This window comes from Stenotrophomonas sp. (genome assembly GCF_059505245.1).
Genome location: NZ_JCACKF010000001.1, coordinates 169,085 through 222,021, shown reverse-complemented (window position 1 = coordinate 222,021; position 52,937 = coordinate 169,085). Strand labels below are relative to the sequence as shown.

Annotated in this window: 42 protein-coding genes and 3 tRNA genes (1 of these 45 cut by a window edge); 25 read left to right on the top strand and 20 right to left on the bottom strand. The window is 68.1% G+C overall.

Going from position 1 to position 52,937, the window contains the following annotated elements; genetic code table 11:
* Positions 1-58: 58 nt before the first annotated feature.
* From AC5JLE_RS00970 to AC5JLE_RS00960, 3 genes are all read right to left on the bottom strand, one after another.
* Positions 59-3,085: a two-component regulator propeller domain-containing protein gene (locus AC5JLE_RS00970; RefSeq protein WP_496064922.1), complete on the bottom strand. Its 3,027-nt coding sequence runs from the start codon at positions 3,083-3,085 to the stop codon at positions 59-61.
* A gap of 176 nt (positions 3,086-3,261) precedes the next feature.
* Positions 3,262-4,671, bottom strand: a complete 1,410-nt coding sequence (locus AC5JLE_RS00965; protein WP_049407970.1) for an ATP-binding protein — start codon at positions 4,669-4,671, stop codon at positions 3,262-3,264.
* A 6-nt stretch (positions 4,672-4,677) separates the two neighbouring features.
* Positions 4,678-5,406, bottom strand: coding sequence for a response regulator (locus AC5JLE_RS00960; RefSeq protein ID WP_004151313.1), 729 nt, complete (start codon positions 5,404-5,406; stop codon positions 4,678-4,680).
* Positions 5,407-5,610: 204 nt separating this feature from the next.
* Between AC5JLE_RS00960 and AC5JLE_RS00955 the strand changes: the two genes are divergently transcribed.
* From AC5JLE_RS00955 to AC5JLE_RS00945, 3 genes are read left to right on the top strand one after another with little or no spacing between them, the layout of a single operon-like run.
* Entirely contained in the window at positions 5,611-6,852 is a 1,242-nt protein-coding gene (locus AC5JLE_RS00955) for an efflux RND transporter periplasmic adaptor subunit (protein WP_032956876.1), read from the top strand.
* Complete coding sequence (locus AC5JLE_RS00950) at positions 6,849-8,807, top strand: MacB family efflux pump subunit (protein WP_496064921.1); 1,959 nt, start codon at positions 6,849-6,851, stop codon at positions 8,805-8,807. Before AC5JLE_RS00955 ends, AC5JLE_RS00950 begins: the two co-directional genes overlap by 4 nt.
* A complete protein-coding gene (locus tag AC5JLE_RS00945; RefSeq protein WP_049407969.1) occupies positions 8,804-10,243 on the top strand; it encodes an efflux transporter outer membrane subunit in 1,440 nt (479 codons plus the stop codon). Before AC5JLE_RS00950 ends, AC5JLE_RS00945 begins: the two co-directional genes overlap by 4 nt.
* Before the next feature lie 77 nt (positions 10,244-10,320).
* On the opposite strand, the gene rlmB is transcribed toward AC5JLE_RS00945, so the two are convergent.
* The 3 genes from rlmB to rnr form a co-directional block, all read right to left on the bottom strand.
* Positions 10,321-11,064 (bottom strand): 23S rRNA (guanosine(2251)-2'-O)-methyltransferase RlmB, encoded by a 744-nt coding sequence (rlmB, locus tag AC5JLE_RS00940; RefSeq protein ID WP_005408775.1) that lies wholly within the window; start codon positions 11,062-11,064, stop codon positions 10,321-10,323.
* Positions 11,065-11,225: 161 nt separating this feature from the next.
* Positions 11,226-11,708 (bottom strand): GFA family protein, encoded by a 483-nt coding sequence (locus AC5JLE_RS00935; RefSeq protein WP_014646528.1) that lies wholly within the window; start codon positions 11,706-11,708, stop codon positions 11,226-11,228.
* 84 nt (positions 11,709-11,792) lie between these two features.
* Positions 11,793-14,252 (bottom strand): ribonuclease R, encoded by a 2,460-nt coding sequence (rnr, locus tag AC5JLE_RS00930; RefSeq protein WP_496064920.1) that lies wholly within the window; start codon positions 14,250-14,252, stop codon positions 11,793-11,795.
* A gap of 128 nt (positions 14,253-14,380) precedes the next feature.
* On the opposite strand from rnr, the gene AC5JLE_RS00925 reads away from it, so the two are divergent.
* Positions 14,381-14,465 (top strand) — tRNA-Leu (locus AC5JLE_RS00925).
* Between the two features lie 207 nt (positions 14,466-14,672).
* Positions 14,673-14,757: transfer RNA gene (locus AC5JLE_RS00920), tRNA-Leu, on the top strand.
* A gap of 56 nt (positions 14,758-14,813) precedes the next feature.
* On the opposite strand, the gene AC5JLE_RS00915 is transcribed toward AC5JLE_RS00920, so the two are convergent.
* A complete protein-coding gene (locus AC5JLE_RS00915; protein WP_014646526.1) occupies positions 14,814-15,560 on the bottom strand; it encodes a sulfite exporter TauE/SafE family protein in 747 nt (248 codons plus the stop codon).
* 98 nt (positions 15,561-15,658) lie between these two features.
* Between AC5JLE_RS00915 and AC5JLE_RS00910 the strand changes: the two genes are divergently transcribed.
* A complete protein-coding gene (locus AC5JLE_RS00910) occupies positions 15,659-16,558 on the top strand; it encodes a LysR family transcriptional regulator (RefSeq protein ID WP_014646525.1) in 900 nt (299 codons plus the stop codon).
* Positions 16,559-16,608: 50 nt separating this feature from the next.
* A tRNA-Leu gene (locus tag AC5JLE_RS00905) sits at positions 16,609-16,693 on the top strand.
* 153 nt (positions 16,694-16,846) lie between these two features.
* Here AC5JLE_RS00905 and emrB read toward each other — a convergent pair.
* From emrB to emrR, 4 genes are read right to left on the bottom strand one after another with little or no spacing between them, the layout of a single operon-like run.
* Positions 16,847-18,433: a multidrug efflux MFS transporter permease subunit EmrB gene (gene emrB / locus AC5JLE_RS00900; RefSeq protein WP_005408769.1), complete on the bottom strand. Its 1,587-nt coding sequence runs from the start codon at positions 18,431-18,433 to the stop codon at positions 16,847-16,849.
* A 7-nt stretch (positions 18,434-18,440) separates the two neighbouring features.
* Positions 18,441-19,622, bottom strand: a complete 1,182-nt coding sequence (gene emrA, locus AC5JLE_RS00895) for a multidrug efflux MFS transporter periplasmic adaptor subunit EmrA (RefSeq protein WP_032956867.1) — start codon at positions 19,620-19,622, stop codon at positions 18,441-18,443.
* 11 nt (positions 19,623-19,633) lie between these two features.
* Positions 19,634-21,127, bottom strand: a complete 1,494-nt coding sequence (emrC, locus tag AC5JLE_RS00890; protein ID WP_046429738.1) for a multidrug efflux transporter outer membrane subunit EmrC — start codon at positions 21,125-21,127, stop codon at positions 19,634-19,636.
* Positions 21,124-21,567 (bottom strand): multidrug efflux system transcriptional regulator EmrR, encoded by a 444-nt coding sequence (gene emrR, locus AC5JLE_RS00885; protein ID WP_014646521.1) that lies wholly within the window; start codon positions 21,565-21,567, stop codon positions 21,124-21,126. Before emrR ends, emrC begins: the two co-directional genes overlap by 4 nt.
* Before the next feature lie 172 nt (positions 21,568-21,739).
* Between emrR and AC5JLE_RS00880 the strand changes: the two genes are divergently transcribed.
* Positions 21,740-22,621 (top strand): helix-turn-helix domain-containing protein, encoded by an 882-nt coding sequence (locus AC5JLE_RS00880; protein WP_204294291.1) that lies wholly within the window; start codon positions 21,740-21,742, stop codon positions 22,619-22,621.
* Between the two features lie 60 nt (positions 22,622-22,681).
* A complete protein-coding gene (gene parC / locus AC5JLE_RS00875; protein ID WP_496064919.1) occupies positions 22,682-24,925 on the top strand; it encodes a DNA topoisomerase IV subunit A in 2,244 nt (747 codons plus the stop codon).
* 281 nt (positions 24,926-25,206) lie between these two features.
* On the opposite strand, the gene bfr is transcribed toward parC, so the two are convergent.
* Positions 25,207-25,695, bottom strand: a complete 489-nt coding sequence (gene bfr / locus AC5JLE_RS00870) for a bacterioferritin (RefSeq protein WP_005415872.1) — start codon at positions 25,693-25,695, stop codon at positions 25,207-25,209.
* 124 nt (positions 25,696-25,819) lie between these two features.
* Between bfr and AC5JLE_RS00865 the strand changes: the two genes are divergently transcribed.
* Positions 25,820-28,147, top strand: a complete 2,328-nt coding sequence (locus tag AC5JLE_RS00865) for a penicillin acylase family protein (RefSeq protein WP_496064918.1) — start codon at positions 25,820-25,822, stop codon at positions 28,145-28,147.
* 82 nt (positions 28,148-28,229) lie between these two features.
* On the opposite strand, the gene AC5JLE_RS00860 is transcribed toward AC5JLE_RS00865, so the two are convergent.
* On the bottom strand, positions 28,230-29,618 hold the full coding sequence (locus AC5JLE_RS00860; RefSeq protein ID WP_014646517.1) for a cation:proton antiporter domain-containing protein: 1,389 nt from the start codon (positions 29,616-29,618) through the stop codon (positions 28,230-28,232).
* 101 nt (positions 29,619-29,719) lie between these two features.
* Positions 29,720-31,411 carry an asparagine synthase B gene (gene asnB, locus AC5JLE_RS00855; RefSeq protein ID WP_496064917.1) on the bottom strand — a complete coding sequence of 564 codons (1,692 nt, stop codon included), beginning with the start codon at positions 31,409-31,411 and terminating at the stop codon, positions 29,720-29,722.
* Between the two features lie 338 nt (positions 31,412-31,749).
* Here asnB and AC5JLE_RS00850 point away from each other — a divergent pair, with 338 nt between their 5' ends.
* Positions 31,750-32,625, top strand: coding sequence for a tetratricopeptide repeat protein (locus tag AC5JLE_RS00850; RefSeq protein ID WP_496064916.1), 876 nt, complete (start codon positions 31,750-31,752; stop codon positions 32,623-32,625).
* A gap of 124 nt (positions 32,626-32,749) precedes the next feature.
* Here the strand turns inward: AC5JLE_RS00850 and dapE are convergent, their stop codons facing one another.
* From dapE to map, 6 genes are read right to left on the bottom strand one after another with little or no spacing between them, the layout of a single operon-like run.
* Entirely contained in the window at positions 32,750-33,877 is a 1,128-nt protein-coding gene (gene dapE, locus AC5JLE_RS00845) for a succinyl-diaminopimelate desuccinylase (RefSeq protein ID WP_049403828.1), read from the bottom strand.
* Positions 33,874-34,245 carry an arsenate reductase gene (locus AC5JLE_RS00840; protein WP_014646513.1) on the bottom strand — a complete coding sequence of 124 codons (372 nt, stop codon included), beginning with the start codon at positions 34,243-34,245 and terminating at the stop codon, positions 33,874-33,876. Before AC5JLE_RS00840 ends, dapE begins: the two co-directional genes overlap by 4 nt.
* A gap of 31 nt (positions 34,246-34,276) precedes the next feature.
* Entirely contained in the window at positions 34,277-35,143 is an 867-nt protein-coding gene (locus tag AC5JLE_RS00835) for a hypothetical protein (protein ID WP_241884178.1), read from the bottom strand.
* A 2-nt stretch (positions 35,144-35,145) separates the two neighbouring features.
* Positions 35,146-36,225: a 2,3,4,5-tetrahydropyridine-2,6-dicarboxylate N-succinyltransferase gene (gene dapD, locus AC5JLE_RS00830; protein WP_049403826.1), complete on the bottom strand. Its 1,080-nt coding sequence runs from the start codon at positions 36,223-36,225 to the stop codon at positions 35,146-35,148.
* Complete coding sequence (locus AC5JLE_RS00825; RefSeq protein WP_445978323.1) at positions 36,225-38,834, bottom strand: [protein-PII] uridylyltransferase; 2,610 nt, start codon at positions 38,832-38,834, stop codon at positions 36,225-36,227. Before AC5JLE_RS00825 ends, dapD begins: the two co-directional genes overlap by 1 nt.
* A gap of 20 nt (positions 38,835-38,854) precedes the next feature.
* A complete protein-coding gene (map, locus tag AC5JLE_RS00820) occupies positions 38,855-39,640 on the bottom strand; it encodes a type I methionyl aminopeptidase (protein ID WP_005412748.1) in 786 nt (261 codons plus the stop codon).
* Between the two features lie 230 nt (positions 39,641-39,870).
* On the opposite strand from map, the gene AC5JLE_RS00815 reads away from it, so the two are divergent.
* The 14 genes from AC5JLE_RS00815 to AC5JLE_RS00750 all read left to right on the top strand — a co-directional run.
* Positions 39,871-40,401: a Csu type fimbrial protein gene (locus tag AC5JLE_RS00815; protein ID WP_032956855.1), complete on the top strand. Its 531-nt coding sequence runs from the start codon at positions 39,871-39,873 to the stop codon at positions 40,399-40,401.
* Complete coding sequence (locus tag AC5JLE_RS00810) at positions 40,401-41,150, top strand: fimbrial biogenesis chaperone (RefSeq protein ID WP_329855735.1); 750 nt, start codon at positions 40,401-40,403, stop codon at positions 41,148-41,150. Before AC5JLE_RS00815 ends, AC5JLE_RS00810 begins: the two co-directional genes overlap by 1 nt.
* A 7-nt stretch (positions 41,151-41,157) precedes the next feature.
* The gene (locus AC5JLE_RS00805; RefSeq protein WP_241884176.1) at positions 41,158-43,527 is read left to right on the top strand and encodes a fimbria/pilus outer membrane usher protein; all 2,370 of its coding nucleotides are present in this window, start codon (positions 41,158-41,160) and stop codon (positions 43,525-43,527) included.
* Positions 43,524-44,561 (top strand): Csu type fimbrial protein, encoded by a 1,038-nt coding sequence (locus AC5JLE_RS00800; RefSeq protein ID WP_014646505.1) that lies wholly within the window; start codon positions 43,524-43,526, stop codon positions 44,559-44,561. The genes AC5JLE_RS00805 and AC5JLE_RS00800 overlap by 4 nt, the downstream gene beginning before the upstream one ends.
* A gap of 152 nt (positions 44,562-44,713) precedes the next feature.
* Positions 44,714-44,929 (top strand): hypothetical protein, encoded by a 216-nt coding sequence (locus tag AC5JLE_RS00795; RefSeq protein ID WP_241884185.1) that lies wholly within the window; start codon positions 44,714-44,716, stop codon positions 44,927-44,929.
* A complete protein-coding gene (locus AC5JLE_RS00790; RefSeq protein WP_014646503.1) occupies positions 44,929-45,627 on the top strand; it encodes a fimbrial biogenesis chaperone in 699 nt (232 codons plus the stop codon). The genes AC5JLE_RS00795 and AC5JLE_RS00790 overlap by 1 nt, the downstream gene beginning before the upstream one ends.
* A gap of 220 nt (positions 45,628-45,847) precedes the next feature.
* Positions 45,848-46,654 (top strand): 30S ribosomal protein S2, encoded by an 807-nt coding sequence (gene rpsB / locus AC5JLE_RS00785; RefSeq protein WP_005408748.1) that lies wholly within the window; start codon positions 45,848-45,850, stop codon positions 46,652-46,654.
* 125 nt (positions 46,655-46,779) lie between these two features.
* Positions 46,780-47,655, top strand: coding sequence for a translation elongation factor Ts (gene tsf / locus AC5JLE_RS00780; protein ID WP_032956847.1), 876 nt, complete (start codon positions 46,780-46,782; stop codon positions 47,653-47,655).
* A gap of 258 nt (positions 47,656-47,913) precedes the next feature.
* Entirely contained in the window at positions 47,914-49,452 is a 1,539-nt protein-coding gene (locus tag AC5JLE_RS00775; RefSeq protein WP_241884175.1) for a sensor domain-containing diguanylate cyclase, read from the top strand.
* A gap of 121 nt (positions 49,453-49,573) precedes the next feature.
* On the top strand, positions 49,574-50,302 hold the full coding sequence (gene pyrH / locus AC5JLE_RS00770; protein ID WP_075075661.1) for a UMP kinase: 729 nt from the start codon (positions 49,574-49,576) through the stop codon (positions 50,300-50,302).
* A 96-nt stretch (positions 50,303-50,398) separates the two neighbouring features.
* A complete protein-coding gene (gene frr, locus AC5JLE_RS00765) occupies positions 50,399-50,953 on the top strand; it encodes a ribosome recycling factor (protein ID WP_014646499.1) in 555 nt (184 codons plus the stop codon).
* A gap of 5 nt (positions 50,954-50,958) precedes the next feature.
* A complete protein-coding gene (uppS, locus tag AC5JLE_RS00760; protein WP_032956844.1) occupies positions 50,959-51,726 on the top strand; it encodes a polyprenyl diphosphate synthase in 768 nt (255 codons plus the stop codon).
* The gene (locus AC5JLE_RS00755) at positions 51,723-52,559 is read left to right on the top strand and encodes a phosphatidate cytidylyltransferase (RefSeq protein WP_014646497.1); all 837 of its coding nucleotides are present in this window, start codon (positions 51,723-51,725) and stop codon (positions 52,557-52,559) included. The genes uppS and AC5JLE_RS00755 overlap by 4 nt, the downstream gene beginning before the upstream one ends.
* Before the next feature lie 2 nt (positions 52,560-52,561).
* A protein-coding gene (locus AC5JLE_RS00750; RefSeq protein WP_496064915.1) for a 1-deoxy-D-xylulose-5-phosphate reductoisomerase crosses the window boundary here: on the top strand, positions 52,562-52,937 show its 5' end (the start). It continues 815 nt past the right edge of the window; the window shows 376 of its 1,191 coding nt (coding positions 1-376); the start codon lies at positions 52,562-52,564; its stop codon lies off the right edge, out of view.

Here is a 52,937-nt window from a genome sequence, read left to right as displayed (position 1 = left end):
TCGGCCCCCAAGGTGCCAGATCGGCAAGAGATAAGATCCACGCCATGCGTGGATGCGATCAACCAATGCTCGTACGATCGCGGCCGTCGCTCTTGGCGCGGTACAGCGCGCGGTCTGCGCGCTGGTACAGCAGCGCCGGGGTGCGGTCGTCGGCATCCTGCTCCACCAGCCCCGCACTGAAGGTCACGCGCAGGCCTTCCACACCGGCCCAGTCGGGGTGGTCATGGAACAGGCCGCGCAGGCGCGCGCACAGCTGCGCGGCTTCCTCCAGGCGGGTGTCGTTGAGCAGCAGCGCGAACTCTTCGCCGCCGGTGCGCGCCGGCAGGTCGGAGTCGCGGCTGGCGGCTGCGATCAGCGTCGCCACCTGCACCAGCACGGCATCGCCGATGCTGTGGCTGTGGCGGTCGTTGACGTCCTTGAAATGGTCGATGTCCAGCACCACCAGGCACAGTGGATGACCACTGCGCTGCGAACGGGCGAAGTCACGCGCCAGCGTCTCGTCGAAGCCGCGGCGGTTGGCCAGCCCGGTCAGCGCATCCTCGCGGGCCTGGCGCTCGAAGGCTTCGGCCTGGCGCGCCAGGCGTTCGGCCAGCTCGGTCTTTTCCTGGTTCAGCGCCTGCAGGTGCACGGTCTTGGCCTGCAGGTCGAAGGTCGCGTCGTCCACCCGCCGCGCCAGGCGCAGGTTGCTGGCCTTCAGCTGCTGCAGCAGCAGGCGGTACAGTGCCACCAGGCCGGCCAGCAGCAACAGCCCGCCCAGCGCCTGCACGCTGCGCCGCTGCCACCAGAACGGCTCGACGCTGAAGCTCCACACCGCCTCCTGTTGGCCCCAGCTGCCGCCCGGATGCGCCGCAGCCACATGCAGGGTGTAGTCGCCCGGCGGCAGGCCAACGAACTCGACGCTGCGCTGCGGGCCACGCTCGACCCAGCCGGCATCGAGGCCATCCAGCCGCGTGCGGTAGCGGATCCGGTCGGACATCAGGTAGCTCAGGCCGACATAGCTCACCGCCAACCGGCGGCCACCGGGAATGTAATTGCGGTCCGGTCCCTCCCAGTGCACCGGCGCACCATCCACCTGCACGCTCTCGATCGCCGCCGGCGGCGATGGCCGCTCGCGGAAACGCTGCAGGCGTTGCGGGTCGACCGTGCTCAGGCCACCGGCGGTGACCACCCAGAACGTGCCATCCTGGCGCAGGATCGCCGATGGACTGGAGCTGCCATTGGCCTGTGCATTGGCCATGCCGTCGATCTCGTTGTAGCGCTCCAGCACCACCCGCGGCGTGCGGCCATCGGCCACCGCATTGAGGGTGGCCATGTCGGTGCGCAGCACACCACGGTTGCTGCTGATCCAGACATTGCCGAGGCGGTCCGGCACCAGCTGGAACACCGCGTCCACCGGCATGCCCTGCTCCAGGCCGACCCGCGCCAGCGCACCGTTGCGCCAGCGGTACAGGCCACGATCACTGCTGATCCACATCGCATCGCCCAGCTGGTGGAAGCCGAACACGCTGCGGCCGCCCCCCAGCGGGGCCAGGTCGATCGACTGCACGTGGTCGCCACGCAGCACGCGGATGCCTTCGATGGTGCCGATCCACAGGTTGCCCTGGTGGTCATGCTCGAGCGCGGTGATCAGGCCGCCGGGCATACCCGGCACGTTCGAGACCTGCACCCGGTCGCCGTCGATGCGCACCACGCCCTTCTGCGTGCCGGCCCAGACCACGCCCTGCGGGTCAACGGCGATCGCACGGATGTTGCCGCCCGGCATGCCGTCAGCCGCCGCATAGTTGTGGCGCAGGCCCCCATCGCGACCCAGCCGGTAAACGCCGTCGCCGAAGGTTCCCACCCACAGGTCACCGTCCGGCCCCTGTGCCAGGCTCAGTACCGAGGGCGCCTTGCCGCCGCGGTTGTGCAGCGGTACCGCGCGGAAACGACCGTCGCGGGTCTGGAGGTCAAGGCCGCTGGCGCTGCCGACCCACAGCTGGCGGTCGCGATCCTCGAACACCGTGCGCACGTAGTCGCCACTGAGCCCATCGCGCTCGGTGAAGCTGCTGAACAGTGTTTCGCGCAGGCGGTACAGGCCCCCATTGGCTCCCACCCAGATGCTGCCTTCGGCATCCTCGCGCAGGCTGACCACGCGTCCGCCCGGCAGGTTCAGGCCGGCCGGCAGCCGCTCCAGGCCATGGGCGGAAATGCGCAGCAGGCCCTGGTTCTCGGTACCCAGCCACAGATCGCCATGCCGGTCCTGCAGCATCGAGGTCATGTGCAGCTGGCCCGGCAGGCGGTGCACCAGCACCAGCTGGTCGTCCTCCACCCGGTACAGGCGCTCGCCGGCGACGATCCACAGCGCGCCATCCGGTGCCCGGTACGGCCACGACAGGCCGCTGCCGGCGCCCAGCCCCCACGCGGCGGGCGCGCGCTTGAGCACGCCGTCGTTGTCGCGCAGCACCAGCCCGTCGAGCGTGCCGACCCATACCCGGTCCTGTGCATCGACCACCAGCTTGGTGAAGCTCATCGCCATCGGCAGGTCCGCCGCCGGTGCCTGGTAGACGATGCCGGCATCCGGCGTCAGGTAGCCGATGCCCTTGCCTTCGTACAGCAGCCACAGCCGGCCCTGGCTGTCCATCTGCATGGACTGGATCAGCACCTGCGGTGTACCGGCCTGGTGCTCCCAGACCCGCCATTGGCCGTCGCTGCCGCGGTGGCTGACGTTGCCGCGCGAATCGCTGATCCACAGCCCGCCCTGGCGGTCGACGAACAGTGCGCCGATGCCGTTGTCGCGCAGGCCCGGGCGCGTACTGCGGTCGAACACGGTGAAGTCCAGTCCGTTGTAGCGCACCAGCCCTTCCCAGGTGGCGAACCACAGATGGCCCTCCGGCGTCTGTGCGATGTCGCGCAGCGAGTTGTGCGGCAGGCCGTTGCGCGAGGTCCATACGTCGATGGCGTAGTCGCGCAGCGGGGGCGCGCCCTCCTGTGCCGCCAGCGGCAGCGCGAGGGCCAGCAGCAACCACAGCAGGCCCTGCCGCAGTGCCCGCCTGAATCCTGATGCGCGGCGCTCCACCCAGCGCCCCTCGTCCCCCTGCCCGCCCATCACCGCAGCAGCGGCGGCCAGGTGCGGCTGCAGGGCGCGGCAGCGTGCGGGAACAGCCGGGCAGCGCGCACTGGCATGCCGGCGGGAACGGGCTGGCTCATCGAGGGGAGACTGGGGAGATGGGCAGATGATAGGCCAAACCCCGGCCCCGGCGTCACCGTCCGCGGCCCGCCGGCTCAGCCGGCGCGGCCGGGCGCCACCACCTGGGCACTGGCCGGCCACTGCACCACCGCCTCCAGGCCACCTTCGGCCCGGTTGCGCAGCCACAGCCGCGCGCCGTCCTTCTCGGCCAGGGCGCGGGCGATGGTCAGGCCCAGGCCGGCCCCGCCGGTCTGGCGCGAACGCGAGGTTTCCACCCGCACGAACGGATCGAACACCGCCTCCAGCTGCTCTTCGGCCAGGCCGGGACCGTCATCGGCCACCACTACGGTGATCGCACCGCCGCTGCGCTCGACCCGTACCCGCGCCCGCTGCGCGTACATCACCGCGTTGTCCACCAGGTTGGAGAACAGGCGGTGCATGGCCAGCGGACGCAGCATCAGCACCGAACCACTGCCCCCCTCGAAGACCACGTCGGCGCCGCCTTCGGCGGTGTCCTCGACGATGCTCTCCAGCAGTGAATCCAGGTCGAGTGCGGCGCGCTGCTCGGCACTCTCGGCACTGCGGGCCAGTTCCAGGCCCTCGCGCACCAGCGCCTGCATCGCCGCCAGGTCACCGACCAGGCGCTCGCGCAGGGCTTCGTCGCTGACATTCTCCAGGCGCAGGCGCAACCGGGTCAGCGGCGTCTGCAGGTCATGGGTGATCGCCGCCAGCATCTGCGTGCGTTCGGCCAGGTGCCGCTGCAGGCGGTGCTGCATGGCGTTGAAGGCTTCGGCGGCGCGCTGCACTTCACGCGGCCCGCGCAATGGCAACGGGTCGCGCTGCAGATCGTCGCCGAGATCCTCGGCAGCGGCGGCCAGTTCCTGCAGTGGCGCACTGGCCATGCGCGCAACGATATAGGCCAGCACGGCAATCGCCAGCACCAGCAGGGTCAGGAACCACGGGTCCACGGCGAGGATGCCGTTGTGCGCCACCGCCGGCGAGTCCAGCGCCAGTTTCAGCAGCGTGCCGTCGTTGAGGGTCACGTCCACCGCGCGGCACTTGGGCGGGATGAACGCCGGGTCGCGTTCGCGCGGCGGCCGCCGGTGACCCGGCGGTGGCGGCGGCAGCAGGTCCTGCAGCTTGGGAATGCAGGAGCGGAACGAAGCGAAGTGCACATGCGCGCGCGACACCGGTCCGGGGCGGTCTTCCAGCACTTCCATCAGCGCCGTGTCGGCACGCCCGAGGCGGGCTCCGGGCTGCAGCGCGCGCACGCTCGGCCCGCCGATCGCCAGCAGGCGCTCGCGCAGCTCCGGATTGCCGTCCAGCAGGTTGACGTAGCCCTGCAGGCGGTCGGCGATGCGGTTCAGGTTCTGCCGCTCGAACTCCTGCTGGCGCTTGGAAGTGGCCAGCATGGTCGCGCCGATCGCAGCCACCGCCATGCCCAGCAGCAGGATCACGAACAACCGCCCGACCATCGAGGACAGGAAATGGCGCAGGCGCTTCATCGCGGCTTATTCCAGGTTGACCGCGGAGGCCAGCACGTAGCCCTCGTTGCGCACGGTCTTGATCAGTCCGTCCGGGCCACCGTCGTCGCCCAGCTTGTTGCGCAGGCGGCTGACCTGCAGGTCGATCGCGCGGTCCTGTGCCTCGTAGTTGCGGCCACTGCTGAGCGCGACCAGCTGCTCGCGCGACAGCACCTTGTTGGCGTGCGCGATGAACACCCGCAGCAGGCGGAACTCGGCGCCGGACAGCACCACCACGCGGTCATCCGGATCGACCAGGTGGCGATGCTCCAGGTCGAACACCCAGCGCGAGAAGCGCGCACGGCGCACCGCCAGCGGCTCCAGGTTGGCCGGCAGCGCCTCGGTCCGGCGCAGCACGTTGCGGATGCGTGCCAGCAGCTCGCGCGGTTCGAACGGCTTGGCCAGGTAGTCATCGGCGCCCATTTCCAGGCCCAGCACGCGATCGATCGGCTCGGCGCGTGCGGTCAGCATGATCACCGGCGTGTTCGAGCGCGCACGCAGGTCGCGGCACAGGGTCAGGCCATCCTCGCGCGGCAGGTTGAGGTCGAGCACGATCAGGTCCACGTGCTCGCGGTCCAGCAGCTGGCGCATGGCGGTGCCATCGGCGGCAGTGCTCACCTGGTAGCCGGCGCGGCCGAGCTGCTCGGCCAGCAGCGTGCGGATGTCGTTGTCGTCGTCGACGATCAGCAGTCGATGCATCGGGTTTTCAGTCTCCATGTCGCGATCATCCCGTGTCGGCAGCTGAACCGCATCCGGGGCAATGCGTACCAGTGTATCCACCCACGGGCGGGATACCTGTGGTTACGCGTATTCACCGACAGTGTTACATACAGACATACCCCGAGGATTGAGCCGTCCATCGCCCGGTCTTCACAATGCCCGCCAACGCCGCACGCGCGGCCCCGAGAGTGAAGCCACGACGTGACGTTCCGCCTGCTGCCCGCGACCCGCCGGAGTCGCCTGATACTGATCGCCCTGCTTGCCCTGATCGTCGCCGCGACCGCCTGGTGGCTGCTGCGCAAGCCCGCCGCGCCGGCGGTGGCCACCTCGCCGGTCAGCCGCGGTGACATCGAGCAGACGGTGGACGCCACCGGCGTGATCGATGCCTACAAGCTGGTCAGCGTCGGTGCGCAGGCCTCGGGCCAGATCAAGTCGCTGAAGGTGCAGCTGGGCGACACCGTGAAGGAAGGCGACCTGATTGCCGAGATCGACGCCACCACCCAGCAGAACCAGGTGCTCAACGCGCAGGCCTCGCTGGACCAGGTCACCGCCCAGCGCGCCGTCCAGCAGGCCACCCTGCGCCAGGCCGAACTGGAATTCGCGCGCCAGCAGCAGATGCTGGCCGCCGAGGCCACCTCGCGCCAGGAATACGATGCCGCCGAGGCGCAGCTGAAGACCGCCCGTGCCCAGCTGCAGTCCTACGAGGCGCAGATCAAGGGCCGCGAAACCGAGCTGGGCACCGCCCGCGCCAACCTGGCCTACACCCGCATCACCGCGCCGATGGACGGCACCGTGGTGGCGGTGGTGGCCGAGGAAGGCCGCACGGTGAACGCCAACCAGACCGCGCCGACCATCGTCATGCTGGCGCGGCTGGACGTGGTCACCGTCAATGCGGAGATCTCCGAGGCCGACGTGGTCAAGATCAAGGCCGGCATGCCGGTGTACTTCACCACGCTCGGCGACCCGGACCGCAAGTACCACGCCGCGCTGCGCCAGATCAATCCGGCGCCAGCCTCGATCGCCAACGAGAATTCATCCAGCTCCAGCAGCTCCTCCAGTTCCAGTTCCAGCAGCGCGGTCTACTACAACGCGCTGTTCGACGTGGAGAACCCGGATGGCACGCTGCGCATCGACATGACCGCGCAGGTCTCGGTGCTGCTCAAGCAGGCCAAGGGCGTGCTGATGGTGCCGGCAGTGGCACTGGGGCCGAAGCGCCGTGGCGACGAGCGCATGGTGCGGGTGCTGGACGACAAGGGCCAACCGCAGCCGCGCAAGGTCACGGTGGGCATCAACAATGGCGCCTCGGCCGAGATCCTGTCCGGGCTGAAGGAAGGCGAGCGCGTGGTGGTTGGCGAAGCGGGTGCGGCCGGTGCCAGCGCCGGCGGCGGCAACCGCGGCGGCATGCAGATGCGGGTTGGCGGCCCGGGCATGGGGCGCCGATGAGCACGACGGCGCCGCTGCTGCGCCTGCGCGACCTGCGACGTGAATTCCCGGCCGGCGATGATGTGATCGCCGTGCTGCGCGACGTCAATCTCGACATCCACGCCGGTGAGATGGTGGCCATCGTCGGCCAGTCCGGCTCGGGCAAGTCGACGCTGATGAACATCCTCGGCTGCCTCGATCGTCCGACCCGTGGCAGCTACCAGGTGGCCGGCCGCGAAACCGGGAAGATGCAACCGGACGAACTGGCCGAACTGCGCCGCGAGCATTTCGGTTTCATCTTCCAGCGCTACCACCTGCTCGGCGACCTGGATGCGCGCGGCAACGTGGAAGTGCCGGCGGTGTACGCCGGCAGCCCCGGCCCGGTGCGCAACGCGCGTGCCGAGCAACTGCTGCAGCGGCTGGGCCTGAGCGACCGCATGCATCACAAGCCGGGCCAGCTGTCCGGTGGCCAGCAGCAGCGCGTGTCGATCGCACGCGCCCTGATGAACGGCGGCGAGGTGATCCTGGCCGACGAACCGACCGGCGCGCTGGACACGAAATCCGGCGAGGAAGTGATGGCGATCCTCGGCGAACTGCATGCCGAAGGCCACACCATCATCATCGTCACCCACGACATGAGCGTGGCCGAGCACGCGCAGCGCATCATCGAAATCCGCGATGGCGAGATCATCGCCGACCGCGCCAACCCGAATGCGCCGACCTACCGTGAGCAGCGCGAGGCCAGTACCGGCGTCGCCCGCGGCAACAGCTGGCGGGCCGCCCGCGACCGCTTCACCGAAGCGTTCCGCATGGCGCTGCTGGCGATGAACGCACATCGGCTGCGAACCTTCCTGACCATGCTCGGCATCATCATCGGCATCGCCTCGGTGGTCTCGGTAGTGGCGCTGGGCAATGGCTCCCAGCAGCAGATCCTGCAGAACATCAGTGCGCTCGGCACCAATACCATCGACGTCTATCCCGGCCGCGGTTTCGGCGACATGCGCTCGGCGCGCGTACAGACGCTCAAGGCCAGCGATGCCGATGCACTGGCAAGGCAGAGCTACGTGGACAGCGCCACCCCCAGCGTATCGAGCTCGGTCACCGCGCGTTACCGCAACCAGTCATCCACCGCCCAGGTCAGCGGCGTTGGCGAGCAGTTCTTCCGGGTCAAGGGCGTGACCCTGCTCAGCGGCAGCTTCTTCGATGCCGATGCGGTCAAGGGCCTGGGCCAGGTGGCGGTGATCGACGAGAACACCCAGGCCCAGTTCTTCCCCGATGTCGACCCGGTCGGCCAGGTGATCCTGCTCGGCAACGTGCCGGCGCGCGTGGTCGGCGTGGCCAAGCGGCAGAGTTTCGGCTTCGGCGGCAGCACCAGCCTCAGCGTGTGGGTGCCGTACACCACGGTGATGTCGCGCATGCTCGGCCAGAGCCACGTGTCCAGCATCACCGTGCGCGTGGACGATGACACGCCGATGGATGCCGCGCAGGAAGCGATCACCCGCCTGCTGACCCTGCGCCATGGCACCGAGGATTTCTTCCTCAGCAACAGCGCCGAGATCCGCGAGACCATCGAGCAGACCACGCGCACGATGACCCTGCTGATCGGTGCCATCGCCGCCATCGCGTTGCTGGTCGGTGGCATCGGCGTGATGAACATCATGCTGGTATCGGTGACCGAGCGCACCCGCGAGATCGGGGTGCGCATGGCCGTCGGTGCACGGCAGAGTGATATCCGCCAGCAGTTCCTGATCGAAGCGGTGCTGGTCTGCCTGCTCGGCGGCGTGCTCGGTATCGGCCTGGCCCTGCTGCTGGGCTCGATGATCGGCCGCTTCGCCAGCGACTTCCAGGTGCTGTTCTCCACCGCCTCGATCGTCGCAGCGTTTGCCTGCTCGACCCTGATCGGCGTTGCGTTCGGCTTCCTGCCAGCGCGCAACGCCGCGCAGCTCGACCCGGTGGAGGCCCTGGCCCGCGAATGAAGATGATGACCCGACTGCCCTTCCCCGCTCCACGGCACCTGCTGCTGGCCGGTGCCGTTCTACTCGCCCTGTCCGGCTGCGCGTCGGTCGGCCGCTACCCGGTGCACGACCCGGCCGTGGCGGCGCAGTATGGACGTGGCGATGCCACCCTCAACGCGCCAGCCGATGACCCGCGCAGCAGCCTGGATACACCGGGCCGCGACATCCGCCAGGACACCTGGTGGACCGGCTTCGGCGATGAACGCCTGGACCGCCTGGTGGCGCAGGCGCTGGCCGCCAACAGCGATCTGGCCGCCGCCGGCCTGGCCGTGCAGCGTTCGCGCCTGCAGGCCGGCCTGGCCAGCAACGCACTGTGGCCGCAGCCCTCGTCATCCGGCGTGAGCGGCAGCGCCAGCCGCGCCACCGACCAGTCTGATGATTGGCGCCGCAGCTATTCCACCGGCGTCTCGCTGGGTTGGGAAGTGGACCTGTGGGGCCGCCTGCGCACCCAGCGCGACATCGCCCGCTGGGAAGCCGAGGCCAGCGAGGAAGATCGGCAGAACACCGCGCTGCTGGTGATCAGCGACACCATCACCCAGTACTGGAACCTGGCCTACCTCAACCAGTCGATCGCCACCGGCCAGGCCAACCTGGAGCGCCTGGAACGCACCCGCGAACTGGTGCAGGCCCGCTTCGACGCCGGTGCGGTATCGCGCCTGGAAGTGCGCCAGGCACTGCAGAACCTGCAGTCGCAGCGGTCCTTGCAGAGCGCGCTGGAACAGCAGCGGGTGGAGGTGCGCAACGCGCTGACCGTGCTGCTGGACGGCACGCCCTGGCCCCAGCAGGACGAACCACAGGACCTGCTGGGCGCACGCAGCCCAGCCATCAGCGAAGGCCTGCCGACCGATCTGCTCGGCCGCCGCCCCGATCTGCGCGCGGCCGAACTTCGCCTGCGCAACAGCCTGAAGACCATCAAGGTCACCGCCACCCAGTACTACCCTGCGCTGAGCCTGACCGGCAGCCTCGGTTCCAGCGCGACCTCGCTGGGCGATGTGCTGCGCAACCCGGTGGCCACGCTGGGCGCCGGCCTGTCGCTGCCGTTCCTCAACCTGCAGCGTGCGCAGCTGGATACCGATATCGCCGGCACCACCTACCAGATCGCCGCCAGCAACTTCCGCAAGACGCTGTATACCGCGCTCTCGGAAGTGGACAACGCACTGTCGGCGCGCGAGCAGCTGGCGCGCCAGGTGGCGGCCTCGCAGGCTTCATACGACGAAGCGGTGGAAGTGGAACGCGCGCAGGAAGTGCGTTACCGCGTGGGTGCCACCGATCTGCGCACCTGGCTGGAAGCGCAGCAGACCCGGCGTGATGCCGAACTGTCGCTGGCACGTGCGCGCCAGGGCCAGCTCAACAACGACGTGACGCTGTTCAAGGCGTTGGGCGGCAGCGCGGGGTGAGGCGGGACATGAAACGGGGTCAGATCCCTTTTCCCATTGGAAAAGGGATCTGACCCCGATCACATCGCGCTGGCCGATCAACCGCGCTGGCGCACGGCCTCGAACAGGCTGACGCCGGCGGCGACGGAGACGTTCAGGCTCTCGATCTCGCCCGGCATCGGGATCTTGACCAGGCCATCGCAGTTCTCGCGGGTCAGGCGGCGCAGGCCATCGGCTTCGCCGCCCAGCACCAGCGCGATGTTGCCCTTCAGGTCCAGCTGGTACAGCGAGGCCGTGGCTTCACCGGCCAGGCCGTAGATCCACACGCCCTGCTTCTGCAGGTCCTTCAGGCAGCGCGAGAGGTTGGTCACCGCCACCACCGGGATCAGGTCGGCGGCACCGGCCGAAGTCTTGCGCACAGTGGCATTGACCGTGGCCGACTTGTCCTTCGGGATGATCACCGCGGTCGCCCCGGCGGCAGCGGCCGAGCGCAGGCAGGCGCCGAGGTTGTGCGGGTCCTGCACCTCGTCGAGCACCAGCAGCAGGGCCTTGCCCTCGGCCGCGGTGACCAGCCCTTCCAGCTCGTTCTCGCTGTAGGTACGGGCGGCGGCGTAGCGCGCGGCCACGCCCTGGTGGCGCACCGAACCGCCAACACCGTCCAGCGCCTGGCTGTTCACCTTGCGCACATCGATGCCCTTGCGGCGGGCGTTCTCTTCGATCTCGGTCAGGCGCGGGTTCTTCGCACCGGCCTCGACCAGCACTTCGCGGACGTTCTCGGCGTCGTTCTCGATGGAGGAGGCGACGGCGTTGACGCCGACAATCCACTGGCTGTTCTTGCTCATGCGGGCGGGGACCGGAAAGGGGGTGGCTATGGTAGAGCATCGGCAGGCCGGGCGCTGCGACCGGCCGCCCCTCTGTAGCGCCGAGCCCATGCTCGGCTGGCGGGGGGCCGATGAAGCCTGAACCCGGAGCAGCCGAGCGTGGGCTCGGCGCTAGAGGGGCGTTACCGACTGCGCGGCGGCCAGTGCGGGGTGTCGTGGTCGGGGTGCTGGTGGGAGACGATGGTGGCCAGGAACTCCAGCGCGGCGACGTCGTCCTCGGTGCGCCGCGCCGGCAGGCCGGACAGGCTGTCGACGAACGGCAGCTTGCGCTCCACCCCGTACTGGATCGTCGGTGGCAGGCGTTCCGGCTCATCGAAGGCGCCGGCAGCCACGGCCACGCCATCCGGGGCTTCATAGGTCAGGGGTGTACCGCAGTCGGCGCAGAAACCACGCCGCACCACGTTGGACGACTGGAAATAGCGCGGCTGGCCGCGGGTCCAGCTGAACTGCACGCCGCGCACGGATACCAGCGGCGCGTAATAGGCACCGAACGCCTTCTGGCACATCCGGCAATGGCAGATCGAGCTGTCGGTGAGCTCGCCACGCGCCTGGAAGCGGACCGCGCCGCACTGGCAGCCGCCACTGTATTCGGGTTGGCCTTGCATGCTGGGGTTCCTCCGGAACGTCGTGCCAACCAAGGTTGGCACCTACCAGTTGCGGTAGGTGCCAACCGTTGGTCGGCACACCTTTCAATACTTCTTCTTGGTGCGCTTGGCCGGCTTGCCCCGCTCGGGCGGCGGCGGCAGGCCATCGCCCTCGTCCTCGCCCTTGTGCTCGACCAGGCGGAAGTCGATCTTGCGCTCTTCCATGCTGGCCTTCAGCACCAGGATCCGCACGCGGTCACCCAGCCGGTAGCTGCTGCCGCGGCGTTCGCCGGTCAGCGTTTTGCGGGTGGCGTCGAACTTGTAATAGTCCTGCGGCAGCTGGGTCACATGCACCAGGCCCTGCACCTTGGACTCGTCCAGTTCCACGAACAGGCCGAAGCTGGTCACGCCGCTGATCACGCCGTCGAACTGGCCGCCCACGTGCTTTTCCATCCACGCCGCGCGGTAACGCTCGTCGACCTCGCGCTCGGCTTCGTCGGCACGGCGCTCGCGCTCGGAACACTGCAGCGCCAGGGCCGCCATTTCGCGCGCGTTGTAGGTGAACTTGTCCAGCGGCTTGCCGGACAACGCATGCTTGATCGCACGGTGCACCAGCAGGTCGGGGTAACGGCGGATCGGCGAGGTGAAGTGCGCGTACGCCTCCAGCGCCAGGCCGAAGTGGCCGTGATTCTCCGGGCTGTAGATCGCCAGGCTCTGGCTGCGCAGCAACACCGATTCCAGCAGCGTGGCATCGGGGCGGTCGCGGATCTTCTTCAGCAGCTTGGTGTAATCGCCCGGGCGCACCTTCGACCACGGCGGCAGGCTCAGCTTGAACTCCTTGAGGAATTCCAGCAGGTCGGCGTACTTGGTTTCCGGCGGCTTCTCGTGGATGCGGTACGGCGCCGGCACATGGCGCGACAGCAGGTACCTGGCGGCCTCGACGTTGGCCGCGATCATGCACTCCTCGATCAGCTTGTGCGCGTCGTTGCGCACCAGCATGCCGGCCTGGGTCACTTCACCACGGTTGTCCAGCACGAAGCGCACTTCACTGCTTTCGAATTCGATGGCACCGCGCTTGGCGCGTGCCTTGGACAGCACCTTGTACAGCTGGTGCAGGCGCTGCACCTGCGGCAGCAGGTCGCCCATCCAGGCCTTGGTATCGGCATCGTCCTCGCCCACCGCCTTCCACACCTGGGTGTAGGTCAGGCGCGCATGCGAGTTCATCACCGCCTCGTAGAAGCGCGAATGCGTGACCAGGCCATCGCGGTCGATCTGCATGTCGCAGACAAAGCACATGCGGTCGACCTTCGGCATCAGCGAGCAGATGCCGTTGGACAGTGTCTCCGGCAGCATCGGCACCACGAAGCCCGGGAAGTACACCGACGTCGCACGCTTCTGCGCCTCTTCATCCAGCGGCGTACCAGGGCGAACGTAATTCGAGACGTCGGCAATCGCCACCACCAGGCGGAAACCCTCGGCATTCGGCTCGCAGTACACCGCGTCGTCGAAGTCCTTGGCATCCTCGCCATCGATGGTGACCAGCGGCGTGCTGCGCAGGTCGACACGGTCGCCAATCATCGCCGGCTCGACCACCAGCGGCACCGAGGCCGCTTCGTCCAGCACCTCCTGCGGGAACTCGAACGGCAGCTCGTGGCCATGGATGGCGGTCTCCACCACCAGCGACGCGGTCAGCTTGTCGCCGAGCACCGCGATGATGCGGCCGATCGGCGGGCGGCGGCTGTCCGGCGCCTGGGTCAGTTCACAGACCACCAGCTGGCCGTCGCGCGCACCACCGGTCTGGTCCGGCGGCACCTGCACGTTGCGCTGCACGCGCTTGTCGTCGGGCACCACGTAGTTGATGCCCATCTCGATGCTGAAGCGGCCGATCAGGCGGGTCATGCCGCGCTCGAGCACGCGGGCGATGCTGCCTTCGCGACGGCCACGGTGATCGATGCCGGTCACGCGGGCCAGCACCTTGTCGCCGTGCATGACCTTGCGCATTTCATAAGGCGGCAGGAACAGGTCGTCGCCGCCCTCGACCGGGCGCAGGAAGCCGAACCCTTCCGGGTTGGCGATCACCACACCGGTGACCAGGTTCAGGGTCTGGATCGGGGCGAAACCGCCGCGACGGTTCTGCACCAGCTGGCCGTCGCGGACCATCGCACCGAGCCGGCGCGACAGTGCTTCGGCACGGTCGGGGGCGGTCAGGCCCAGGCGTGCGCCCAGTTCCTCTGCCGTCTGCGGCCCTTCGCAACGCTCCAGCAGGGCCAGGATGGCTTCGCGGCTGGCGATGGGCTGTTCGTACTTCTCTGCTTCGCGGGCGGCATAGGGATCGTCGATCACCTTGCCGGCCGGCGGCAGCTTGCGGCCCGGGGCCGGGCCCGGTGCATCGGTACTGCGGACCTTGCGGCCGCGTGGCGGTGCACCGCCTTCATTCAATTCGGGGAACCAGCCCGGCAACGGCTTGCCCGGCTTGGTGGTGCGGGCCGTGCCCGCCTTGGCGCCCTTGTTCGGGGCTTGGCTGCGGGACTTGCTCCCGCCCTTGCTTGGTTTTTTGGTAGTCATCGCCCTACATGGTAGCCGTTGACGGCGTGCAGAACGGGTCAGTGGCCGTCTTGAAGGCCTTGCGTGAAAAATATTCAGGAAGTCGTTGACAGCCTGCGGATTCATCTTCACAATTGCGCCTCTGGAACGCCCAGGTGGCGGAATTGGTAGACGCACTAGTTTCAGGTACTAGCGGGTAAAACCGTGGAGGTTCGAGTCCTCTCCTGGGCACCAACGAAAAAACTCCTCGCTTCGGCGGGGATTTTTTTTGCCTGTGATCCGGCAGCCGGGGTCGGATTCCTTTCCAGAGGAAAGGGCTCTGGCCCCAAGCGAGTGAGATGGGGGGCAGAGCCCGTTTCGCATGCGCAACGGCAACCGACCCGGGATCAGCAAAAAGTGTTGACACCCCCGTCACGGCACCCCATAATCTCGCTCCTCGACGCCCAGGTGGCGGAATTGGTAGACGCACTAGTTTCAGGTACTAGCGGGTAAAACCGTGGAGGTTCGAGTCCTCTCCTGGGCACCACGTCGAGAATGAGAAAAACCCGCGAAAGCGGGTTTTTTCATGCCCCGGATCCGGCATCAGAACAACGGCCGCAGCACCAGTTCCAGCCCGAGCAGCAGCAGGAACCCCAGGAAGCAGGCGCGGAACACGCGCGCGCTGATGCGCTGCCGGATCACCTGGCCCAGCCACATGCCCAGCAGCGCCGGCAGCACCGCCAGCGCACTCAGCCCCAGCTGCTGGATGCCGAACGCACCGTGCAGCACCAGACCGGTGGTCAGCGAAATCGTCGACACGGTGAACGCCAGCCCGAGCGCCTGCACCAGCTCCTCGCGCTGCAATCCCAGCGACTGCAGGTACGGCACCGCCGGCATCACGAACACACCCGTCGCCCCCGTCACCACGCCGGACAGCGCACCCACCAGCGGCCCCAGCCAGCGCTCGCGCCGCTGCGGCACGCGGAACACCGGCGCGAGCAACGCATAGGCGGCATAGACCACCAATGCCACGCCCAGCGCAACGCGCGACCAGGTGCGATCGACCCGCACCAGCAGTGCGGCCGAACCCAGCGTCACCACCACCACGGCAAGCATCATCGGCCACAAACGCCGCACGATGTGGCCCAGCGACGGCCCGGACAGCAGTTGCCACGCATTGGTGACGAAGGTTGGAATGAACAGCATCGACGCCGCCGCCACCGGTGACAGGGTGCTGCCCAGCAGGCCCATCGCCACCGTCGGCAACCCCATCCCTGTCACGCCCTTGACCACGCCGGCCAGCACGAACACCACCACCAGCAGCAAATAGAAGTATGTCGATTCATGCATGGCTTCATTGGACCGGGCCCTCGCCAGGCGCACAATGCGGTCTTCCCGGCCCAGCCTTCGGCTGACCCGAAGGCGCCGGATCAGCAATGAGGCACGACATGCGGATGGACATCGCCGACCTGCGCCTGTTCCTGGCAATCGCCGAAGCCGGCAGCATCACCGCCGGCGCGGCACAGGCAAACCTGGCATTGGGTTCAGCCAGCGAGCGCCTGCGCACGATCGAAGCCGATGCCGGCACCGCGCTGTTGCACCGGCACCCACGCGGCGTCAGCCTGACCGAGGCCGGCGCCGCCCTCGCCCACCACGCACGCCTGATCCTGCAGCAGCAGGCACAGCTGCGTGGCGAACTACAGGCGTTCGCGCAGGGTGCGCGCGGCACCCTGCACCTGTATGCCAACACCGCCGCGCTGACCAACTACCTGCCCTCGCGGCTCGCGCCGTGGCTGGCCGGACGCCCACGCCTGCATGTCGAACTGCTGGAGCGCACCAGCCCTGAAGTCGTACGCGCGATCAGTGCCGGCCAGGCCGAAGCCGGCATCATCAGCGATGCGGTCGACGCTGCCGGCCTGCAGCAGCATGTGGTCGCCGAAGATCCCCTGGTGATGCTGCTGCCGGCCGACCACCGCTTCGCGACCCGGCGCAGCCTGGCTTTTGCCGAGGCTGCCGGAGAGACCTTCGTTGCCCTGGCCGACGGCAATGCACTGCAGACCTACATCGAGGACCAGGCGCGCGACATCGGGCGCCGCCTGGATGTACGCATCCGCATGAAGACCTTCGAAGGCGTGTGCATCATGGTCGGCCACGGCATCGGCGTCGGCATCGTGCCGCGGACCATCGCGCGCCAGCATCGGCGCAGCACGCACACCGTCGCCGTACCGCTCGCCGATGCGTGGGCGCAACGACGCCTGTGCGCGTGCTTTGCCGAGTGGACACGACTGTCATCGGCGATGCGCAGCCTGCTGCATCACCTGGGCGTGCAGCCCCAGAAAAAAGTGTGAAATGTTGTTGACACATCTTCTGTCGCTCCCCATAATTCATCTCCTGAGTCGCCCAGGTGGCGGAATTGGTAGACGCACTAGTTTCAGGTACTAGCGGGTAAAACCGTGGAGGTTCGAGTCCTCTCCTGGGCACCACGACTCAAGATGATCAAACCCGCGAAAGCGGGTTTTTTCGTTTCCGGGGCCTGGGAATTCACGCCCCGAGATCCACCCATGCGTGGCGTGGATCCACCAAAAGAAAAACCCCGCCTTGCGGCGGGGTTTCTGCGTTTCAACAGCAATGAGCGGTCAGTGCCCGCCACCGGCGGCAGCACCTGCACCCGCGCCGAACGGCGGCTTGGCCAGCCACAGGAACGTGATGATCGCCAGGAAGATCCAGCCCAGCAGGAAGAAGATGTCGTTGAAGCCCATCTGCGATGCCTGGTGGTTGATCATGTTGTTCAGTACCGCTGCACCGTGTTGCAGGTCGCCCTGCCCCATCGCCGTCACCTGGTCCTGCATGCCGGGCTGATAGGCCGAGATGTGCTCGGTCAGGTCGGCATGGTGCACCTGGGTACGCCGCGCCCACAGCCACGTCGTCAGTGACGCCGCGAAGCTGCCACCCAGCGTACGCAGGAACGTGGCCAGGCCGGAGCCCGCCGCGATCTCGCGCCCATCCAGGTCCGACAGCAGGATCTGCAGCACCGGCATGAAGAACAGCGCGACGCCGATGCCCATGATCAGCTGCACGCCGGCCACGTGCATGTAGTCCACCTGCAGGTTGAAGTTCGAACGCAGGAAGCTGGTCATCGACAGCACGATGAAGGCCACCGTGGCCAGCATGCGCATGTCGAAGCGCGATGCGTACTTGCCGACGAATGGCGTCATGATCACCGGCAGGATGCCGATCGGCGCGGTCGCCAGGCCTGCCCAGATCGCGGTGTAGCCCATGTCACGCTGCAGCCACTGCGGGATCAGCAGCGCCACGCTGAAGAACGCCGCGTAGGCCACCACCATCGCCAGCGTACCGGCGCGGAAGTTGCGGTGCCGGAACAGCTTCAGGTCAACGATCGGATCCTTGTCGGTCAGCTCCCAGATCAGGAACACCGTCAGCGTCACCACCGCCACGCAGGCCAGCACCACGATCTTCATCGACGAGAACCAGTCCTCGTCGTTGCCCAGGTCGAGCACCAGCTGCAGGGCACCGACACCGATCACCAGGGTGACCAGGCCGACGTAGTCCATCTTCGGCTTCTCGATCTGCTCCGGGCGTCCCTTCAGCTGGTTGCCCACCACCAGCGCGGCGAAGATGCCCAGTGGCACGTTGATCAGGAAGATCCATTCCCAGCTGTAGTTGTCGGTGATCCAACCACCGAGGATCGGACCGCAGATGGGCGCCACCACCGTGATCATCGCCAGCAGCGCCAATGCCTGTCCGCGTTTCTCGCGCGGATAGATCGAGACCAGCAGCGACTGCGTGATCGGGTACATCGGGCCGGCCACGAAACCCTGCAGCGCACGCGACAGCACCAGCATGCCCATGCTCTGCGCTAGGCCGCACAGCAGCGAGGTGATGACGAAGGCCAGCGTGGCCCAGACGAACAGCTTGCGCTCGCCGAAGCGACGGCTGAGCCAGCCGGTCAGCGGCAGCGCGATGGCCGTGCTGACCGCGAACGAAGTGATGACCCAGGTCGCCTGCTGCGAGCTGGCGCCGAGATTACCGGCGATGGTCGGCAGTGAAACGTTGGCGATGGTGGTGTCGAGCACCTGCATGAACGACGCCATCGCCAGGCCCACGGTGCACAGGGCGACGCTGGGTGGCAGGAACCCGGAGGCCGCACCCGGCGCCGCCGGTGCACCCGGAGCGCCGGGTGCGGCTGGAGCTTGTGCGGACATGGCGACCTCAGCCCACCTTTGCCTGTTGCTGCGGCAGGTTGCCCTGGATGATCGTGTGGATCACCTCATCGGCATCATGCAGCTGCTTGGCATATACGTCGGTGTCGAACACGGTGCCCTTGGCCGGGGTGCTCGGCAGTACTTCACCCTTCTGGTCGCGCAGGCTCACTTCGGCCTTCATCGACAGGCCGATGCGCAGCGGGTGTTCGGCCAGCTGCTTGGCATCGATGGCGATGCGCACCGGCACGCGCTGCACGATCTTGATCCAGTTGCCGCTGGCGTTCTGCGCCGGCAACAGCGAGAACGCCGAGCCGGTACCCAGGCCCAGGCTCTGGATGCGGCCCTTGTACTTCACGTCACCGGCATACAGGTCCGACTTCAGCTCCACTTCCTGGCCCAGGCGCATATGGCGCAGCTGGGTTTCCTTGAAGTTGGCCTCGACCCACATCTGCTCGGTCGGCACCACGGCCATCAGGGCATTGCCCGGCTGCACGCGCTGGCCCACCTGCACCGAACGACGGGCAACGTAGCCGGTGACCGGCGCGACGATGCCGGCGCGGGCGTTGTTGAGGAAGGCCTGGCGCAGCTGCGCGGCGGCGGCCTGCACGTCCGGCTGGGTGGCGATCACGGTGTCGTCGACCAGCGCGCGGTTGCGCTCGACGGTCTCGCGCGAACCGGCAACGGCCGCTTCGGCCGCAGCCAGCTCGTCGCGGGCGTGGGCCAGTTCTTCGTTGGAAATGGCGCCAGTGGCGGCCAGATCCTTGCGGCGGGCGAAGTCCTCGCGCACGCGCTTCAGGGTCACCTGGCGGGCGTTCAGGTCCGCCTGCGCGCCTTCCACGCTGCGGTACAGGCCACGGGTCTGGCGCACGGTCTTGGCCAGGTTGGCTTCGGCCTGCTGCAGCGCCACCGAAGTGTCGGACGGGTCCAGCTGCACCAGCAGCTGGCCGCGCTCCACGCGCATGCCGTCATCGGCATTGATGGCGACCACGGTACCGGCCACCAGCGGGGTGATCTGCACCTGGTTGCCCTGCACGTAGGCATCGTCGGTCTCTTCGAACCAACGGCCGAACATGAAGTACCACAGCGCCAGGGCGGCAAGCAGCAGCACGACGATCACGAACAGGCCGCGCAGCAGGTTGCCGCGGCGGTTGGGGGCGGCCGGGGCCGCGGTGTCTTGGGTCTGGCTCATGGCGGGCGTCTTCAGGAATGCGAGGAATCGGAATGGGAGGCGATCGGTGCGCGGTCGGTGTCGGCGGGCTGGAAACCACCGCCCAGCGCCTTGCTCAGGCGCACCGAGGTCTGCACCTGCTGCGACTGCAGGCCGGCCAGCTGCTGCTGCGACTGCAGCAGGGTGGACTGCGCAGTCAGCACGTCCAGGTAGCTGCCGATGCCGGCGCGGTAGCGCTGCTGGGCCAGGTCGAAGGCCGAGCGTGCGGTGTCCACTGCCTGCTGCTGCGCGTGCGCCTGCTGCGCCAGCGAGCGCACCGCGTTGACCTGGTCGGCGACGTCGCGCAGTGCATCGAGCACGGCCTGGTTGTAGTTGGCCACCGCCAGGTCGTACTGCGCGTCGGTGTTGGCCAGGTTGGCGCGCAGCTTGCCGCCTTCGAAGATCGGCAGGCTCAACGCCGGGCCGATGTAGGCGAAGGTCGAGCTGCTCTTCAGCAGGTCACCCACGTTCGGGGCGACCACGCCGGCCAGCGCGGTCAGGTTGAAGCTCGGGTAGAACTTGGTCTTGGCGACCTTGATCTGCTTGTCGGCCGCTTCCACGCGCCAGCGCGCAGCCACGATGTCGGGGCGACGGCCGAGCAGTTCGCTGGGCAGTACGCCCGGCAGCTGCAGTGCCATCGGGTTCAACGGCTGCGGGCGCTGGATCGACAGGCCACGGTCCGGCCCCTTGCCGACCAGTGCAGCCAGCGCGGTGCGGGCGGCGTCGATGCGCTGCTGCGCGGCCAGCACCTGCTGCTGCGCGGCCGGCACGCGGGCCTCGGCCTGGCGCACCTGCAGATCGCTGTCGATGCCGGCGCTGCGGCGCTGGCGGGTCAGCTGCAGCGATTTCTGCGAGCGGGTCAGTTCTTCCTCGGCCACGTCGTTGAGCTGCCACGCGTAGGCCAGGTCGGCATAGGCCTGGGCAATGCCGGTGGACAGGTTCAGGCGTGCTGCCTGGGCTTCAACGGTGGCGGCATGCGCGCCATCCACGGCGGCTTCCCAGGCAGCGCGCTTGCCGCCCCACAGGTCCACGCCGTAGCTGAAATCGAAGGCGACCTGGCTGCTGCCGCCATAGCGGCCGCCCATCTCGCTGCCGACCATCGACTCGGGCAGGCGCAGGCCGGTGTAGCCGCCGGACACCGACAGGCTGGGCAGCTCGTCGGCGCGCGCGGTACCGACCTGGGCCTGGGCCTGGCGCAGGCGCGCGTCGGCGGCGTCCAGGCTCGGATGACCGGCCAGGCCTTCGGCGACCAGTGCGTCCAGCTGCGCATCGCCCAGTGCCTTCCACCAGTCCTGCGCCGGGAAGCCGGCGGCGCTCAGGTCGGTGTCAGCCAGGGTGCGTTCGCTGTGCAGGCTGTCCACGTCAAGCACGTGGCCCTGCGGGTTGAGGCCACGACTGCTGGCGCAGGCGGCCAGGGCCAGCGCCAGCGCTGACACCAGCAGCGCGCGCCCGGACCGGCGGAGAGTGGAATGCGGGATCGGGTTCATGGGGTCGTCAGTGAATCGCGGATTCGGGTAAGGAGGGACAGCAGCAGCGTGCGCTCGTCGGCGGAAAGATCACGCAGCGCGTAATCCATCACCGCGTCGCCGCGCAGCTTCAGCCGCGCCCACAACGCACGGCCTTCGTCGGTCAGCACGATCTGCAGTGCCCGCCGGTCCTGCGCATGCGCCTCGCGGCGGACGCAGCCCAGCGCCTCCAGCTTGTCCAGCAGGCGGGTGACCGCGCTGGGCACCTGGTCGATGGCCTGGGCCAGTTCGTTGGCGGTGCAGGGCGCCATGTGGGAAAGCACCTTCAACCCGATGTAATGGGTGAAGCCGATTCCCAGATCTTCTTCCGCCATGGACGCGTCGAGTTGGCGCACCAGGCCGTCGCGCACCTGGCGCAGCAGCAGGCCGAAGCTGGGGGGAGTGGTTGCAGGACAGATCATGGGGGAGCATTCTCTTCCAAAAAAAATATTTCTCAATGGAAATATTCGATCTGGCATCGAATGCTGTGTTGCAGCAGCGGGCTCGATCAGTGAAGGCGCCTACCTTAATGATCTGGTCAGGTGGCCCGGTAGTACAATCCAGCCAATGGATGTCACATTTCAGCCAGCGGACATGATGAACAAGGCAGAAATTCAGGTTCCCAAACGCCTACTCAGAGATGAGGCACTGGACTGGTTCGAGCGCAACGACGGCCCGCCGGTCATCGCCTTCCGCTTCGACAGCCAGCAGGGCCTGGCCCGCGAGGTCGACTGGCACCACCACCAGCGTGCCCAGTTGATCTGCGTCGAACGCGGCCTGCTGACCACCCGCACCTCGCATGGCACGTGGTCGCTGGCGCCGGGCTCGGCCGGCTGGATGCCGCCGCTGGAACCGCACACCGTCACCCTCGACGGCCCGTTGCGCGGCTGGGGCATGGCATTGGCTGCACCGGCCTGCGCCACCCTGCCCGCCGACCCCTGCGTGCTGGGCCTGTCCAAGCTGGCGCAGGCGCTGGCCGACCGCATCTGCGAATGGCCGCTCGGCCATGACACCACGCCCGAGCGCCAGCACATCATCGACGTGCTGCTGGACGAGATCCGCACCGCGCCGCGCCAGCGCATGCACCTGCCGATGCCGCACGACCGGCGCCTGCTGAAGATCGCCTCGCAGTTGCTGGCCAACCCCTCCGACGAACGCAGCCTGGCCGAATGGGCGCATTGGGCCGGTCTGTCACCGCGCAGCCTGACCCGTCACTTCCGCGACGAGACCACGCTCAGCTTCGCCCAGTGGCGGCAGCAGGCGCGCCTGTCAGAGGCCCTGCGCCAGCTGACCGACGGCCGCAGCGTGGCCGACATCGCCCACGCGCTGGGCTTCAGCAGCGCCAGCGCGTTCGTTACCGTGTTCCGCCGCCACTTCGGGCTGCCGCCCGGTCGCTACCTGGCACGGGCCGGGCACGGCCTGGAAACCGGGCTGGACCCTGCGCGCGGCTTGGCATCCCCCGCCGCATCCGGATAATCACAGGATTGCGAGCGGCGACCGCCGTCGCCGCCTCCCGACAACAGGTAACAACGCCGCATGACCGAACTTGCCCGCCCCGTGTTCCACGGATTCGAACAACTGCCGCTGCGCGAGTACGCCGAACGCGCCTACCTCGACTACTCGATGTATGTGGTCCTGGACCGCGCCCTGCCGTTCATCGGCGACGGCCTGAAGCCGGTGCAGCGCCGCATCATCTATTCGATGAGCGAGCTGGGCCTGAATGCCGCGTCCAAACCGAAGAAGTCCGCGCGCACCGTCGGTGACGTCATCGGTAAGTACCACCCGCACGGCGACAGCGCGTGCTACGAGGCCCTGGTGCTGATGGCACAGCCGTTCTCGTACCGCTATCCGCTGATCGAGGGCCAGGGCAACTTCGGCTCCAGCGACGACCCGAAGTCGTTCGCGGCGATGCGTTACACCGAATCCAAGCTGACCCCGATCGCCGAAGTACTGCTGGGCGAACTGGGCCAGGGCACCACCGACTGGGCACCGAACTTCGACGGCACCCTGCAGGAGCCGACCTGGATGCCGGCACGGCTGCCGCACCTGCTGCTCAACGGCACCACCGGCATCGCCGTGGGCATGGCCACCGACGTGCCGCCGCACAATCTCAACGAGATCGTCAGCGCACTGCTGCACCTGCTGGACAACCCCGATGCCAGCGTGCGCGACCTGTGCGAGCACGTGCAGGGTCCGGACTACCCGTCCAGCGCCGAGATCATCACCTCGGCCAACGACCTGCGGAACATCTACGAGACCGGCAACGGCAGCGTGCGTGCACGTGCGACCTTCACCAAGGAGGCCAACAACATCGTGGTGACGGCGCTGCCGTTCCAGGTGTCGCCGTCGAAGGTGATCGAGCAGATCGCCGCGCAGATGCGCGCCAAGAAGCTGCCGTGGCTGGAAGACATCCGCGACGAATCCGACCACGCCAACCCGGTGCGCGTGGTGCTGGTGCCACGTTCCAACCGCGTCGACGCGGACCAGCTGATGGGCCACCTGTTCGCGACCACGGACCTGGAGCGCAGCTACCGCGTCAACCTCAACGTGATCGGGCTGGACGGCCGTCCGCAGGTGAAGAACCTGAAGATGCTGCTCAGCGAATGGCTGACCTTCCGCAGCAACACCGTCACCCGCCGCCTGCAGCACCGCCTGCAGAAGGTCGAGCGCCGCCTGCACCTGCTGGAAGGCCTGCTGGTCGCCTTCCTCAACCTGGACGAGGTGATCCACATCATCCGTACCGAGGACGAACCGAAGGCGGCGCTGATCGCGCGCTTCGGCCTGTCCGAGGAACAGGCCGAGTACATCCTGGAAACCAAGCTGAAGCAGCTGGCCCGCCTGGAGGAGATGAAGATCCGCGGCGAGCAGGACGAACTGGCCAAGGAGCGCGAGAAGATCCTCGGCATCCTCGACAGCAAGGCCAAGCTGAAGAAGCTGATCCGCGACGAACTGACCGCCGACGCCAGGAAGTTCGGCGACGCACGCCGCTCGCCGCTGGTGCAGCGCCAGGCCGCGCAGGCCATCGACGAGACCGAGCTGGTGCCGAGCGAGCCGATGACCGTGGTGCTGTCGGAGAAGGGCTGGATCCGAGCGGCCAAGGGCCACGACGTCGATGCGTCCGCCCTGTCCTACCGCGACGGCGACGCCCTGCAGGGCGCAGTGCGTGCGCGCAGCACCCAGCAGGTCGCGTTCCTCGACAGCGAAGGCCGCGCCTACTCGACGCCGGTGCATACCCTGCCCTCCGCGCGTGGCAATGGCGAACCGCTGACCGGCCGCTTCTCGCCGGCAGCGGGTACCAGCTTCGTGACCCTGGCCAGTGCCGAGCCGGATGCCCGCTTCGTGCTGGCCTCCAGCCACGGCTACGGCTTCGTCACCCGCTTCGAGAACCTGATCGGTCGCAACAAGGCCGGCAAGGCGATGCTGAACCTGTCGTCCGGCTCGTCGGTGCTCACCCCGTCGATGGTCGCCAACGTGGCCACCGACCGCATCGTGGCGGTGACCAGCTCCGGCAACCTGCTGGCGATCGCCGCCAACGACCTGCCGGAACTGGACAAGGGCAAGGGCAACAAGATCATCGAGATCCCGAAGGCCAAGCTCGCCACCGAACGCGTGGTCGCCATCGTGGCGATCAGTCCGGGGCAGACCCTGCAGGTGCGCAGCGGCCAGCGCACCATGGGCCTGAAGTTCAACGAGCTCGACGCCTACCTCGGCGCCCGTGCCACCCGCGGCCACCTGCTGCCGCGCGGCTGGCAGAAGGTGGAAGGGCTGTCGGTGGAATAAGAGGTACGGGGGTCGGATCCCTTTCCATGGGAAAGGGCTCTGACCCCAGGCACGAAAAAGCCGGGGCATTCCCCGGCTTTTTCGTTGTCGGCTGGCGGGCGGTGGAGCGGCTGGCGGGCGAAGGCTGGCTGGCGGTGCTCCGGTGCTGGCGGGCGACAGAACGCTGTGCTGCTGGTAGAGCCGACCGCTGGTCGGCTGCTTTCTGCAGAGCAGCCGACCAGCGGTCGGCTCTACCGGAAGGCAGCCGAGCATTGGCTCGGCTCTACAAAAACGATGCCCGCTCAGTGCGCCGGGGCGCCGCTGCCGTCGATCTTGCTCAGCTGGTACAGCTCCAGGCCGATGCGCTTGATCAGGCCCAGCTGCTGCTCCAGCCACCAGGCGTGGTCTTCCTCGGTGTCCTTCAGCTGCGCCAGCAGGATGTCGCGGCTCACGTAATCGCCCTTCTCCTCGCACAGCTTCATGCCGGCGGCGAGATTGTTCCGAACGGCGTATTCAGTATCGAGATCCTTCTGCAGCATCTCCTCCACGGTCTTGCCCGGCTCGGTGGCATGCGGGCGCATGTCCGGGTCGCCACCCAGGAACAGGATCCGGCGCAGCAGCGCATCGGCATGCTGGGTTTCCTCTTCCATCTCGTGGTTCAGGCGTTCGTACAGCGCGAACAGGCCCTGGTCCTCGTAGCGGCGGGAATGGATGAAGTACTGGTCGCGCGCAGCAAGCTCGCCGCGCAGCAGTTCCTTCAGGCAGGCGATGACGTCCGGGTTGCCTTTCATGGGGGGGCTCCTGTGAATCGATGCGGCATAGGGTGCCGCATTTCAAAATACGGTGATCTAATCGGAATCAGTCGCAGTTGCGCCTGCGGCTACAATCGGCCCACGAGTTCGGAAAGGACGTGCGATGCGACGTACATGGCGTTGGGTGCTGGGCGTGTTGATCGCCATCGTGCTGGTCACCGCACTGGTGCTGTGGCTGCTGCTGCGCGGCAGCCTGGCCGACCTGGACGGCGAGCATGCGCTGCCGGGGCTGGCCAAGCCGGTCACCATCGAGCGCGATGGGCTGGGCGTGGTCACCATCACTGCCGGCAGCCAGGCCGACGCGATGCGTGCGCTCGGCCGCGTACACGCGCAGGAACGTTATTTCGAGATGGACCTGATGCGCCGCAGTGCCGCTGGCGAGCTGTCGGCGCTGTTCGGGCCGAAGGCCATCGACGCCGACAAGCGCATGCGCGTGCACCGGCTGCGTGCACGCACCGAGGCGAATCTGCAGGCCGCACTGGGCGACAACGGCATAGCCGTGCGCGCCTACGTGGATGGCGTCAACGAAGGCCTGGCCGATCTCTCCGTGCGCCCGTGGGCCTACCTGCTGCTGCGGCAATCACCACAACCGTGGCAGGCCAGCGACAGCGTGCTGACCGGGCTGGCCATGTATGCCGACCTGCAGGATCCCGGCAACCAGACCGAGCTTGCGCTCAGCCGCATCCGCGCAGTGGTGCCGCCGGCGCTGTACGCACTGATCGCCCACGACGGCACCGAATGGGATGCGCCGCTGTTTGGCGAACCCACCGGCAACGCCGCCCTGCCCGATGCCAGCCAGCTGGACCTGCGCACATTGAAGGGAAAAACGGGCACTGAGCAGGAAGAGGGCGACTTCATCGGCAGCAACAACTTCGCGGTGGCCGGCGCGCTTACCGCCGACGGCCGCGCCATCGTTGCCGACGACATGCACCTGGGCCTGCGTGCACCCGGCCTGTGGTTCCGCGTGCGCCTGCGCTACCCCGACCCGCAGGCCGCCGGCGGCCAGGTCGATGTCACCGGCTTCTCCCTGCCGGGCCTGCCGGCGGTGATCGTCGGCAGCAACGGGCACGTCGCCTGGGGCTTCACCAACAGCTACATCGACACGGCGGACTACCGCACGGAACCGGCCAGCGCCGCCGTGACCGTGCACGAAGAGCGCATCGCCGTGGCCGGCCAGGCCGACGTGCTGTTCGCGGTGCGCGAAACCGACTGGGGGCCGATCCTGCATACCCATGCCGATGGCAGTGGCGACGCCCTGCGCTGGGTCGCACACCTGCCCGGTGCCGTACGCCTGGATTTCGCTGACCTGGCCCGCGCCGGTGACCTCGACGGTGCACTGCACTTCGCCGACCGTGCCGGCATCCCCGCACAGAACCTGGTGGTCGGTGATCGCAGCGGGCGCATTGCCTGGCGCCTGATCGGCGCTCGCCCGGACCGCGGCCCCGGCTGTGCACCGGCCGGCTTCAATGCCGCCAGCAACCAGGGCTGCGCGCCGTGGCCGATCCGCAGCGATGCCTCGCCGGCATTGATCGATCCCCCCAACCATCGCCTGTGGACCGCCAATGGACGCGTCCTCGACGGCGAGGCACTCGCCAACGTCGGCAACGGCGGCTATGACCTGGGTGCGCGGGCGCGGCAGATCCGCGACCTGCTGGCAATCCAGGAGCGCTTCGACGAGCACGACCTTCTGGCGATCCAGCTCGACGACCGCGCGGTGTTCCTGCAGCGCTGGTGGGCTCTGCTGCACGACGTCATCGAACGCAGTGACGATCCTGCGCTGAAGCGTTTGAAGGAGGCCAGCCATCAATGGGGCGGGCGCGCCTCGGCCAGTTCGGTCAGCTACCGGGTGGTGCGTGAATTCCGCACGCAGGTCATGGCCACGCTGTCCGATGCACTGCTGGCCCCGGCCAACGCGCAGCTGGGCGATGCCTACCTGGACCCACGCCTGGCACAGCTGGAAGGCGTGGCCTGGCCGATGCTGGAACAGCGCCCGGCCAACCTGCTGCCACCGGCCTTCGACAGCTGGGATGCGCTGCTGATCGACGCCGCGCGCCGTACCGAGGGTGAGCTGGCCAAGCAGGGGCCGCTGGCCAAGCGCAGCTGGGGTGAACGCAATACCGCGGCGATCTGCCACCCCATCGCACGGGCGCTGCCGGACATCGCCAAGCGCTGGCTGTGCATGCCCGCCGACCGCCTGCCCGGCGACCGGGACATGCCGCGCGTGCAGACGCCGAACTTCGGCGCCTCCGAGCGCATGGTGGTCTCGCCCGGCCACGAGGCCGACGGCATCGTGCACATGCCCAGCGGCCAGAGCGGCCATCCGCTGTCACCGTACTGGGGTGCCGGCCACGAGGACTGGGTGCATGGGCGCCCGACACCGTTCCTGCCGGGCAAGACGCAGCACGTGATGACACTGGTGCCAGCGCGGTAGTGCCGGCCGCTGGCCGGCATCCATGCAGGTGTGTCCAGCATCATCAGGTTGCCGGCCAGCGGCCGGCACTACCGTTCAACGTTCAGGCCCTGCGCCGTTCGATCAGGTTCAGCAGCGGCCCGGTCATCGCCGTGGTCACCAGCGCCATGATCACCAGCACCGCGAACAGGCGGTCACCGAGCAGGCCCAGCTCATACCCCAGGTTGAGCACGATCAGCTCCATCAGGCCGCGGGTGTTCATCAGCGCGCCCAGCCGCCACGCTTCGCGCGTGGGCATGCCGGCACTGCGCGCGGCACTGAAGGTGCCCAGCAGCTTGCCCGTCGTGGCCACCGCGATCACCACCACGCACAGCACGATGTCGCTGGCCTGCAGCGCATCGGCGCGCATGCGCAGCCCGGTCATGGCGAAGAACAACGGCAGCAGCAGCGTGACCGCGAACGGCTCGACACGGGCCATCAGCAGGTCACGCAGCTGCGCGTTGGACGATACCGCGACACCCGCAGCGAACGCGCCGAACAGCGCGTGGATGCCCAGCATCTCGGTGACCAGCGCACTGCCCAGCGACAGCAGCAGGATGCCGAGCAGCCAGCGCCCCTCACGGCCCGGCGCAATCTGCCGGCGCGCGAACCACGGCTTCACCAGCCCCAGCATCAGCGCCACGAACGCGACCACGCACACCAGGTTGAGGCTGGCCGGCAACCAGCCGCTGGCCTGGGCGGCAGCCACGATCAGCGCCAGCAGGCACCACGCGGTGGCATCGCCCAAGGCGGCGCAGGCGATCGCGGTCTGCCCCAGCGGCGTCTGTGTGATCCCGCGGTCGGCCAGGATGCGCAGCAGCACGGGGAAGGCCGTGATGCTCATCGAGATGCCTACGAAAAGTGCGAATGCGGTGAAGCCCACACCCTGTGGGCCGTGCTGCGGATACAGCCAGATCGCCAAGGCGACGCCGAGCACGAACGGCACTGCAATGCCGGCATGGCTGACGGTAAAGGCGAAACGCCGGCGGCCACGCAGCGCCGCCAGGTCCAGTTCGGCACCGGCCACCAGCAGGAACATCAGCACGCCCAGCTGGCTGAGCATGCCCAGCGGGCCCAGCGAACTGGCCGGGAACAGCGCACCATGCAGCTGCGGCAGCAGGCTGCCAAGCACCAGCGGCCCCATCATCAGGCCAGCGGCCATTTCGCCGATCACCGCCGGCTGTCCCATGCGCTTGAGCAGCGCCCCCGCGCCCTTGGCCACCAGCAGCAGTACCAGCAGCTGCAGCAGGAACAGGCCCAGCGGAGACGCCAGATGCTGCACCCAGCCGCCTTCGGCGGCGACGGAGGCACGGGCAACCGCCTCGGGCGCCGCCGGCCCGGCATACCGCGCCAGCAGCACGCCAGCCAGCAACGGAACCCCGGCCCAGGCCAGGTAGCGCCATCCCCATTTCGTGGGCGGCGCGTTGCCGCCTGCCTGTACGTCCATGAACATTCCCCAATGTGCAGGGGGCGATGATACAAAAAGGGGACGGAGGGGATTAAGGCGTTAACGGCACAAACGACTTAATCCCCTCCGTCCCCTTTTTGGGGTGCTTAGGCCAGTGCCTGCTCGTGCACGCCGGCGATCGCGCGACCGGAGGGATCTGCCGCCGCGGCGAAGCTGGCGTCCCAGGCGATGGCCGCGGGCGACGAACAGGCGATCGACTTGCCTCCCGGCACGGTCTCGGCCGCTGCCCGGCTCGGGAAGAACTGCTCGAACAGGTGGCGGTAGTAGTACGCCTCCTTGGTCTGCGGCGGGTTGTGCGGGAAGCGCTTGTCGGCGGCCGCCAGTACACGGTCGCTCACCTGCGCCTCGGCATGTGCCTTCAGCCCATCGATCCAGCCATAGCCCACGCCATCGCTGAACTGTTCCTTCTGCCGCCACAGGATGCTGTCCGGCAGGTAGCCGTCGAACGCCTCGCGCAACACGGCCTTCTCGATACGGCGGCCGCCAAAACCGGCACCGACCATCTTGTGTGCGGCATCGAAGCGCATCGCCACATCGAGGAACTCACGGTCCAGGAACGGCACGCGCGGCTCCACGCCCCAGGCCATCATCGACTTGTTGGCGCGCAGGCAGTCGTAGTTGTGCAGGGCGTCGAGCTTGCGTACCAGCTCGTCGTGGAATTCACGCGCATCCGGTGCCTTGTGGAAGTACAGGTAGCCACCGAAGATCTCGTCGCTGCCCTCGCCGGAGAGCACCATTTTCACGCCCATCGCCTTGATCCGCCGCGCCAGCAGGAACATCGGCGTCGATGCGCGGATGGTGGTGACGTCGTAGGTCTCGATGTGGCGGATCACCTCCGGCAGCGCATCGAGGCCTTCCTCGAACGTGTACTCGAAACCGTGATGCACGGTGCCCAGCGCTTCGGCGGCGATCGCTGCGGCGGCCAGATCGGGCGAGCCCTTCAAGCCGATCGCGAACGAGTGCAGGCGCGGCCACCAGGCTTCGGTCTGTCCCCCATCCTCGATGCGACGACGTGCATAGCGCGCGGCCACCGCCGCCACCAGCGACGAGTCCAGGCCACCGGACAGCAGCACGCCATAAGGCACATCGCTCATCAGCTGGCGCTCCACCGCATGCTCGAACGCCTGGCGCAGTTCAGCCAGATCGGCCTGGCGGCCCTGCACGTCGGCGTAGTCGCGCCACGGTTGCTGGTAGTAGCGCACCAGCTCACCGCTGGCACTGTCGAAATAGTGGCCCGGCGGGAACTGCGCGACATCGGCACAGGTATTGACCAGCGCCTTCATTTCCGAGGCCACGCGCAAGCGCCCCTGGGCATCGTGGCCCCAGTACAGCGGCACCACGCCCACCGGGTCGCGCGCCACCAGCACGCGTCCACTGTCACGGTCCCACAGCGCGAAGGCGAAGATGCCGTTGAGCTGTTCCAGCCACTGCGCCGGCGCGCCGCCCTGGCGGTAGAGCGCGTTGATCACCTCGCAGTCCGAGCCGGTCTGGAAGTCGTAGGTGGTGGTCAGCGCCGCCTTCAACGCCTGGTGGTTGTAGATCTCGCCGTTCACCGCCAGCGCCAGCTGGCCATCGGCCGACAGCAGCGGCTGCGAACCACCGGCCGGATCGACGATGGCCAGCCGTTCATGGACCAGCAGCGCACCTTCGTCGAGGTACACGCCGCTCCAGTCCGGGCCACGGTGGCGCTGGCGTTGCGACAGTTCCAGCGCGTGCCGGCGCAGGGCGGGAAGATCGTCACCGGCCTGCAGGCCGAAGATTCCGAAGATCGAACACATGGGGGAGCTCCTGTTGGGGATTTCACGGGTGGGAGGGTGTTCGACCGGCCATCCAGGCCCGGGTGGGACTACGCCCGGGCACAAAAAAACCCGCATCGACCGATGCGGGTTTTCTGGTGTCCGGGCGTGTGTTGCTGTCTATCTACCCAGGGCGCAGTCCCGCATCGGCCGCGCACGATTATTCGCGCGCAGATTATTGCGGTTGTTGTTATTGACGGCGGTGGCCAGGCGGATCGACATGGCATTGACCCTACCCCGCTTTCCGGCATGGTGCAACCGTTGCGTTGGCAACCACTCCCCGGCGCGCATAATGGCCGGCCGTGAAACGTGTAATGGAAATGCAACACCGCACTGGACGCAACGCGGCGCTGGCCGCCCTGTTCTGCCTGGGCCTGGCCGCCTGCCAGACCCTGGCCCCACCCTCGCCCCTGCCGCCGGCCCAGCTGCAGGGCCTGGAGCAACACGGCACCGACGGCAGCTTCGAGGGTGCCTTCGATACCGCGGAAACCTTCGAACGCTTCAACGATCCGCGCGCCATCGCCTACTACGAGCGCGCCGCCGCGGTCACACCCTGGACCTTCCACAACACCAAGGCGGAAGAAGCACTGGGCAGGATCTGGATCTCCGGCACGCTGCGGCATGCCGACAGCCCCCACATCAATCCGGCGCCGGTGCTGCGTGCGTCCTGGCGACGCGGAGAACGCGCCTACCTGGCGGCGGCCTACCACGGCAATCCCTATGCGTTCTACGAACTCGCCAAGGCCTATCGTCAGCGAGGCGACGCGCAACAGGCGCTGCGCTGGGACCTGCGCGGAATGATCTACGAGCGCTACCCGAGTTCATCGTCACGGCTACCGGATGCGGTGGCCGCACAGGATGGCACCGTGCATCCACTGGTTGCGCAGATCCAGCGCCGCGCCGAGCGTGGCGGTGCCGAAGCGCAGGTAGACCTGGGCGCGCTGCTGGAAAAGGGCATGGGACTGCCGCGCGATCCCGCACGTGCGCTGCAGCTGTACCAGCGTGCCGGCGAGAAGGGCAATGTGTTCGGCCAGTACTTCGCCGGACTGCTGCTGGGCCGCGGTGCACCGGGCGTGGAGAAGGACACCGACGCAGCCGCACGCTGGTTCGCCCGGGCCGAGGCGCAGCGCTTCTACATGGCGGCGCCGAGCTACTGGGAAAAAGCGGTCGAGCCGCCGTTCTTCATTTTTTTCTGAGTAGAGCCGAGCCACGCTCGGCTGGGCATTCCCTGCAGAAGCAGCCGAGCATGGCTCGGCTCTACAGGAAAGCAATGCCGGCGAAAGGCGTGCCGACCAACGGTCGGCACCCAGCGTCGCAGGTTCACGCCAGCAGCCGCTCCACCAGCCGCTGGTACAGCCCCGGCAATGCCTCCAGATCGGCCACGCGCACGTTCTCGTCCACCTGATGGATGCTGGCGTTGACCGGCCCCACTTCGATGCACTGCGCGCCCAAGGGCGCGATGAAGCGTGCATCGGAGGTGCCGCCGCCGGTGCTTTCTTCCGGTGCACGGCCGATGTGCTCGGCCAGCACCGCACGCGCGGTGGCGCGCAGCGTGCCCTCCGGGGTGTAGAACGGCTCGCCGCTGCGGTGCCACTTCAGCGTGTACTGCAGGCCATGCCGTTCCAGCAGCGCGGTGATCTCCGCTTCCAGCTTCGGTGCGTCCCAGTGCGGGTTGTAGCGGATGTTGAAATCCACCTCGAGCTCGCCGGGAATCACGTTGTTGGCACCGGTACCGGCATGGATGTTGGAGACCTGCAGGCTGGTCGGCGGGAAACTTTCGTAGCCGTCATCCCAGCGCCGCGCACTCAGCTCGGCCAGGGCCGGCGCCGCCTGGTGGATCGGGTTGCGTGCCTTCTCCGGATACGCCACGTGGCCCTGCACGCCCTGCACGCGCAGCTTGGCCGACAGGCTGCCGCGACGCCCCACGCGCAGCAGGTCACCCAGCGTCGCAGTCGAGGACGGCTCGCCGGTGATGCACCAGTCGATGCGCTGGCCGCGTTCGGCGAACAGGCGTGCGACGTGGCGCACGCCATCGATGGCGTCGCCTTCCTCGTCGCTGGTCAGCAGCACCGCCAGCGTGCCGGGATGATCAGGATGCGCGGCAACGAACTGCTCGGCGGCCACCACGAACGCCGCCACGCTGCCCTTCATGTCGGCGGCGCCACGGCCATACAGCACGCCATCGCGGATCTGCGGGCTGAACGGATCGCTGGCCCAGGCCTCGCGAGGGCCCGTCGGCACCACGTCGGTATGGCCCAGCAGCACCAGTACCGGCGCGCCCTGGCCGTGGGTCGCCCACAGGTTGTCGACCTCACCCAGCCGCAGGTGATCGCACTGGAACCCGGCCTGCTTCAGGCGTGCCGCCAGCAGCGCCTGGCAACCGGCATCATCGGGCGTCACCGAGGGCCGCGCGATCAGCTCGCAGGTCAGGTCGAGCACCGCGCTCATGCGTCACCCACGCCGAAGCGGGCCTTGAAGCCGTTGTCGCTGAAGCCCTGGCTGACCGTGCCATCGGCCGTGACCACCAGCGGGCGCTTGATCAGCTGCGGGTACTCGCGCAGCAGCAGCTTCCATTCGGCCTCGGAATCGGCGGCCTTGCGGTTGTCCGGCAGCTGCCGCCAGGTGGTGGAGGACCTGTTGACCATCGCGGCCAGGCCACCCAGCTGCGCGGCCCACGCCAGCAGCATTTCCGGGCTGGGTTTGTTGTCGCGGTAGTCGACGAAGGTGTACGGCACGCCGAAGCGGTCCAGCCACCTGGTCGCCTTCTTGCAGGTATCGCAGTTCTTCAAACCGTAGACAGTGGTGCTCATGGCCATCTGTGATGCTGGAAAACAGAGGGCCAGAATCTCACAACAGGCGCTCGGACACGACCCGGAAAGGTACCCTTGGCAGCTGGAAGGCCAGCCCCTCGTGCAGCGCCACGCCCATCGCCTGCAGGCGCGGGCACTGCTGTTCGCCTTCCAGCTGCAGCGGTTGCAGCTGCGCGATGTCCACCGGCAGAGCAATGCGGGTGCTGGCCCAGCGCTGGTCGCAGGTGCGGGCGATGGCCTCGTCCTGGCAGGTCAGCAAGCGCAGCAGGGCCTGGTGGCCGCCGAAGGCCGCCGCCCACCCGGCATCGTCCCAGCCCGCAGCGCCCTGCCACTGCAGGTGCAGCGCCGGCGCACTGCCCTGCCCGCCCTCGATCAGGGTGTACCCACCGCCATCGGCGCGCACCACGTGCGCGAAGCGCACCGACAGATGCGGCTGCATGGCATCGCTGAAAGCGCGCGCGCCGGCGACGAAGGCCAGCTGGTCCATCACGTTGCGATCAAACAGCACCACTGGCGTCCCGTCCCGATCGTCGTCACGACGCAGGTACCAGCGCCAGTTGCTCTGCCGGGGAGACGGCATCAGCGAGCGCAGCGGCCCGGCCAGCGCGGGCCCGAAGTGGCCGTGCCGGTAGCTGAGGATGGTGTAGGGCGTGCGTCCGGCATGGACCACGTAGTGATGGCCTGGTGGTGGCATCGGCGCTTGGCGTACGTCGACCCACCAGCTCACGTAGACCACGTCGCGCACATCGCTTACCAGCGCCGGCATCGGCCAGCGCCGCGACAGCGCGCGGCGCAGCCGGGACCAGCGTGGAGCGTGCAGCAGGCGCGGCAGCATCCGCCCGAACAGGGTGTCGGACGGATGCTGGTAGATCGCGGACTGCGCCAGATCCTCCGGCGCCGTCATCTTCAGTCAGCCAGGCCGCGCAGCAGGTCGTTGACGCTGGTCTTGCTGCGGGTCTTGGCATCAACCTGCTTGACGATCACCGCGCAGTACAGCGAGTGGGTGCCGTCCTTGCTCGGCAGCGAGCCGGACACCACCACGCTGTACGGCGGAATGTAGCCGTAGGTGACCTCGCCGGTGGCACGGTTGTAGATGCGGGTGCTCTGGCTGAGGAACACGCCCATGCCGATCACGCTGTGGTGGCCGACCACCACGCCTTCCACCACTTCCGAACGCGCACCGATGAAGCAGTGGTCCTCGATGATGGTCGGGCTGGCCTGCAGCGGCTCCAGCACGCCACCGATGCCGGCGCCGCCGGACAGATGGCAGTGCTGGCCGATCTGCGCGCAGGAACCGACGGTGGCCCAGGTGTCGACCATGGTGCCTTCGCCGACATGGGCGCCGATGTTGGTGAAGCTCGGCATCAGCACCACGTCCTTGCCGAAGTAGGTACCGCGGCGGGCGATCGCGCCCGGCACCACGCGCACGCCACCACGGCGGAACTTCGCTTCGTCATAGCCGGCGAAGCGCGATTCGACCTTGTCCCAGAACGGCGCCGGGCGTGCATCGACCACCGCCATGTCGTTGACGCGGAAATACAGCAGCACGGCTTTCTTCAGCCACTCATTGACCTTCCAGCCGCCCTGGCCGTCCGGCTCGGCGACGCGGAACTCACCGCTCTCCAGGCCGTCGATCACGCGGTTGACCAGCGGCTTGGTCGACCCTTCCAGCTCGTGCAGGGTCAAGGTGGCGCGGCGCTCGAAGGCGCTCTCGATGCCGAACTTGAGTTCTTCCACGCCCGGTGCCGACGGCTTGCGCAGCGACTTGCGGGCGATGGTTTCGGCGCGGACGGCTTCGGCACTCTTGGCCGGGGCCGGCTTCTTCACAGCACGCTTCACTGCAGCCGTTTTCTTCGCCGGGGCCTTCACCGCAGCGGCCTTCTTCGGCGCAGGGGTCTTCTTCGCGGCCGGTGCGGCAGCAGCGGGTTTCCGGGCCGCTGCGCTCTTGGGGGTCGCGGCGGTCTTCTTGGCGGGCTTGGTGGCCATCAGGCGGGGTCTCCGGCGTTTCGATCAGGGTCCAGGCAGGCCAGCATCGCGTCATGCAGCTGCTGCCGGGCAGGTTCAGTCAGGGGGAGGTCGTGTTCGTCACTGATCACGAAGGTGTCTTCGGCGCGTTCGCCGAACGTGGCAATGCGCGCATCATGCACGCGCAGGCCCTGGTTGCGCAGCACGAACGCCACATCGGCCAGCAGGCCGGGACGGTCGGGGGCGACCAGGGCAAAACGGGTTGCGCCCGGTTCATCGCGGAACTCGATGCGCGGGGCGAAGCGGAAGTGCCGCAGCTGCCGCGGTACCACCCGGCGCGACGGCCGCAGGCGCGACAGGTCACCGCTGAGTGCCTCGCGCAGTGCCGCTTCCAGGTTGGCACTGCTGCCATCGGCAAAGGTATCGGCCGGGTTCACTTCGAAGGTATCGAAGATGGTGTCGGCCGGACCGTCCAGCACGCGCGCGCGATGGATGCCGTAGCCCTTGCGGTCCAGGGTCATCACGATCGCGGCAAACAGGCCATCACGGTCGGGCGAGTGCACGAACACTTCCAGCGCCGGGTCGTCGACGCTGATCCGGCGCACCTTCACCAGCGCCTGGCCCTGCTTCACCGGCACCAGTGCGGCGGCCTGCCAGGCCAGCTGCTCGGGGCGCAGGCGGATGAAGCCCTCATCCGGCATCACCGCGAACTGGCGGTCGATGGTGGCATCGTCGTAACCCTGCTCGCGCACCAGTGCGCGCACGCTGTCACGTGCCTCGGCCACGCGCTCGGCGGCCGGTACCGGGTGCTCCAGCCCCTCGCGCAGCGCGCGCCGGGTGGCAAAGTACAGATCGGCCAGCAGGCGGTCCTTCCAGGCATTCCACAGTTTCGGGCTGGTGCCGGCGATGTCGGCACAGGTCAGCAGGTACAGGTAATCCAGGCGGTCGCGGCTGCCGACCAGGGTGGCGAAGCGATGGATCACCACCGGATCGGCGATGTCCTGCTTCTGCGCGGTCACCGACATGCGCAGGTGCTGTTCGACCAGCCATGCCACCAGCTCGGTATCGGTGCCACTGAGCGCATGCGCCTGGCAGAACGCGCGCGCGTCCACCGCGCCCAGCTCCGAGTGGTCGCCGCCGCGGCCCTTGGCGATGTCATGGAACAGGCCGGCCAGCAGCAGCAGTTCCGGCTTGCGCAGGCGCGGCCACACTTCGTGCGCGATCGAGAAGCGCTCGTCGGCGCGGCTGCTGGCGAACTGGCCGATGTTGCGCAGGACCATCAGCGTGTGCTGGTCGACCGTATAGACATGGAACAGGTCGAACTGCATGCGCCCGCTGACCTGGGCAAACGCGGGAATCCACTGGCCAAGCACGCCCAGCCGCGCCATGCGCGAAAGCGTATCGACCGGACGCTGGCCGCGCAGCAGGGCCAGGAACTGCTCGCGTGCATCGGCATCGGCCTGGTCATAGGCCGGCAGCAGCGGCAGCGACTCGGCCAGTGCACGCGCAGTGAGCGAATGCAGGCCGCGTACCTGCGGGTTGTTGGCCCAGCTGGAAAACAGGGCGAACACCTGGCCGATGTCGCCGCGCGGCCAGTCGGCCTCGTTGGCGGCCAGGTAACCACGGCGCAGGGAAAAACCCACGGTCAGCGGCTCCGGCTGGGCCTCGCCGTCGAACTGTTCCTCGAAGCGCTGCAGCAGCCGGTCGCTGATCCGGCGCACCACCAGCGCGGCGCGGTAGAAGCCCTGCATCATCTTCTCGACGCCGAGGTTCTCGGCATCGTCTTCGAAGCCCAGCCGCGCGGCCAGGGTCTTCTGGTAATCGAAACGCAGGCGCTCTTCCGGACGGCGCGCGACCAGGTGCAGGCCGAAGCGCAACCGCGCCAGCACTGCACGTTCGCGCTTCAACGCCGCGGCTTCGTCGGCGCCCAGGTGGCCGAGCCCGACCAGGGCCTCCAGGTCGCGCACGCCGAAGGCACGCAACGCCATCCAGCCCAGCGTATTGAGATCACGCAGGCCACCGGGGCCATCCTTCAGGTCCGGCTCCAGGTTGTCGGCGGTATCGCCGAAGCGCTGGTGGCGGTTGCGCAGCTCTTCCAGCTTGGCCAGGAAGAAGGCGCGTGCCGGCCACAGTTCGCGGTCGTCGATCGCCTCGCGCAGCGCGCGGCGCGCAGCATCATCGGCCAGGATCGGGCGCGCCTCGATCAACGCGGTCAGCACGGTCTGGTCAGCCGCCGCCTCCCGGCACTGCAATGCAGAACGCACCGCATGGCTGACAGCCAATCCGCAGTCCCACAGCAGCGCGAACAGGCGCGCCAATGCCGCCTCGTGCGCCAGTTGTGCCGGCGGATCGCCGAACACCAGCAGGTCGATGTCCGAACGCGGGAACAGTTCACCGCGGCCATAGCCGCCGACCGCGAACAGCGACAGGCCGCTGTCGGCCGGCAGGCAGCGCTGCCAGGCCAAGCGGATCAGATGGTCGGCAGCGCGCGCGCGCAACGCCAGCAGGCGCTCGATGTTGTCGCCCTGGTCGAAGCGGCGGTACAGGCGCGCGTCGGCCTGCTGCAGCGCCTGGCGCGCGGCAGCAGCCCAATCCGGGTCGTTGAGCGACGCGGCCGGCGTGTCCAGCAGCGAACTCGCCGGCAGCATCTTCAGGAAACCTGCGACTCGCCTGGCGACAGGGTCAACACGTCCACGCCGGTCTCGGTGACCGCGATCATGTGCTCCCACTGCGCCGACAGCTTGCGGTCCTTGGTCACCACGGTCCAGCCATCCGGCAGCACCTTGTTGTAGCGGGTGCCCTCGTTGATCATCGGCTCGATGGTGAAGGTCATGCCGGGCTGCAGCACCAGGCCCTGGCCCGGGCGGCCGTAATGCACCACCTGCGGCTCGTCGTGGTAGACCTTGCCGATGCCGTGGCCGCAGTACTCGCGCACCACGCTGAAACGCTCGCCTTCGGCGTAGCTCTGGATGGCATGGCCGATGTCGCCCAGGGTGGCGCCCGGACGCACCGCACGGATGCCGCGCCACATCGCTTCGTAAGTGGTTTCCACCAGGCGGCGGGCCATCACCGACGGGGTGCCGACGAAGTACATGCGGCTGGTGTCGCCGTGCCAGCCGTCCTTGATGACGGTGACGTCGATATTGATGATGTCGCCATCCTTGAGCACCTTCCCTTCACTGGGGATGCCGTGGCAGATCACATTGTTGACCGAGGTGCACACGGTCTTCGGGAAGCCGCGGTAGCCGACGTTGGCCGGAATGGCACCCTGCACGTTCACGATGTGGTCGTGACAGATGCGGTCCAGTTCCTCGGTGGTGACACCGGGCTTGACGTGGGGGGTGACGATGTCGAGCACTTCGCTGGCCAGGCGGCCGGCGATGCGCATCATCTCGATTTCCTGCGGGGTTTTCAGATTCACGCTCATGGCACCCATTATCGCCGATCCGGCCGCAATCTGAACGAACGCCGCCCAACTGGCGATCCGGGCCATGCACGATTCCGGCAAGGAAAGTGAAAGCGTGATGGCCTCCACTCTTGCGCCTGCCTATTTATCACGGATTACAGACACTTACGCCTCCTAAGCTGGACCCGCTGTCGTCAAAGCGGCGCCGAACGTGCCGTCTTCGCCTTGTTCAACGGACCTTCGGGTCAGGGAGGTTGTCCATGCGATCCCCAGTTCGATCCCCGCTGACATGGGTCATGGCCGGGCTGCTGCTTTCCAGCCCGGCGCTGGCCGCCGACACCACCACCTTCAACGTCACCCTGGTGGTCACCAAGGCCTGCACCATCACGGCGGCGGCCGCCACCAACGTCGACTTCGGCACGGCGGCCTCGACCACCGCCACGCCCACCCTGGGCCAGGGTACGGTGACCGCGCAGTGCTCGGCACTGACGCCCTACACGATTGCGCTGAACGCGGGCGCCAACGCCGGCACCGCCAACGACGTCACCACCCGGCGCATGAAGAACACCAATGCCGCGGTGACCGCCAACAACTATGTCGGCTACCAGCTCTACCAGGATGCCGCACATACCCTGGTCTGGGGCGCCACAACCGGCACCAATACCCAGGCCGGCATCGGCACTGGCCTGGCCGTGCCCTACATCGTCTATGGCCAGATCCTGAACCTGAGCACCAACAACCCGGCCACCGGTAACTACCTGGATACGGTTACCGCCACGATCACCTATTGATGGAGCACGCCCGCATGGCCGGACCCCGCCCGTGGCGCGCCACCGGCGTGGCGCTGCTCGCCCTGCACCTGCTGGCCCCCGCCGGTGCCGGCGCCACCAGCCTGCAGGTCGCCCCGACCAGCCTGCAGCTGGAAGCCCGCCAGCGTGCCGGCGAGCTGTGGCTGACCAACAGCGGCACCTCACCGGTGACGCTGCAGGTGCGCGTGTTCCGCTGGGTGCAGCAGGACGGCCAGGAACAGCTGCTGCCCACCGATGAAGTGATGGCCACGCCGCCGATGCAGGAACTGGCCGCCGGCCAGCAGCAGCTGGTGCGGGTGATGCGTCCGGACAGCGAGCCACCGCCTGCACAGCGGCACTACCGGCTGATCGTGGACGAGGTACCCGACCTGGCCACCCGTGCCGAGGGCATGCAGTTCGTGCTGCGCTATTCGATCCCGGTGTTCGTGCAGCCTTCGGCCGGCCGCCTGGCCCCACGGCTGCAGGCGCACCTGGTGAAACTGGCGGACGGCCGCAATGGCGTGGAAGTCGCCAATACGGGCGACAGCTACGCACAGATCGCCGATCTTGCGCTGGGCAGCGCCGCGCGCCCGCGCATTGTCCATCCCGGGCTGCTGGGCTACGTGCTGCCGGGCCAGGTGATGCGCTGGCCGATCGAACGCACGGCGATCGACCGCGACAACGACCAGATCACGGCCAAGCTCAATGGCGAGTCGGAACAGACGCCACTGTCGCCCCCACCGGCTCGCTGAGGCGTTGATGGGCGCGCTGTTGGCGGCCCTGGCTCCCGCGGCGACCGAGGCCGCCGATGTGTCCGGCGTGGCGGCCGTTGATGTATCCGGCGTGTCGGCCGATGCCATCCTGCCTCCCCCGACCCCGCTGACCGCCAGCCAGGCGCTGTACCTGGATGTGTCGCTCAACAGCACCCCGCGCGGCCTGCTGCCATTCACCGAGAACCGCGGCCGGCTGCAGGCCAGCCCCGAAGTGCTGCGCCAGCTTGGCTTCAACGCCAGCGGCGATGCGCCGGTCTACCTGGACCAGATCAGCGGTGCGGTGGTGCGCTATGACGCGCACATGCAGACCCTGGCACTGGACGTGCCGCTGGACCAGCTCATCCTGCCCACCACCGTGCTCAGCCGCCCGCAGACGCGCGCGCCCACCGGCAGTGCCTCGCCCGGCGTGCTGCTCAACTACGACGTCTACGGCAGCCGGGTGGACACGCTCGGCAACCTCAGCCTGAGCGCGGAGCTGCGCGTGTTCGGTATCGGCAACGGCACCTTCGAAAACACCGCCATCAGCCGCCGCTACCAGCAACCCGGCGACCGCCATTGGCGCGGCGAGAGCGTGCGCCTGGACACACGCTGGAGCCTGGATTTCCCGGACAGTGCAACCACGCTGGAGGTCGGTGACTTCTACAGCGGCTTCGTCGACTGGACCCGCCCGGTTCGCCTGGGCGGCCTGCAGATCGGCCGCAACTACGGCCTGCAGCCCTACCGCGTGCTCACGCCCACGCCGAGCTTCCTCGGCCAGGCGGTGGTGCCCTCCACGGTCGAGCTGTATGTCGATGGCCTGCGCCAGTACAGCGGCCAGGTGCCGGTCGGGCCCTTCCAGTTGGCGGCGCAGCCCGGCATCAGCGGCACCGGTAACGCGCAGGTGGTGGTGACCGATGCGTTCGGCCGCATGCAGACGCTGGATTTCAGTTTCTATGGCACCCAGCAGCTGCTGGCCAGGGGCCTTTCGGACTGGTCGGCCGGCGTCGGCCACCTGCGCGAGGACTTTGGCCAGCGCTCCTTCGCCTATGACGATCGCACGGTGGCCAGTGCCAGCTGGCGCGGCGGTGTCACCGACACGTTCACCGGCGAGGCGCATGCCGAAGGCGGCGGCGGCCTGGCCCAGGCCGGTGTCGGTGGCTGGTGGCTGCTCGGCGCCGCTGGCGTGTTCAATGCCGCCTATGCGCACAGCGGCTACCACGGCCTGCAGGGTGGGCAATGGGCGCTGGGCTACAGCTGGAACAACCGTCGCTTCAACGTCAATCTGCGCAGCGTACGCAGCCACGGCGACTACCGCGACCTCGGCGCGCTGCAGGGCAACCTGCCGCCGAGCATCAGCGAGCAGGCCACGCTCGGCCTGGACCTGCTGCGGCTGGGCACGCTCAGCGCCAGCTATCTGCGCCTGCGCTACCCGGATGGAGACGACAACCGCTATGCCAGCCTGTTCTGGTCACGTACCTGGAGCCAGCGCTGGTCGGCCTATCTTTCGGTAAACCAGAACCTGGACCGCAGCGACGACCGCAGCATCTACCTGTCGGTGACTGCCAGCCTGGGCAACAACCGCCAGGCCAGCCTTTCGAGCCAGCGCAACGGCGACAGCCAGAGCTGGGTGGCGGACGTGACCCAGCCAGTGCCGGGCGATGGCAGCGCCGGCGGCGTCGGCTGGCGCGCGCAGCTGCGCCACGGCGAGGACGGCAACGGCGGCCTGGCCGAGGTCGGCATCCTCAACGATGTCGGTCGCTACTCGTTCGGCGCCTCGCGCCAGGGTGGACTCAACTATGCCTACGCCAGCGCCAGCGGCAGCCTGGTGTGGATGGGCGGGCACACCTTCGCCACGCGCGAGGTGTCCGATGCGTTCGCGGTGATCAGCACCAATGGGGTCGGCGGCGTCCCGGTGCGGCTGGAGAACCGCCTGATCGGCGTCACCGATGATCGCGGCCTGCTGCTGGTCAGTCCGTTGCTGTCCTGGCAGCGCAACCGGGTCTCGATCGACACCCTGGACCTGCCCGAAGACATGCGCGCCGACCGCATCGAGGACTGGGTGACCCCGCGCCAGCGCGCCGGCACCCGCGTGACCTTCCAGCTGCGCTCGCGGCCGTCACTGAGCCTGACCCTGCTGGCAATGGACGGCCAGCCTCTGGAGGTCGGCAGCGAGGTGCGGTTGCCCGATGGCCGCCAGGCCACGGTCGGCTACGACGGCCTGCTCTATCTGGAAGACGTTGCCGCCGGCAGCGTGCTGTACGTCACCACCAGCCGCGGCCCCTGCCGCGTGAAAGTGCCGGACCTGCCCAAGGTGGTGGCGTCCGGCGCACGGCCGAAGCCGGCGCCGCAGCAGTGCATCCCGGAGGTGGCGCCATGAGGGTGCTGCTGCTCGTCCTGCTGCTCTGGGCCGGCCTGCTGGCAGCGGCGCCCGCCGGTGCCACCGCGGTCTGCACGGCGGTCGCCAATCCGACCCTGCCGTTCGGCAACATCAACAGCAATGCACCCGGCCCGAGTACGGCCAACCTCAACATCACGGTGACCTGCACCACCGCCGCGCTGAGCCTGCTGGCCACCACCGGCGTGCGCGTCTGCGTGGGCATCGGCGCAGGCAGTGGCGGCGGCAGCAGTTCCACCTTCCGCACGATGGCCACCTCCAGCAGTGACACCCTGAATTTCCAGCTGTACAACAACGCCAGCTTCGGCCAGGTCACCGGACTGGTGCCGCGCGGCACGCCACCTGCGCAGGAACTGACCATGACCTACAACGTGCCGCTGGTGACGGGCGGCAGCGGCGCGCAGTCCATACAGCTGTTCGGGCAGATCCCGGCCAACCAGATCCTGGCCTCCGGCGCGTACAGCAGCACCTTCAGCGGGGCCAACGTGGTCCTGACCTGGGCCTGGAACGAAGTCCTGCTCGGTACCGCCACCGTGCCCGCCACCTGCAATGGCGGCGCCACCGGCACCAACAGCGCCAGTGCAGCCTTCAGCTTCACCGCCACCGCCAACGTGCTGCCGCAATGTGGCAGCTACGTCACCACCACCATGGACTTCGGCAACGTCACCGGCGGCATTCCGGCCAACATCGACCGGACCGCCACCCTCACCCTGACCTGCCTGAAGAACACTGCCTTCCAGGTCGGCCTCAACAACGGCCAGAACAATCCCACCGCCACCACCACCCGGCGCATGGCCACCACCCTCGGCGGAAGCACCTATTACCTCGCCTACGAGCTCTACCGGGACTCGGCGCGGAGCCTGCGCTGGGGCAATACCCTGACCGTCGACACGGCCAGCGGCACCGGTACCGGCAGCGCGCAGCAATTGACCATCCATGGCCGGGTGCCACCGGTCAGCGGCCAGCCGCCGGCCGGCACCTACAACGACCTGGTGACGGTGACGATCACCTACTGACCGGCGTGCCGACCAACGGTCGGCACCCACCGGACGAAGGCCGTGCCGAGCGCCGGCTCGGCGCTACAGTTCCAGCACATCCCGCCGATACCGCGCAGCAAGTCTTTCAGCATGGTGGATGGCAGGTGGTTCGCACATTCCTGATCGGGGCGATGCTGGTCGCCAGCCTGCCGGCATGGGCCGAACCCAGCAGCCCCCTGCAGATCCGGCTGACCGTGGTTGAATCCTGCAGCGACGATGGCGGCGGCATCCGCTGCCCGGCACCGCACCAGCGCAGTGACGCACCCCAGGCGTCGCGCCAGGTCCGCGAGCTCGCACCACCGGCGACGGACGAGAACGCAACACCCTCCGTGACCCTCATCTACTGATGCGCGCGTTGCTGATCCTGCTGGCACTGCTGCTGGCACTGCCTGCCGCAGCGCTGGAGCTGTTGCCGACCACCCTGCAGCTGCCGGCCCAGGGCGGCAGCGCCGAACTGTGGTTGCACAACCCCGGGCCCGGCCGCTGGCAGGGCCAGGTGCAGGTGCTGGCGTGGGATCAGCAGCTGGACGCCGAACGACTGCACCCCAGCGACCAGATCCGGGTCAGCCCGGCGCGGCTGGACCTGGCCCCCGGCAGCACCCAGCGCGTCTGGCTGTTGCCGGGCGATCCGGCAGCGGCGGCCGCTGAACAGGCCTATCGGGTCGTACTGGCACCGACGTTGCCCGGGTTGCCGCGCTATTCGCTGCCGCTGTTCCGCGGCCCAGCGGGGCCAGCACTGCAGGCCCGGCTGCTGGGCCGCGTCGAGGCCCACGGGTCTCTGGCCGTACTGCGACTCAGCAATGCCGGTACCCTGCACGGCCGCCTGCACGATCTGCGCTTCATCACGGCGGACGGCCAGGCAACGCTGCTGACGGCTGGCCTGGCCGGCTACATTCTGGCGGGCCATGAACGCCGCTGGCCCCTGCCTGCCCGCGCCGATGGCTATGCAGGCGGCCGCTTCCAGGCACGCCTGCAGGACGGCCGCGAGGTCGATCTGGCCGCAACTGACCCTGCAATTGCAGCAAGCGCCCCCAGCGGGCTATAATCGACCGGATTCCTGCCGCCAGCGTGCGCGCGAACCCGTCCACACCGGACGTCACCGGTGAATCCACACCTGCTGCCCCCATCCGTGCCGGGGTGCTCCGCAAGGAGTTCGGCCACGGAGGCAACAGGGAAGCCCAACCCCGGAACCGATCGCGCTTCCACGCGTCCCGCATACCTATCCCCGCGGGCGGAATCGCTGGTTCCATATCAGGAGTATTGCAATGCCCCAGGTCACCATGCGTCAGATGCTGGAAGCCGGCGTCCACTTCGGCCACCAGACCCGCTACTGGAACCCGAAGATGGCTCCGTACATCTTCGGCGCCCGCGGCAAGATCCACATCATCAACCTGGAAAAGACCGTCCCGCTGTTCAACGACGCGATGAACTTCATCTCGTCGGTTGCCCAGAAGCGCGGCACCGTCCTGTTCCTGGGCACCAAGCGCAGCGCCCGCGAAACCATCAAGGAAGAAGCCGAGCGTTGCGGCATGCCGTTCATGAACCAGCGTTGGCTGGGCGGCACCCTGACCAACTTCCGTACCGTCAAGCAGTCGGTTGCCCGCCTGAAGGAACTGGAAGCCGGTGAAACCGACGGCACCTTCGAGAAGCTGGTCAAGCACGAAGTGCTGGGCCTGCGTCGCGAGCGCGACAAGCTGGAAGCCTCGCTGGGCGGCATCAAGGACATGAACCGCCTGCCGGACGCCATCTTCGTGATCGACATCGGCCACGAAGACATCGCGATCAAGGAAGCCAAGAAGCTGGGCATCCCGGTCATCGCCGTGGTCGACACCAACTACAACCCGGAACTGGTTGATTACGCCATCCCGGGCAACGACGACGCCATCCGCGCTGTGCAGCTGTACGCCCGCGCCGCTGCCGACGCCGTGCTGGAAGGCAAGGCGGCTGCCCCGCACGCCGCTTCGGTGCGCGAGGAAGAATTCGCTGAAGCCGCTGCTGAAGGCGAAGAGAAGCCGGCCCGCCGCGCTCCGGCCAAGAAGGCTGCCAAGAAGGGCGACGACGCCCAGGCCTGATCCAGGCCCCGGGTGGACGCCCGGCGTCCACCCTCCCTGCACGCAGCCATCGGCGCGTGACAGGACCGTGTCACACGGGCCGGCCACCATGCCGGCCCAACCCCTTTCTTTCGTGAGGTAATCCCGTGGAAATCACTGCTTCCCTGGTCAAGGAACTGCGCGAGCGCACCGGCGCCGGCATGATGGAATGCAAGAAGGCGCTTACCGAAGCCAACGGCGACATCAACGCCGCTGCTGAAGCCATGCGCAAGTCCGGCGCCGCCAAGGCCGACAAGAAGGCTGACCGCGTGGCCGCCGAAGGCCGCCTGGGCCTGGCCCAGGACGGCGGCAAGGCCGTGCTGGTCGAAGTCAACTCGGAAACCGACTTCGTCGCCAACGATGACAACTTCAAGTCCTTCGTCAACGCCGTCGCCGCTGCTGCCCTGGCATCGGGCGCCAACGACGTCGAAGCCGTGAAGGCCGCCACGCTGGCCGACGGCCGTACCGTCGAGGAAGCCCGCGCCACCGCCGTGCAGACCCTGGGTGAGAACATCCAGATCCGCCGCATGGTCAAGGTCGACACCACCGGCAACATCGGCGCCTACGTCCACACCAACGGCAAGGTCGGCGTGCTGGTCGACCTGATCGGCGGCGACGTCGAGCTGGCCCGTGGCCTGGCCATGCACGTGGCCGCGCTGAAGCCGCCGCACAACAAGGCTGCGGACGTCCCGGCCGAGTTCGTCGAGAAGGAAAAGGAAATCGAGCTGGCCAAGATGACCGATAAGGACAAGGCCAAGCCGGCCGACATCCTGGAAAAGATCATCAGCGGCAAGATCAACAAGATCGTCAGCGACGTGACCCTGTACGGCCAGACCTACGTGCTGGGCGACACCACCGTCGAGCAGGTGGTCAAGGCCGCCGGCGCCGACGTGGCAGGCTTCAAGCTGCTGATCGTCGGCGAAGGCATCGAGAAGGTGGTGGAAGACTACGCCGCCGAAGTTGCCAAGGCGATGCAGGTCTGATTCCAGCCTTCCGGCTGTGAAGCGACCAGAAGGAGCCGCGGGAAACCGCGGCTCTTTTTTTATGCATGGACCCAGGGATCAACCCATGGCCCACCGGTGGGTGCGCACCGTTGGTGCGCACAACCGGCACCTTTGCGTTGCGCGCGAATCAAGCCGATACTCGGCGCAGGGAATCCACAGTCATTTAGCAGGAACGAAAATCGCGGACTGTGATGCATTCCTAGGTATTCTTGTCCTAATGGAATTGAACGACCCGACATGCCTCCCGAGCTGACAGCTGCCCTGGCGCTCTGCCGCAACCTGCCTTCGCCACCCGGTATTGCCCTGCGCATCATCGAACTGGCCCAGGACCCGGAAGCGGACATCGCCACCGCTGCCGACATCATCGCCATCGACATGGCGCTGAGCGCTCGCATGCTGCGCATCGCCAATTCGCCGCTTTACGCCAGCCGCCGCCGGATCGAGAACCTCGGCCAGGCGCTGACCATGCTGGGCCTGAACGCCACGATCAGCCTCGCCCTCGGCTTCACCGTCACCCAGGGCCTGACCGGCGGCACCGGCGCCGACCACGACCTGCGCCAGCGCGCCTGGAAGCGCAGCATCCTCAGCGCCCTGGCTGCCAGCCAGCTGGGCCAGGCGCGCGGCCTGCGCCGGCTGGAAGAACTGATGCTGGCCGGCCTGCTGCAGGACCTGGGCGTACTGTGCCTGGCCCAGGCCGAGTCGGAGCGCTACCTGCCGCTGCTGCGCGAGGCACGCGACAACATCGACCTGGTCGCCCGCGAACGCGAGGAACTGGGCTGCAGCCATGCCGAGGTCGGCGCGTGGGTGGCCGAGCAATGGGGCCTGCCCCGCTACCTGGTGGAGAGCATCAGCCACAGCGAGGACGAGGACTTCGCCGAATCGCCGTTCCAGGCCTGCGTGCAGCTGTCCGGCGCGGTGGCCGACATCTGGCTGGACAGCGACGCCGACGCCGCGCGTGAGCGCGCCCTGCAGCAGGTGCACGACCGCCTGGAGCTGGACAGCGCGCGCTTCGACCAGGTCCTCGCCCGCATCAGTGAAGCCCTGCCCGACATCGCCAGCCTGTTTGATGCCGGCCTCAATTCACCGGCGCGGGTGCGCGAGCTGATCGATCACGCGCAGGAGCTGGCCACGCTGCGCAACCTGCGCGAACTGCAGGACGCCGACCAGGCACGACGCCGCGCCGACGAGTTCGAGGCGCGCGCCAAGCGCCTCGCCGACCAGGCCCATCGTGACGCGTTGACCGGCGTGCTCAACCGCCGCCAGCTGGAAGCGGTGCTGGAGCAGGAATTCCTGCGCGCCGGCCGCCAGGGCTGGCCATTGTCGGTGGCCTTCATCGACCTGGACGACTTCAAGAAGATCAACGACGCCCACGGCCACCTGACCGGCGACGAGGTACTGCGCGCCTTCGCCGGCAAGCTGCAGGGCCAGCTGCGCAACAGTGACACCGTCGCCCGCTTCGGCGGCGAGGAATTCGTCGCGCTGCTGCCAAACACCAGCGAAAGCGTGGCCCTGGACGTGATCCGCCGGGTGCTGGCCAATATCGTCGCCACGCCGATGGCCGAGCTGGAGGGCGGGCCGCTGTTCGTCACCTTCTCCGCCGGCGTGGCCACCCAGGGTGGCTACGAGCGCTTCGCCGACGTGCAGGACCTGCTGCGCGCAGCCGACGACGTGCTGTACCGCTCCAAGAACCTGGGCCGCAACCGGGTGATCGCCCGCTCGCCAGGTGCCCTCGGCCACGACGAGCTGTCGGCCACCGCTGGCGCCGAGCTGGGCTGAACGGGAAGCCCCGTTTGACCGGGGCGAACGACCGGATTCTGCGCCGCAGTGCACAAAACACTTTGGCACGACGCCGCATGCGCGTAGAATCGCCCGCGATTTCCACGCACCCGAGGTCCTCATGTCCAAGCTCGCCTATCGCCGCATCCTTCTGAAATTGTCCGGGGAGGCGCTGATGGGAGACGAGGACTACGGCATCGACCCGAAGGTCATCAATCGCCTGGCCCGCGAAGTCATCGAAGCCCAGCAGGCCGGTGCCGAAGTGGCGCTGGTGATCGGCGGCGGCAACATCTTCCGCGGCGCCGGCCTGGCCGCCGGCGGCATGGACCGGGTCACCGGCGACCAGATGGGCATGCTGGCCACGGTCATCAACGCCCTGGCCATGCAGGATGCCCTCGAGAAGCTGGGCGCCAAGGCCCGCGTGATGAGCGCGATCAAGATCAACGACGTGTGCGAGGACTACATCCGCCGCCGCGCCATCCGCCACCTGGAAAAGGGCCGCCTGGTGATCTTCGCCGCCGGCGTCGGCAGCCCGTTCTTCACCACCGATTCCGGCGCCGCCCTGCGCGCGATCGAGATCGGCGCCGATCTGCTGCTGAAGGCCACCAAGGTCGATGGCGTGTACGACAAGGACCCGAACAAGCACAACGATGCGGTCCGCTTCGACAGCCTGAGCTACGACGAAGTGATCCGCCGCGGCCTGGAAGTGATGGACACGGCGGCCTTCGCATTGGCCCGCGACAGCGACCTGCCGATGCGCGTGTTCGACATGGGCCAGCCGGGCGAGCTGCTGAAGATCCTCAACGGCGCGAACATCGGCACCCTGGTCCAGGGCCGCGACCCGGCCTGAGCCTGAGCGCAAAGCGGCGATCGGGCCGATTCAGGCCCGGCAGCGTCCCGTATTCGCCTATAATCGCCCGATTCCAGATACATCCAGGACCGGGCGATGCTCAACGACATCAAGAACAACGCGCAGACGCGCATGGCCAAGAGCATCGACGCTCTGAAGCACACCCTCACCTCCATCCGGACCGGGCGTGCCACGCCTGCCCTGCTGGACCGCGTGACGGTCAGTGCCTATGGCAACGCCAGCACCCCGCTGAACCAGGTTGCCTCGATCTCCAACGCCGACGCGCACTCGCTGCTGGTCACGCCGTTCGACAAGGGCATGATCAAGGAGATCGAAAAGGGTCTCTACAACGCCGAGTTCACCCCGAACACCCTCGGCACCGCGATCCGCATCAACATGCCGCCGCCGACCGAAGAGCGCCGCAAGGAGCTGGCCAAGCAGGTGCAGAAGGAAGGTGAAGGCGCCAAGATCGCGATCCGCAACATCCGTCAGGACGCGAACAAGGAAATCGCCAAGCTGGTCAAGGACAAGGCGATCAGCGAAGACGAGAAGAAGCGCGGCGAAGACGACATCCAGAAGCTGACCGACGCCAACATCAAGGACGTCGACAAGGTCGTCGCCGACAAGGAAAAAGAACTGCTGTCGGTCTGAAGTCGATGCCTTCAGCCCCGCCTCCGTTACCGGCCGCCCTGCCCCGCCACATTGCCATCATCATGGATGGCAATGGGCGCTGGGCACAGCAGCGCCGTCGCCCCCGCGTGATCGGCCACCGTGCCGGCGCGCGCGCGGTCAACCGCACCATCGAGCGCTGCCTTGAACTGGGCATTCCGGCGCTGACCCTGTTCGCCTTCTCCAGCGAGAACTGGGGCCGGCCACAGGAGGAAGTGGATGCGTTGATGAAGCTGTTCCTCGGCGCGCTCGACCGCGAGGTGGACGAGCTGCATCGGCGCGGCGTGCGCGTACGCTTCATCGGCGAACGCGAGCGCTTCGGTGCCGGGCTGGTCAGCCGCATGCAGCTGGCCGAACAGCGCACCGCCGATAACACCACCCTGACCCTGTCGATCGCGGCCAGCTATGGCGGCCGCCAGGACATCGCCCGCGCCGCGCGCGCCCTGGCCGTCGAAGTGGCGGCCGGTCGCCTGTTGCCCGAGCAGATCGACGAATCGCTGCTGGGCAGCCAGGTCGCCCTTGCCGACCTGCCGCCGCCGGACCTGTTCATCCGCACCGGCGGCGACACCCGCATCAGCAACTTCCTGCTGTGGCAGCTGGCCTACACCGAGCTGTGGTTCACCGAGGCCCTGTGGCCGGACTTCGATGCCGGGCAGCTGCAGCAGGCGCTGGACGCCTATGCCGGCCGCGAGCGTCGTTTCGGCCTGACCAGCGCCCAGATTGCCGCACTGGCCACCGAGACTTCCAGCCCATGACCAAGACCCGAGTCCTCGCCGCGCTGATCATGGCGCCGGTTGCCATTGCGGCGATCCTGCTGCTGCCCACGCAATGGCTGGCCGCCGCCGCCGCTGCGGTGCTGCTGATCGGCCTGTGGGAATGGCTGAAGCTGGCCGGTATCGAAGACACCCTGGCACGCACCGTACTTCTGGTGCTGAACCTGCTGCTGATGGTGCTGCTGGTCTGGGCCGATGGCAGTACGCTGGTGCTGTTCCAGATAACCACGCTGGCCGGCGTTGCCTGGTGGCTGGCCGCGCTGGTCTGGCTGCGCTTCTTCAATTTCGGTGCACAGCCGTCGGCGCCCTCGCGCATCCTGAAGATGCTGGCCGGCACGCTTGCCATCGTGCCCGCCTGGGCCGCGCTGGTGCTGATCCATGCCGGTGGCGATCCGCCGGGCAAGCAGGGCCACCTGTGGCTGCTGGCTGCACTGGCACTGGTGTGGGCGGCCGACTCGGGCGCCTACTTCGCCGGCCGCCATTTCGGCAAGCACAAGCTGGCCCCGCGGATCAGCCCCAACAAGACCTGGGAAGGCCTGTTCGGCGGCCTGCTGGCCGGTGTCGCCGTGGCCGTCGGCCTGGGCTGGCTGGCCGGGATCGATACCGCACACCTGCCGGGCCTGCTGATCACCGCGGTCGTGGCCGTGTTCGCCTCGGTGCTGGGTGACCTGTTCGAGAGCCTCATCAAGCGCCACGCGGGCGCCAAGGATTCGGGCCACCTGATCCCGGGCCATGGCGGCGTGCTCGACCGGGTCGACGGCGTCCTCGCCGCCGTCCCGGTGTTCGCGCTGGGCAAGGAAATCTTCGGGTTCTGACCATGAATGCTGCTGCAGACCTGCGCCGGGTCGCCGTATTCGGCGCCACCGGCTCGATCGGTGCCTCCACGCTGGACGTGATCGCCCGCCACCCGCAGCGCTACCAGGCGACCGTGCTCGCCGCCGGACGCCAGGTGCAGGGGCTGCTGGCGTTGTGCCGCCAGCACAAACCCGCGCACGCGGTGATCGCCGACGAATCGCTGTTTGCCGAACTGCGTGACGGCCTGCGCGACGCCGGACTGGCCACCGAAGCCCATGCCGGCCATGCCGCGCTGGACCAGCTGGCCGCCAGCGACGCCTGCGATACCGTGGTCGCGGCCATCGTCGGCGCTGCCGGCCTGCCCTCGACCCTGGCCGCGGCCGCCGCCGGCAAGCGCA

Excerpts from the sequence above, each read along its gene's own strand:
- AC5JLE_RS00910 (WP_014646525.1), top strand. The coding sequence starts at position 15,659 with ATGCGGATGGACATCGCCGACCTGCGCCTGTTCCTGGCAATCGCCGAA.
- parC (WP_496064919.1), top strand. The coding sequence starts at position 22,682 with ATGACCGAACTTGCCCGCCCCGTGTTCCACGGATTCGAACAACTGCCG.
- rnr (WP_496064920.1), bottom strand. The coding sequence starts at position 14,252 with ATGACTACCAAAAAACCAAGCAAGGGCGGGAGCAAGTCCCGCAGCCAA.
- map (WP_005412748.1), bottom strand. The coding sequence starts at position 39,640 with ATGGGTGCCATGAGCGTGAATCTGAAAACCCCGCAGGAAATCGAGATG.
- emrB (WP_005408769.1), bottom strand. The coding sequence starts at position 18,433 with ATGTCCGCACAAGCTCCAGCCGCACCCGGCGCTCCGGGTGCACCGGCG.
- AC5JLE_RS00970 (WP_496064922.1), bottom strand. The coding sequence starts at position 3,085 with ATGGGCGGGCAGGGGGACGAGGGGCGCTGGGTGGAGCGCCGCGCATCA.
- AC5JLE_RS00835 (WP_241884178.1), bottom strand. The coding sequence starts at position 35,143 with ATGACGGCGCCGGAGGATCTGGCGCAGTCCGCGATCTACCAGCATCCG.
- AC5JLE_RS00815 (WP_032956855.1), top strand. The coding sequence starts at position 39,871 with ATGCGATCCCCAGTTCGATCCCCGCTGACATGGGTCATGGCCGGGCTG.
- AC5JLE_RS00860 (WP_014646517.1), bottom strand. The coding sequence starts at position 29,618 with ATGTTCATGGACGTACAGGCAGGCGGCAACGCGCCGCCCACGAAATGG.
- emrR (WP_014646521.1), bottom strand. The coding sequence starts at position 21,567 with ATGATCTGTCCTGCAACCACTCCCCCCAGCTTCGGCCTGCTGCTGCGC.
- AC5JLE_RS00865 (WP_496064918.1), top strand. The coding sequence starts at position 25,820 with ATGCGACGTACATGGCGTTGGGTGCTGGGCGTGTTGATCGCCATCGTG.
- emrA (WP_032956867.1), bottom strand. The coding sequence starts at position 19,622 with ATGAGCCAGACCCAAGACACCGCGGCCCCGGCCGCCCCCAACCGCCGC.
- AC5JLE_RS00805 (WP_241884176.1), top strand. The coding sequence starts at position 41,158 with ATGGGCGCGCTGTTGGCGGCCCTGGCTCCCGCGGCGACCGAGGCCGCC.
- AC5JLE_RS00840 (WP_014646513.1), bottom strand. The coding sequence starts at position 34,245 with ATGGCCATGAGCACCACTGTCTACGGTTTGAAGAACTGCGATACCTGC.
- AC5JLE_RS00790 (WP_014646503.1), top strand. The coding sequence starts at position 44,929 with ATGCGCGCGTTGCTGATCCTGCTGGCACTGCTGCTGGCACTGCCTGCC.
- AC5JLE_RS00950 (WP_496064921.1), top strand. The coding sequence starts at position 6,849 with ATGAGCACGACGGCGCCGCTGCTGCGCCTGCGCGACCTGCGACGTGAA.
- AC5JLE_RS00775 (WP_241884175.1), top strand. The coding sequence starts at position 47,914 with ATGCCTCCCGAGCTGACAGCTGCCCTGGCGCTCTGCCGCAACCTGCCT.
- AC5JLE_RS00810 (WP_329855735.1), top strand. The coding sequence starts at position 40,401 with ATGGAGCACGCCCGCATGGCCGGACCCCGCCCGTGGCGCGCCACCGGC.
- rlmB (WP_005408775.1), bottom strand. The coding sequence starts at position 11,064 with ATGAGCAAGAACAGCCAGTGGATTGTCGGCGTCAACGCCGTCGCCTCC.
- AC5JLE_RS00850 (WP_496064916.1), top strand. The coding sequence starts at position 31,750 with ATGCAACACCGCACTGGACGCAACGCGGCGCTGGCCGCCCTGTTCTGC.
- emrC (WP_046429738.1), bottom strand. The coding sequence starts at position 21,127 with ATGAACCCGATCCCGCATTCCACTCTCCGCCGGTCCGGGCGCGCGCTG.
- AC5JLE_RS00880 (WP_204294291.1), top strand. The coding sequence starts at position 21,740 with ATGATGAACAAGGCAGAAATTCAGGTTCCCAAACGCCTACTCAGAGAT.
- frr (WP_014646499.1), top strand. The coding sequence starts at position 50,399 with ATGCTCAACGACATCAAGAACAACGCGCAGACGCGCATGGCCAAGAGC.
- dapE (WP_049403828.1), bottom strand. The coding sequence starts at position 33,877 with ATGAGCGCGGTGCTCGACCTGACCTGCGAGCTGATCGCGCGGCCCTCG.
- pyrH (WP_075075661.1), top strand. The coding sequence starts at position 49,574 with ATGTCCAAGCTCGCCTATCGCCGCATCCTTCTGAAATTGTCCGGGGAG.
- uppS (WP_032956844.1), top strand. The coding sequence starts at position 50,959 with ATGCCTTCAGCCCCGCCTCCGTTACCGGCCGCCCTGCCCCGCCACATT.
- AC5JLE_RS00965 (WP_049407970.1), bottom strand. The coding sequence starts at position 4,671 with ATGAAGCGCCTGCGCCATTTCCTGTCCTCGATGGTCGGGCGGTTGTTC.
- AC5JLE_RS00800 (WP_014646505.1), top strand. The coding sequence starts at position 43,524 with ATGAGGGTGCTGCTGCTCGTCCTGCTGCTCTGGGCCGGCCTGCTGGCA.
- AC5JLE_RS00945 (WP_049407969.1), top strand. The coding sequence starts at position 8,804 with ATGAAGATGATGACCCGACTGCCCTTCCCCGCTCCACGGCACCTGCTG.
- AC5JLE_RS00915 (WP_014646526.1), bottom strand. The coding sequence starts at position 15,560 with ATGCATGAATCGACATACTTCTATTTGCTGCTGGTGGTGGTGTTCGTG.
- AC5JLE_RS00755 (WP_014646497.1), top strand. The coding sequence starts at position 51,723 with ATGACCAAGACCCGAGTCCTCGCCGCGCTGATCATGGCGCCGGTTGCC.
- asnB (WP_496064917.1), bottom strand. The coding sequence starts at position 31,411 with ATGTGTTCGATCTTCGGAATCTTCGGCCTGCAGGCCGGTGACGATCTT.
- dapD (WP_049403826.1), bottom strand. The coding sequence starts at position 36,225 with ATGGCCACCAAGCCCGCCAAGAAGACCGCCGCGACCCCCAAGAGCGCA.
- bfr (WP_005415872.1), bottom strand. The coding sequence starts at position 25,695 with ATGAAAGGCAACCCGGACGTCATCGCCTGCCTGAAGGAACTGCTGCGC.
- AC5JLE_RS00960 (WP_004151313.1), bottom strand. The coding sequence starts at position 5,406 with ATGGAGACTGAAAACCCGATGCATCGACTGCTGATCGTCGACGACGAC.
- AC5JLE_RS00935 (WP_014646528.1), bottom strand. The coding sequence starts at position 11,708 with ATGCAAGGCCAACCCGAATACAGTGGCGGCTGCCAGTGCGGCGCGGTC.
- rpsB (WP_005408748.1), top strand. The coding sequence starts at position 45,848 with ATGCCCCAGGTCACCATGCGTCAGATGCTGGAAGCCGGCGTCCACTTC.
- AC5JLE_RS00795 (WP_241884185.1), top strand. The coding sequence starts at position 44,714 with ATGCTGGTCGCCAGCCTGCCGGCATGGGCCGAACCCAGCAGCCCCCTG.